Genomic DNA, 56,835 nt, shown 5'->3' with positions numbered 1-56,835 from the left:
CTGGCTTGGCGTGTTTGAATACAGCCTCATTGAGGCCGATGAGCAAGGCGTAAAGGCGGTCTTCTCCGCCGAAGACGCGCATCGCCTCGGGATAGCCCCCCATCAGCGTGAAAGGATGGAAGGCAAAGTGCCCGGCGGTGAATTCGTCCAAAGTGTCAGCATTGGCGCGGATCTGGTTGCCGATGACTCGCAGCCAGCTTTCTTCGGTCGGACTGAGGTCGGTGCGGGTCAGCAGCCACGCCTCGAATTTCGCGCCAAGTTCGGCAGCCTTCTGTTCCGAGACTTTCGGGAATACCATGTTCCCGTTCTCATCCATGGTGAGCCATTCCCGCGTGGTCGGGTCTATGTGATCATCAATGTCCAGAGCCAGCAGACGGCGTGGTTCGTATTTCTTTTTCTTCGGGACTCCCATGACGAGGCCGCCTTCGGCCACCTCGTCATCGTCGCCGTGGTAATCGCACACGCCCATGAAATCAAACATGGTGAAGGCGGGCTTGCCTGGGATCTTGCGGGTGCCGCGCCCGCGCATCTGTTGGTAGAGGATGCTGGAGCGAGTAAATCGGGTGAACACCAGACTGACCACTTCCGGGCAGTCAAAGCCGGTGTCGAGCATGTTGACCGAGACAAGGATTTTCGGGAACGCCTCCTTCTTGAAGCGCCGGATTTTGCTCATGCCGTCCAGCGTGTCGTCGCTCCCCATGCCCGAGACGACATAATCGGCATAGCGCACGTCCGGCGATGGTTTGCGGTCGGCAAAGGCTTGGTCGAACATGCCCGCCAAGGTCTCAGCGTGGCGCTTGTTGACGGCAAAGACAATGGTTTTGCCGATGAGCGGCTTGCGCAGCGTGCCCTTGCCGTCCCGGTAGCCATTGTCCAGAACCTGCCGGAACTCCCGGACAATGGCGCGGTTGCGCTCCGGAATGGTGAAACGCCGTTCCAGAGCTGACGGGTCTATGGTGATGCTTTGGCTGTCTCCGAACAGCTGCTCGAATTCTGCCTTGGTCTCAGCATCCATGGCCGACCAGTCCAGCTCATCGCGCTTGACCTCGAACCCGCCCTCGGCCGCCGTCTTGACCGTCAGCGCCCGGTAAATGTGATACGGGGCGAGATAGCCGTCCCGGATGGCATCCTTGAGCTTGTAACTGAAGGTGGGCCTGTCCACCTCGAAAAACCGCATCGTGTCGCGCACGAAGAGCTTATCTTCCTCGTCGTCAAAGTCCTCGCCCGCCGTGCAGGGCGTGGCGGTCAGGCCGACCTGCACACCGTCGAAGTGTTTGAGCACCCCGCTCCACTTGCCGTAAATGCTGCGGTGACACTCGTCGCTGATGATCAGGTCGAAATACCCAGACGAATACTCGCCGTAGATATTGATCATGCTCTGCAGCGTGGTGATGGTGATCTGTTTTTCATCCTGGAAGCGTCGCCCGGCCCGCAACACATAGCAGGGATAATCCGGCAGATGCTCGGCGAAGGCGTCTTCCGTCTGTTTGGCGAGTGGTATCCGGTCGACGAGGAACAGCACGCGGGTCGCGGCATTGGCCTGAAACAGCCGCTTGATGAAGGCCGCCGCGGTGCGGGTCTTGCCCGTGCCAGTTGCCATCTCGACCAAGAGCTTGCGGCGGCCGAGGCCGAGTTCCCGGCATATGGTGTCGATGCAAAGCTTCTGATAGTCCCGCCCGGCGATGCGGGCGTCGATCGGCACTGCCATCAGCTCTTGCCGTACTTGTCGAGTCGCGAAGCGGCGTTCGAGGTCACTCTGCTTGAAGAAGGTCTTGACCGGCCGCGGATAGGCCTCGCGTTCCCATTCCCAGAACAGGATTTCCTTGCCGTTGGCGAGGAAGATATAGGGCACGTTCAGCTGCCTGGCGTAGCTCTTGGCTTGCTCGGCCGCATCACCGGGGCTCATGGAGTAGCGCTTGGCTTCAATCACGGCCATGGAGCGCCCGTGGCGGTCGCACAGCACATAATCGGCTCGCGATCCGTCCGGCAGAACGTATTCATAGCGCACACTGTTTTGGTCCTGTACGACCCAACCCTGATCCTTGAGCTGGGCGTCAATCACGACCCGCGAGGAGGCCTCATTACCCCTTGTCATACACTCCTATATCCCTGTTCTATCAGATGAACGCCTGCCAACGCCTATCTTATAGCTGAATTCCGAGTGGTTTGGTCCGGATTTTTGCACAGCGCGCCTTCCCCCTCTGCTCCGCTTCCGCCGACTGGCTGGAAGGCACGGTCGTGCCGGTTGCGGACGGTGACATCCTGACGGTTCTGGCTGCCATCCCGACTCAGCACCGGATCCGGTTCGGCGGCATCGATGCGCCCGAGAAGCGGCAGGCCTTCGGGAATGTCTCCCGCCAGCAACTGGCCGACGCCGTGTTCCAGAGCCGCGTGCGAGTGGAATAACACAAGGCAGACCGCTACGGGCGGCTGATTGGCAAAGCGCTGCTGCGAGCACCGGATCTGAACCTTGCCCAGATCACGGCCGGCCTCGCCTGTTACTACAAGCAATACGACCGGGAACAATCACCCGACCTCCCGACGATCAGCGAACCTATGCGGCGGCCGAGGCGCGGGTCGCCGGGCGTGGCCTATGGCGGGACTCGGCACCAGAGCCGCCGTGGGGGTGGCGGCACCGGTAGCGGATTTGTCAGGTCATGCCCCGGTATTCCTTATGACCTCGGCGATTTCGACGGCGATCTCCTCCATCGTGTGAGTCGCCGTGCTGCGCGCCAGCTTGTCAGCCAGCGACGGGCTGTAGGCGATGACTTCCTTCTTGGTGATGTTATGCCAGATTGGCAACAACACCTGCTCACCGGTCACTGCCCGTGTCACCAGGCCATCGAGTTCGTAGTTGGCCCAGCCCTTCCTGAGGAAGGTCTGCGAGAGCACGATAACGCCAAACCGGCTGCTGGCCAGGCCTTTATCGATCTTCCGGCGAAGGCTATCACCGATTTTCAGTTCGAACTCGTCATACCAGACGCTCAGGCCATTGGCCTGCAGGGCCTGCGCCAGCGGCCGGACGACCTCGTCCTTGTCTTCGGAAGCGTGCGAAACGAATACGTCGAACTGACGTTCATCCTCATCGGCGATGGTGAATTCCGGTAGCTCAGACCGTCCCTGGACCAGTGAAGGCACACTCGAAAGTGCTGGCTCATTCAGAGCGGGCAAGGGTCCGGGCAATATCCGGATCGCTGAGCGGACAGAACCCCGGTAGCCTCCCAGATCAATGGCCACATGCCAATAGCCTGTTCTGGGAATCGCCAGCTTTACCGGCGATCGGGTCGCATGGCCTCCATAGAAACGATGCCGCTGCCCGCTTCGGTAGCTTTGAAAGTTCGAGCTATCCATCAGCCTGACATTCGCGGCACTACCCTGCAGGCTGACCTCGACGATTTGCCCAGCCTGCTTGTGCCCCAAGTCGTAATGCTGGAACTGCATGGTCTAACCCTTCCGCTTGCCATTACCCCGACCGGTATCCCCTTTGCCAGGGTTGGGAATGGACTCCTTCTGTGTGGTTGCAGGGTGTTTGTCTGCGTATCTCTTGGTTACGAACTGACCGCTTTTTGAGTCTCTATGACCAGGATGAGTCTGCTTGCTTACCATGATAAAAACTCCATATATAGATCGACATAGAAAACTTAGCACAACATATAGTGCTTGTCGAATCTATGGCTAGTGTCCTATAGGTTAAGGCGGTGACTCCCCGAGTGCCCCCGCACAAGGGTCGGGGGGGCTTTGCCGGAAGCTGCCGCGATGTCTCCACGCCAAGCCAATAGCAGTATGCGCGCCTTCCGGTTGTTGGTGTATTTTCTGCAGAAGTACGCGGGATCTTTGCAGATTTATCTGCACATACGAAAAAGCCACCGCTGCTGACGGTGGCTTTCAGACATTAGCTCTGCTTATGTCTTACTTGCTGCTATCTGTTTCCTTGCCGCCTGAGCCAGATCCGTTGGGGCTGCTCTTAGGCTCAGAAGAGCCAAATACGATCCTCATGGCGTCGAAGCTCCCACCAATTATGGTAGCTGGCAGTTCGACAACGGCTCCAATAGCTTTTACTACGGCAGGTTTGCCAGACGAGCTGTTATTGCTAGACATTTTTGTGTCTGTAGTTGCGCATGGAACACATGCTTGAAATACAAGACAAGATCCAATCTCGAAAGTTCCCAACTAGGACACGTACTCCCAGAAACAGCTCGCCGCAGTCCGACTCAAGCCCATAGCCTTTCTCGGCCATCCCAAGCTGCCGTTCACCCAACCGGTGTCCAACCCTGCTGTCGGTCCTAACCGCGAGTGTCCAGGGCGAGCTCAATACCTTCGCCGCACACGCGGCAATCGCGCTGAAGTTGGCCTTCGTCATCACTTCCAGCCTAAGCCTGTTAACCGACGAGATCTTGGAGTTCTGCCTTGCGCATGACATCGTGCTCTCGACTCGCTTGATGGCCCCGAGGCTTTGCATAACGGGCTAGGCTGGAACAGTTAGCAGCTTGCCGTGGCGGGCATCCGCAAAGCGCAAGCTGTCCTCGATAGGGACCGCGTATCTGCCCTTATGACCACCACCGAAGCAAGCCCCTCCTTCAAATCCCCTCCACCAACTTACTCAACCGCTCTTGCCCAGCATGCGTGTAGATCTGGGTCGTTGCGATGCTCTCATGGCCCAACAGCGCCTGGATGTCGACGAGCTGCGCGTTGTTCTCCAAGAGCCGCGTCGCATAGGTGTGCCGCAGCTTGTGCGGGGTGATCTTCTTGGCGAGGCCGGCCTTGACTACCATCTTCTTCAGATAGGCCCGCGCCGCGTGGGCGGTCATCGGCAGCTCAGGTTTCTTCCCCGTCCGCTTCGCAAACACGAACTCGGCTGAGGCTTTTGTCGCGATCGTCAGCGCCAGGACCCGGCCGAAGGGTTCCGGCAGCGGCACCAGGCGTTCCTTGTTGCCCTTGCCTATCACGCGCACGGCCTTGGCCACGCCATCGACCACGCGGACATCGCCGACCCGGAGGTTCAGAGCCTCGCTGATGCGAAAGCCCGACTTCTGGATCAGCTCGAACAGGAGCTCGTAGCGCTGGCGGACCTGCAGCAGCGAATCGCGGCTGCGGCCGAAGATGTTGTCCGGCACGTCGTCGTAGTTGCGGATCGCGCGCTGCAGATCGTTCTGCTCTTCCTTCTCCAGCCAAACCGGCATCCGCCGCGGCCGCTTGGGCTTCTCTATTAAATAGATCGGATCGGTCTCGACCAAGTCCTGCCGCTTCGCCCACTTATAAAAGGAGGAGAGCGCGGAAATTTTCCGGGCGATCGTGTGGGCCCCTACTCCTTCGCGCGAGAGCCAGGCGACGTAGCGCTCAACGTCGGTCGGCTTTGCATGGCGCCAGTCGACCTGGGCGTCGGTCATCCAGATGCGCCAGCGGTTGAGATCCGAGTTGTAGGCGTAGCAGGTCTTCTCGCTGTGACCCTTCGTGTAGCGGAGGTAGGCGAGGAATTCTTTTCGGGCGCCGGCGAACTCGGTCCGCGGCTCGGTCGAAATTTCGGTGGGGTTGGCTGCGTTCATCTCGTCTCCACCGGGCTCATTGAAACCTGTTGAAGTTTTCCGGGGCTTCCGGGCTGGCACCTAGTTTACTTAAATTACTATTTCCGTCTATGAGACTTGAAGCGTTAAAACGTGAACTATGTGCGCTGCCGCAGAAAAAGGCCTATTGAGGGGTAAAGGAACACACCAGAACACTCGGAAATAACACTAAAAAGCCTGAAGCGAATGTTTACGTAAATATACTGTGAGAACCAACCGATTTCACCCGCCCCTACCCTCGATCCAGCCACAAGCGGTATCGGATCGGTACCAAATGCAGGCGCAGCGAATGTGACGCCCAGGTCGCTCCACTACACTCCAGGCAACGACCCTTCACACGGAGAGCACCATGGTTCGGCGTCGAAAAGGAAATCTGTTCGAGGAACTGATCCAGCTTCCTTGGTGGATGAGCGTCATCGTCGCAGCAATCGTTTATGCCGCGCTGAAGTACGGGCTGGCTGCCGTCGGCGGGAACACTCCGCTAGCCATAGGTCTCGCACCGAACGCGCCGTGGATCGCCCTCCTCTTCCTACTCATGGCACCGGTCTCCTTTCTCCGCAGCTTCGAGCGGCGGAAGCTGCTCGATCGCCAATCCGGGATCGAGTCGATTCGAGCGATGTCTTGGAAGGAGTTCGAGTTGCTATGCGGCGAGGCCTTCCGACGGAAGGGTTACCAGATAGAGGAGACCGGTCTCGGCGGTGCCGACGGGGGTGTCGATCTGGTTCTACGCAATCGGAACGAAAGAGTGCTCGTCCAGTGCAAGCGCTGGAAGACGTTCAAGGTCGGTGTGCGGGAGGTTCGCGAACTCTTCGGCATCTTGGCAGCCGATCCCGCCGATCGCGCGATCTTCATTACCTCCGGCGCGTACACCGCCGAGGCCCGGGCCTTCGCCAGGGGCAAGCCGCTGCAGCTGATCGATGGTCACGCGCTGCTGGATCTGGTCCGCGAGGTTCAGGCGCATCCGGTCACCACCAAGTCGGCGCGGATCCAGGACGAGGTTCGCCCCTTTGCTGTCGAGCCGGTCTCGCCGGCTTGCCCGCGGTGTGGTTCCCCGATGATTCTCCGCACCGCCAGGCGTGGCGATCATGCCGGTGAATCCTTCTGGGGCTGCTCCACCTACCCGAAGTGCCGGGGTGTGATCCAGTCCAAATAGCGAGCAATCCATCCCAGATTGGAACTCGCCCCCTTGGGGCCAAGGTGTCCGGAATGGCGCGACACCTAGACTTCGGTCGATACGATTCGGCTTCCTGGAATCACCATGTCGACTGTCATCGCCGCGCCGATGCGCCGGCCAATAACCTGGGTCACGGTCTTCATCGTCTTGGGACTGGCACTGCTGCTGCCTTTTGCTATGAGTCGTGATCGGGTCGATCAAGTCATGCTCAAGGTCCAGCTCGCACAGAATGCCGATGACTACCATCGGGCTCTTTTGATGGCCCAGTCGATTGCTCGAAAAGAGCATCGGACGATCGGTGTGAACGTCACCCCGATTGGGTGGACCATTTTCGATGACCAAGTCGCTCCCCCCGGCCAGCAGGATCGGAGCGACGAAACGATACAGTCGTCTAGCTGGAGTGCCGGTGTGAAGCTCGGAACCAGTATCCCAGATGGTCGCTTCTACTTCGATCCGAACGGGACTTGCCAGATCTCGTCCACGGTCGTGTGCGGACCCGAGACGTCTACCGACCCCGAGGCTGCTGTCCCGGTGATCACGATCACGTCGGATACACGCCGAATTTGCACGATTTATTTTGATGCGCAGGGCCTCCCGGCGAGTGCCTGCGACGATTTCTGAGGCCGCAATCGTGAGAAACGGGTTCACTTTGATCGAACTGATGGTGACCGTTTCGATTGCTGCCATCTTACTGACAGCCGCTGTGCCGTCCTACACCACGATGATTGCCAGGAACCGGCTTGCTTCGGAAACCAACGAATTCATCGGGATGATGGCCCTTGCACGGAGCGAAGCAGCAAAGCGTGGAACACGAGTCACGGTGTGCGCCAGTTCCGACCAGAGCACGTGTGGGAGCGATTGGGCTGCCGGGGCCATAGCGTTCGCAGACCAGAACGGTGACTGTGCGATTACCTCCGGCGTCGATGAAAAGCTCCGTGTCATGGAGGGGCTGCGAGGCAATGCTACCCTCAGCGGGGTTGCGGATGATGGCTCCGCCGTGACTTGTCTCGGTTACCTAGGAGTTGGAACTACCACAATCGGGAAGGACGCCGATTTCACGATGTGCTCTCCGCTGATTCACGAGGCGCGGGTGATGGAACTCAAGATAACCGGCCGTCTGAGCAAGACCAACGCGACCTGCGGCGAGTAAGTCCCTATCCGGACCAAAGCGCCAAGGTGTGATCCAGCGCACGCCGGCCTGCCGCGATCCCGGCTAGACTGCCCCGAACGACTTCTCCTGGCCGGGAAAATGCCCCATGCGCAGATTACTGTTTATTTGCACAGTAATCGCCGCCAGCTTGCTGGTGGCGGCCTCTGCGCGTTCCCGCATGACCTCCGTCGCCGACGATCCCGACAACTACTGCCATGATCCAGCCATCGCCGAAGACTGGCGGCGGATGCTCTCCGAAACACCTAACGATCCCATCGTGATCAAACTCTACGGCTTGCGCGAAGGCCTCTGCAGCTTGGTCTCTGACGGTCGCGTGAGCCTGGAACAGGCGCCCGAGATTTGGGAGCGCGAATGCGCTGAATCCGTCGTACAGCGTTTCGGCGAGGACGCCCGGCGCCAGGGAGGGCGCCACCTCTGACGCCGTTATCCCCAACTTCTGTGGATAAACGTGTGGAACGGCCGTTGGCGCGAAGGCTTAGTCCTTGTTCTCTGTGGCCTTCACGCACCTGACCAAATTCGCGCCAATCGGGTGACGGATCCATATAGAAACAGCAACTTACCTAGCACCGTGCTCGACGCGGTGGATCGCTTGCTGGCCATCCTTCCGGAGGAAACCAAGACGGAGCTGGCCGAGCAGCCACGTGAGGATATGTTCTTCTGCCTTTCCCTGATGAGCGAGTATCTCCAGCCGATCTGCGGGGTGTGGGCCGGGAACGATGCCCTGCTCGAAGACTGCCGGGCGTGGGCGGATACGGCTGTCCTAGACTCTGAGTGGGAACCGGCCGCACTGTACGAGAGCCCCCATCCAGATGAAGCCTCATGCACGATACTCGAAACCCTATGGGATGCGCTCCACGAGTGGCCGGCGCCCGAGGCGATCGAATCGCTGGGTCAGTACGGCGCTGTTGATCATCGCCGTGATGGCCGTGCGCGTCTACGAGCGTTCTCTTGATCCCGGATTGATCCGCTCGGGCGAGTCAGACCCAGTCGAACGGCTGTTACTCGTCCCCGGTAGCTCAGAGCCCGAGTCGATGCAGTTCCGATGCGACGGCCGGACCTATTGCTCGGAGATGACCTCCTGCGCTGAGGCAACCTTCTTTATTCAGAACTGCCCTGGCGTCAAAATGGACGGCGACCGGGACGGAGTCCCGTGTGAGAGCCAGTGGTGTAACTGAGCGCTACTCGGGTGTAGGCCTTACCTCTGTCCTGCGTGCGGCTAGATGCCCTGTCTCTTCGCCATTTCGTCAACAGCGTACGGGGGAACGTTATGACTGAGTGCAGTCGATTGATTGACAATCCAAAAGGCAGTGATGTGCATCAGTCAGCATCGCTTGACCTACTCCGCAACCTGATCCCGCCGCAATATTCGAAGACGGATGCCTACAACATGGGCTATGACTGCGGTGTGAACGGGCCAACCGATGAAAACTGTCACTTCGCGATCTTCTGCAGTCTGGAGCACGTCAGGGCTTGGGAAACCGGCAAGCAGGATGCTGAACAGGTGGGGCCTAAACGAACGCATCGCCCGAAATGATCCGCCGCCCGCTCTTTATAAGGCGCGTTCACTGCTGTAGTGGGTTGAGGAATCTGGACCAGCTTACCTTCTGATGTTTCGGAGCCTGTGCCAGTACAGTAGTATTCACTATGAATACATCTGAATACCGGTGACCCATGAAAGCGACAACAGTCCGCTTGGCTGATGAAACCTTGGATCGTGTCGATCAATTGGCCGATGCGATGCATCGGTCGCGCACCTGGGTGATCAAGGAGGCGGTCGACCGTTACCTCGATCACGAGGAGTGGTTCGTGCAACAGGTGACTTCAGCGATCAAGTCGGTCGACGCCGGACATATCGCCACGGCTGACGAAGTCGCGGAGCGCTTCAAGCGTTGGGGCGTGGATGCGGGTTGAATGGTCCCCCGAGGCGCTGAACGATCTCGACCGAGCCGTTGAGTACATTGCCCAGGACAAACCTGGCGCTGCGCACGACGTCGCACGGCGCATCTGGGAGGCCAGCCGGCAGTTGGCTGATCATCCGGGAATCGGACGCCCGGGCCGTGTGCCAGGCACACGCGAACTGGTGATTACCGGCCTGCCCTACTTGGCGCCATACGTGATCCGGGAGGACCGGATCGTCATCCTGCGTATCCTGCACGGTGCGATGAAGTGGCCGCCCTCATGATGGAACCCGATGAGCTGGACTACCCGCGAACCGTTCGTGAGGCAGTCGCCGTGTTGGTAGAACGCCTCGATGATCAGCAGAAGGCCGAGGTTGCCGCGCTGGCCAAGGACGATCTGATCGAACTCCATTTCGGCCTTGGGCAATATGTCCGGAATGCCTTCGGGCTGTGGGGTGCGAACCCGGAGCTCCTGGACGACTGCGCGAGGGAACGCGCCTTGCGGCGTGGCGATGCTGATTCCCCGGCTCTCATGATCAATCCCGATGACGCTGCTATGTTTCTATTGGAAACACTTTGGCACCGATTGCACTGCTGATTTACTGTTGAGTCTCAGGGTGTAAGCGCCGCGGCTGTGTTGGGCCAAAGACGGGGCAGCCTGTCAGCCCCTCGTCTTTTCTGCCGTGGTCCTCATGAGGTCTTCGGTCATGAAAATGAAGCATCAGATCCACTCTTCCGTTGTTGCCGTCCTGTTTGTGGTGGGCACTCCTTTTGTGCGGGCCGAGCATCACATTCAACAGGTGCTGCAGCATGCCGATGATGCCGTCGAGTCGGCGGGAGATTCCCAGGCAATCAAACGGCACGCGCAGGAAGCTCTCGATTTGGTCGATGAAGCAAAGCTGGCGAATGCCGATCATTCGGACGTCGTGAAGCTCATCAACAAGGGTGAGGCTGAGTTGAGCTCAGCGGTCACCAATGCGGCGGCATTCAATGCCAATACGGCAACGGAAGACGCGATCGATGCAAAGCAGGCGCTAGAGGCTGCCGACAAGGCGGCTGATCAGGAGAAGGCGGGGCCTTGGCCGATTGAGCAGGGGCCTCGACCATAGCGACTTTACGGTACCTGCAAGGAAGAGGGTGCTCCGAAAGATGTCGCAAGTTGCGACACTTTCCCAGAGTTGTTCTGTGACGGCGACGATCAGGCAATCGGAACCGTGATGAGCGTCTTCCGGTTTGAGCCACGATGGAAGGAAGAGTTGCTGTGCACCGGCACAGGCGGATCGTTCGTGTTGGAATGCCCGATGGGCAGCCTGTCGGTATACGTGCTGACCGAGGCGATATGGAAGCGCGATGCCCCGCATTGGGCGTCGAATCTATGGCCGGCGCTTCTGGCAGAGCTGCGGATCTGGTGCGTTGCGAACGACGCACAGCTGGTCATTGACGACGCCGCGACGGTTTCCAGTGTCCCAACTTGAGACACTCGCAGTAGCCGACCGCTCGCCATGATCGGGGCTTCGACAACCCCGAAAAGTGTCTCAACTTGGGACAGATTCCTCTGAGAGCAGCCCATCTACGAACGCCAGCAGCTTGGAACGCTGCTCATCGGTCAGCGTGTGTCCTTTGAGTTTCAGCACGACGGACCGCTCGTCCTGAGTCATCGTGCCGACCACTTTCCCCTTGTGCAGTACGTCATGGCTCTCGGCGCGGCCGCGTTCCGTTCCTGCAGTCCGTAATTTCAATTCCCGGAGAATGTGCGCAGCGAGCTTGGTCTGCGGCAGCTCACCGGATTCCAGAAGGCGCCAAGCGTCATCGAGCAACTCGAGCAGCAGTACGTTGTGCTCGGTTTGTTGAAGTAGCTGCTTGAGCTCGGAGGCCCCGGTACGGGATAGCAGCCGTGGATTCTCATCGAGCCGATTCCGGATGTGTTCCGGCAGCGCCTCGAACGCGTAGTACCGGTACATGTCCTGTCGACCGAGGCCTAGCGACTCAGCCAGCTTGGTCCGATTCGGGAACAGGTTTTCCACTTGCCGCAAAGCCTTGCCGATCTCGTAGTCCGTCAGTGCCTGCCGGTCGATATTCTCGGCCAGTGCCAGGATGGCCATGTCGCTGTCGTCGGCGCTCATCACGAGTGCTTCGATGGAGTGACGGCCGAGCATCATATGCGCTCGCCACCGGCGCTCGCCGGCAATGATCTGGTAGCGATCGCCCGAGCCCCGCACCGTGATTGGTTGCAGCAGGCCCGATTCGGAGATCGAGGAGGCGAGGGATGCCAGCTCGTCCTTGGGAAAGATCCGCCTGGGCTGGTAGGGATTCGGTTCGATCTTGTCGACTGGAAGTTTGACGTGCTGCTTGCCAGGGTCGAAAGCGGTCTCCTGTTCGGCTTCAGCATGCCGCTTGCTGTTCTCGGCCAGCTTCTGCGCCAGCATCGCTTTCATATCTTTAGCCATGGGGCTGCCCCGTCGGTTCGGTAACCAGGCGCATTTCCTGCGCGAGCGTCGTGGCCAGCTGCCGGAATTCGCGTGTGACCTTGGCGCTGCGATCGATTCCATGAAGACTCGTTTGAGCGATGGCAGCTTGATTGATTTTGGTACTGGTCGAGACCTTCACCGGCAACAGCTTTCCGATTTGCTCGCGGGCCATGTTTTCAATCAGCTTGCAGACGGTCTGCCGCTCGTCGTGTTTGATCAGGAGCGCGCCGAGCAGCTTGAGGTCAGGATTGATCTGCCGGATTTTGGCGACGTGCTTCATCAGATCGGTCACACCGTACATGCCGTACTGCGAGCCGGATTCGATCGGGATGATCAGATGCGTGGCCGCTGCCAGCGCGTTGCTGGTAAGCAGCTTCAGACTCGGCGGGCAATCGATCAGGATCACATTGAACACACCCACCAGCGGTTGCAGCTTTACCCGTAGTTCTTCGGAAGGGCGGGGCGTGCCGTCCCGCAACTCATCCTCAGTCTTGCCCAGCGCCAGGGACCCGTAGATCAGGGATACGCCTTCGAGAGTCGTCTCCTCGTGGATGGCGAGGGGTAGCTTCTCGGTATCGGAGGTGAGTAGCTCAGCGCAGGTAACCGGGATTTCGCTCGGATGCTTCTTGCCGATGTGCAGACTGGCGTTGGCCTGAGGGTCTAGGTCGACGACCAGGACAGACAAGTCCATCCGCGCGAATTCAGCAGCGAGGTTGATCACAGTCGTGGTCTTGCCGCATCCGCCCTTGTGGTTGGCGACGGCAATGATCTTGGTGTTTTCGTTCTCCATGCGTGTCCGAAAAGGTGCTATTTTGTGCAAGATAGCATGCTAAGCCAGCGATAAGAAGTGTCCCAACTTGAGACAGTTCGATTGCGGTCTTGCTGGTCGGCTTCGAATTGGCGGGGGGAAAGTGTCCCAACTTGAGACACTCGGCGAGGGCAGATCCATGATTCGCGGCAAAGCAGGCCGCTGGAGTTGTCGGCTATGTATGAAAGACCCAATTGGATCGGACTGAAGGTACCGGGAGACTCGGTGGTGTTCTGGTGGCCGGCACGGGTCAAGCGCTCGGTCTGGAACGCGGAGAGCTCCCGGGCCCGGCGCCTGGCAATTCGACGCTACCGGGAATTGCTGCAGGCGGAGTTGCCGGATGCCGAGATCGCGGGGCAGCTGGTGATGGTGAGCGATTCGGAGGAGGTGGGGTGACATCGAAGATCTACATATCGGGATGCTCGGGCCTTAGCACCGGCGGGGGTCCCCCCTTACTCGCCATATCGCTCGACAATGCCCCGCAGCCGGTTTATAAGCGCTCCATTCGGCATGGCTGCCCCGGTCCATATTTTCGCCTTGGCCATGGCCCTTTTGATGGGCGCGTGGTAGCTGTGAGTGCAGGTTACGCCTCGCCGAGCGGCGAGCTGGTCGAGCGTCCACACAGCATCCCCAACCCAGGGGGGAGACCGATCATGAACCATCGCAGCAACGAGATCCTGGCCCCGCGCGTTACCGGATCGGGCCTTGCGCAAACATCGAGACGACCAGGGCACGCACTCGCCGACCTACTGCCTGTGCTGTTACTCGCTGCGCAGGGGCTGCTCACATCGATCGACGCGCGGGCGGCCGGAGACACCACTCGCGTCAGTGTAAATTCGTGGGGTAAACAAGCAAATAACGAGCAGTACAACGCAACCATCTCTGCAGATGGGCGCTACGTGGCCTTTCAGTCGTACGCTGACAATCTCGTGCCGGGTGACACCAATGGCGTCGTTGACGTCTTCGTCCGTGACCTTCGGACCGGTCACACCAGCCGCGTGAGCGTGGACTCGGCCGGCTCGCAGGGGAATGGTGACTCCTACACGCCCGCGATCTCCGCCGATGGGCGCTACGTCGCCTTCGAGTCGTCGGCGGACAATCTCGTCTCCGGTGATACCAGTGGGCGTGCAAATATTTTCGTCCATGATCGGCAGACCCGCCAAACCACATGTGTCAGCGTCAGCTCGGCCGGTTCTCCTTCCTCTGCCTGGCTCCCAACCATCTCCGCCAATGGACGCTACGTGGCTTTCGAGTCGGCGGCCGACAATCTGGTGTCCAGCGATACCAACGGGACGATAGATGTTTTCGTCCATGATCGGCAGACCCACCAAACCATGCGCGTCAACGTAGCCTCCAACGGCGAGCAAGTAATGGAAGTTGCTGCGTCTCTTGAGCCCTCGATTTCTGCCAATGGGCGCTACGTAGCCTTTTCATCTGCGGCGAACAATCACGTTCCGGGTGACACCAATAGCGTCACTGATGTCTTCGTCCATGATGTTCGGACCGGTCACACCAGCCGCGTCAGCGTGGACTCGGCCGGCTCGCAGGGGAATTGGTACTCCTACGCGCCCGCGATCTCCGCCGATGGACGCTACGTGGCCTTTTTATCTGAGGCCAACAATCTTGTGCCCGGTGATAACTTTGACTCGGATGTCTTCGTCCATGACCGACTGACCCACGAGACTACGCGCGCCAACGTCGCTTCCGATGGCGAGCCAGCAAATGGTCGCAGTGATTACTTTTCCATTTCCGCCGATGGGCGCTACGTAGCCTTTCAGTCGTGGGCCAACAATCTCGCCCCGGGTGGCAGCGGCTGGTCCGATATCTTCGTCCGCGACCGGTGGGCCGGCCAGACCACCCTTGTCAGCATGGCTTCCGACGGCGAGCCACCAAATGATACGTCCTACGATAAGGTCACTATTTCCGCGGATGGGCGCTATGTGGCCTTTTCGTCGTATGCTGACAATCTCGTTCCGGGTGACACCAATGGCGTCGTTGATGTCTTCGTCCGCGACCGCCTGCTGGATCGCTCCGCGACCGCCGATCTTGCGGTCACGCAGACCGCCAGCCCCGCCCCCTTCCCGCCATCGAGCCCGATCACGTACACGATCAACGTCGTCAACAACGGACCGGATGCGGCCGGTGAGGTGACCTTGGTCGATGGCCCGTTGCGCGGCACCGCGGTGCCGAGTCAAGGCCATTGCAGCACGTCTGCGCCGGTGATCTGTTATCTCGGTAACCTGGCCGCCCACGCCAGCGCGACCGTCACCTTGACCCTGCCCCGGCGATCCATAGGTACCTCCCGTGTCTACAATGCGGCCCGCGTCAATGCTGCGCCGGTCGATCCGGACCCGGCCAACAACAAATCCGGGCTGCATGTCAGCGTCGCACGGTAGGGAAACTCGAAGCATTGCCGACCGGGCAAAATTTTGGAATTTTTCTCGGCGCCAAGCCCAAATGAATCAATGAAATTTGCGCTCAGATCTCCTTCAGCGACTTAAAGAAGCAGCGTTCGGACCGTATCGGGCGGGATGTTCGAGGGAGGTCGTCGTCACCATTGATTCTTTCGTAATCCCTCTCAGTGGGCGAGGTTTGCTTTCATGGATGGATAGCAGGGCGATGCCTAAACTCCCACGGCGGGATCGGGTTCGGCTGAGCCCATAGCCCGATCCTCGCCTTCCTGGCGGCTTCCTCGGCCGCGTAGTACGATTGCTCTCGCGCGTACTTCCGGTACACCCAGGCCATCCCGCGCTTGACCTGTTCCAGGTTGGCGTCCAGCGGGCCAACCCAGATCTTGCCGACTTCCCGGCGATAGCGGTCGATGTCGACCACTTCCACCCGCACCGTTTTGCCGAACGCCAGATCGGACAGCGACTGCTTCGAGCGCATCCCGTAATCCTGTTTCTTCTCCGGCGCATCGATCTGATGCAGCCGGATCTTGTGCTGCCGCTTGCCGGCATCAAGCACTGTGAGCGTGTCGCCGTCCGCCACGCCGACCACTTTCCCTTCGATCCAATCGGTCGCTACGCCCGTCTGTGCCCACAGCAGGCCGGAGAGCAGGGCTGCTCCGGTCCATCTCACCCTTACTGATCTGATTCCCATCGCCGCGTCCCGTGCAAAAGCGCGGATTCTGCGGCGTCCAGCCCCCTGAGTCCATTTGTCGGGCGGCGGTTCGTGTATCAAGTTGTAGTCTGTAGTATAATACACCATACAACATGAACCCACGGGGTGCAGCGATGGCCATCACCAAAGAACAGATCTGGCGCGTAGCGGATGAAATGCTCGAAGCCGGCGAGTCACCGACGTTGGCGGCGGTCCGCAAGAAGATCGGTGGCGGCAGCTTTACCACCATCAGCGAGGCCATCAAGGAGTGGCGTCAGCGGGCTCAGGAGCGGGCCAAGGTCGATGAAGTCGTCGTCCCAGATGAAATCCGGGACCTGATGACGGGGGCAGGTAAAGCGCTGTGGCAAACCGCGCTCGATCTAGCGCGGGCGGAGATCGACGGTGTGCGGCGTGCGCTGGAGGCGCGCGAGAAGGAGATCGCCCAGGAGCGCACCGAGGCCCTCGCGCTGGCCGATCAAGTTAGCGCTGAGCTGGAGCAGGCCCAAGCCGAGATCGCGTCCCTGAAGGAGCAACTGGCCCAGGCGCAGGCGGGTGCGCGGGAGGCGAGGGCGATTGCTGCTGAGCGCGAGCAGCGCATCCAGATGCTGGAGCAGGATCTGAAGGCTCAGCGTGAAACATCCGAAAAAATGTTCCACGTGGAGCGAGAAGCGCGCGCGCAGGCCGAGAAGCAAATCGAACGGCTGACCGCTGATGTCGATGCGCATCAGCGCGAAATCGACCGGCTGAAGCACGAGTATCCGAAACAGTTCCAGAAATTCCAGGCTCAGACAGAAGCCGTCAGGGAGAAGATGCGCGCCGCGGAAGAAGGGCGCTCGGCCGCTGTGCTGGAGAATACCCGCTTGCAGGAGCGCACCGCCGGCCTGGCGCAGCAGGTCGAGTTCCTGCAAAACCGGCTGGCCGATCTCACGGGCCGGAAAGGCGGCTGACAACAGGGTAGGTCAGAGCCATGCCGCCTCATTCCATCGCGATCGATCGCTGGCAGCGCCAGCGCTGGGAGAAGGACACCCGCTACTACGAGGCCATCCTGCAGCAGGATCTTTGGGGAACCTGGGTGGTGACCCGCGTTTGGGGTCGCCGTGGCACGCGGTTGGGTCAGGTGCGGGACGCCGTCTTCATGTCCTACGAGGAGGCTGCCAAGGCATTCGAGGCCGTCAGCGGGCGGCGGGAGAAGCGGGGATATGCAAGGGCCCCTGAGTGCAGCCTGATGGGTGTTCTATCCAACTGAGAATATTCAGGAACTTGAAATTCGACTCAATGAGGTTCAGCCTGCTATTGCGCAAACGATGCCGGTCGATTCTTACCATCCAGTATCCGGCAGGGTGAGCGATCGAAGCTTTCTTGCGCTTCGCTAGCAACGGTAGGGTCCGGATCGGAGGTGTTGCCACCATGACACGCATAGTTGCCGCCTGTTCGCTTATTCTCGCTTCACTAATGTCTTGGTCTGCCCGTTCCGAAGACAGCACAGCGGTACCGCCGAGTCCTCCGCAGGACGAGCCGGCGTCGAAGTCTTCGTCTAATCCGTCTCTATCGAAGGAGAGTGAAGCGCCATCGCATGGGTCGACGTTCAATTTTGAGCATTTGAGACCTGGCAAACCACGGCTAGAGATCCATGCCGTGGATCCTTGTAAGCTGAACAAGAACTTGCCGCCATGCCAACAGCAGGGGGGAGATGGTTAGGTATGGTCATTTCTGAGGACGAGAAGCGTGTCTGGGATGTCATCGCGACCGGGTTTTCAATCGTTGCGCTGCTTGCCGGAGGCTTCTTTGCGGCCTACCAAAAGGTCGATGCCGACAAGCGAGAGTTGATCGAACGCACGCTGACTTATCACGCTAAGCTCAGCGAACCCCCCATTCTTGAACATCGGCTGAGACTGGAGGCAGAATACGAGGCGATCAGCCCAAAAGTGATACCGCTGCTGGAGAATAAAGCCGGCCATACACAGCAGCAAGTCGCTCAGGATTACGCGAACCTCATCACCAACAAAGTGAAGTCAAGTCCCAAGTTACGGGAATCACTTTTGGTGATAGAGGAGTACTTGGACAGCGTTGTTGTTTGTGTGCACAGCGGACTATGCGACGAAACGACGGCTAAGGCGCTCATCGTCGAGTTTGGGCAGTCATTCTTCCGACAGTACTATCCCTACATTTGCTGGCGGCGTATGCAATGGAACGACAAGACCATTGCTGCCAGGATCGAGGACTTCTTCAACCCAAACTCCAAGGGTACTACCTGTTTCAGCGAGGACGAGCGCCGGTAGCCCTTTCTTTGCCTGCTATGGCTTATCTATGCGCGCTGTGGCGGGTGAATGCCCAACGTGATGTGGATGGAATGTGACATCCCTCGCAGAATCAGAACGTTACCCCGTCTATGCTTCCCGGGTTCCCATCACTGCCCGAGGAGCCTCACCGATGACTGACCACCAATCCGACGCGATCCTGTTTCTTCGTCTCGCCGGCACGCGGTTCGGTGTCCGGAGCCGGCATATCCCGGAGACGCTGATTTCGACCGTCGCCGATTTCGGGGGGCGGGTTTCCTTCGAGGGTGATCGGGTCTTCGTCGGAGACCCCAAGACGGCCCTTCATCGGCTTCAAGACCTTGCCGGCCGCGAGTCGCAGGCCTGACCCTCGCATTCAGCCTCACCCCAACTCGCTCAATCCTCTGAACGAGATCGATAACCCCTCCGCTCACGCGGTGGCGGATGTGCTTGCCTATGGCCGGCAACTCCTTTGGTATGCAGCGCCGGAGGAGTCGCGGGTCTTTGCCTTGCGCGACCGCCTGTGGATTCACGCGCAAGCCGCCGATTCCAGCCTCGATGAGGCAGCCTGCTGGCTCAGCTGCGTGCTGGCGCTCCGGGCGGTCTGTGCTGGCAGCTACGGTGTCGGTGCCCTGATCCTGGACGGGGAGGGGTGCGTGATTGAGGCTGGATGGAACCAGCTGCTCGATCCGTACTTCCGCAGCGATGCGCATGCCGAGATGATCGTCCTGTCGTCTTTCGAGGCGCGCTGGGCGAACCGTTCCAAGCAAGACCTGACGCTGTATAGCTCCCTCGAACCCTGCCCGATGTGCTACGCCCGGCTGCTCACTTCCGGGATCGGTCGGGTCGTCTATCTGGCCGACGATGAATTGGCCGGCATGGTGAGTCGCGCCGATCAGATGCCGCCGCTGTGGCGGGAGCTGGCGGCAACGCGCGAGTTCTGTCGCGCTGAGGCCGATGAGGAACTCCGGCAGCTCGCGATGGACATCTTCCTGGTCAATGGCCGAGAACTGGATGAACGGCTGAAGGCTCTTGGATAGTCGGCCGTCGCATCCCTGCGCACTGTGTTTTATCCCGGTGTGCACCTCCCTGTGCACATGTTTCCGGAGACAGGGCGGGGACTCTCCCGGCGTTGACGGCACACTGACAGGCCACCGCCTAGATCGGCCTGCCATCCCTGGCCGATCTGTCCCAATCTGTCCCAACCCGTGCTCGCTCACCTGCGCTGACGCTCCGGTCAGCTCGGACCCTTCGCTTGGCCCGGCGACCGCCGACCCAAAGGACACGGTGTGGCCGTCCCTGGCCACAACCTGTTCCGCTCCGCCAGCTCCGGCCGGTCCTCGGTGGACGCACCTGCCTGCGCTCCGCCGCCCACTGCGGCACACGGCACGCCGGCGCCTCCGTGACCGGCTCCGCTCCGGCGCGCGCCACCATGGCCCGTCCTCCGCTCGCTTCGCGGTGGGCTATCCCTGCCGTTTAGCGCCCGGCATCCTTGCCCGGCGCCGTCCGCCTCGAGGCCCCGTTCACCGTCGACCGTTCCGGGCCGGGCATCTCACGCCTCGCTCGCGCCCGTGTCTGGCGCCGCACCCGGTCTCATCCCTGACGCCCGGGTTCCGGACGCCGGCACCGGCGCTCGCTGCCATCGCATCCCTGCTTAAGACCGGCCGGCATCCTGCCCGCCGGTAACCCGCACCCCGGCTTCCCATCCCGGCGTCCAGGCGCCGCATCCCGACCGGCCCCAGCCGCCGCCTGGGCGCCCGGGTGCGGGAGGAGGCCTCCATGCCGATGCCGGTCAGCGTCCCTGCTCACCGATCGAGGTCGGCCGCCGCGTCCCTGCGGGGTGGGTTTTGGGTCGGTGTGAGCTTCCTGCCCACGTGATTCCGGCGCGCCGGCTGACGCCCGCGCTGGCCGGGTGCGTCCCTGCCTGAGACTGGCCGGCATCCCTGCCCGCCAGCCGGGATTCCGAGCCTCTCTCTTTCCGCATGTCCGTGCGTACCGTGCAGGGATAGCTGAGAGCTGCTGCGTGGTCGGTGTGCCGTTCCAGTGGCCGTTTGGGAAATTCACGCAGATTTCACGTTTCTTCACAGTAATCGCACACAGCCTTCACATTCATGTGCTGAGGCCGGTTGGGAAAGGCTGCTCTGGGGGCTATCGCCCAGTCTCTCTCTACCGTGCTGAGGCTTCTGGCGGCGCCCGCCACGGCGCGCTGCGCCGGCGCGGGTCGGGCTGTTGCGCCGCGCGAGCGCCATCCCTGGCGCGCGGCGGCCTGCGCTTCCTGCGTGCGGCCCTGCCGGCGGCCATCCCTCGCCGGCTGTCCCTGCGAAGAACGCCCGGCATCCTTGCCCGGCTGTGTCGCTGCGCCCGCGGAGCGCGCGCTACGCGACCGGCGTCCTGCTAGGAGCGGCCAGCATCCCTGCTCGCCGCGGGAGGCGTTGCGGCTCGGATTTTCGCCACTGTGGCAAAACGGCCTACGGCGAGAAGGGTTGGTGCAAGGCCAACTGCGTTCGCCTTGGGGGATGCAGGTCACCGGCCGACGCCGGCGACGAACTCGCCTCCGCGGTCGCTCCGCTCGGCTGCGGCTCGGACGAAGGCGGGTCGGGTACGCCCAAAAAAGCCAAAAATGAAAGAAAACGGGGGCTGTCTAGCCCGGTCTGCGCCCGGCAGCAAGGGTGCGCTACGCCCGTCCCGCCGCTCGATCACAGCGGTCCGTTCAATCGTCTTGCCTTGCCCCAGTCCCGTGGTGCGCGTGCGTCCTCAGGCGGCTGGCCGGCCCTTGCCGCCGAGCTCGCCCCGGGCACTTCGGGTCCCGTTTTCTTTCTTTTTTGCCTTTTTCTTTCTTTTGGGGTCCCGCCGGGGGGGGCGGGGCGGTTGCGTGGCTTCGCGTGGCGCGTCTTCGCCGCGCGGTCTGGCTGTGGGGTGGTGTCATGTCCGGTTTCGTTTCTGTCCTGTCTTCCCGTGGCGCCGGGGTGGTGGCGCGGGCCTGCCGTCTGGGCTGGGTCTGGGCGCATCGCGCCTTGCCGGCCGGGCCGGGGTGGTCCCCGGCGCCGGCCTGTTTGTTCGTGCCGTTCGCCTCGTTCGCGGCGGCCTCGGCCTGGGCGCGTGCGGTCGCCGCGCTGCCCGGGTGGCGGGTGTGGCTGCGCTCCGGCGCCGCCGGGTCGCCGGTGTTCGCCGCTTGCGGTCTGCCGGTGCCGGCCTTCGCGGTCAAGGTGGCGGTGCCCGCCGGTGTGTCGGCCGCTGCCGCGCGGCGCGCGCTGGCCGGCTTGGGGGCTTAGGTGGCCGCGCTGTTGCGCTGGCTGTTCGTCTGCGGTCGGGGCGGCGCACTCCGGCCTTGGGTGGTGGCCTGGTTTCGGGTCCGCCGGTGGTGGTGGCGCCTCTTGTTCCGCTGCCGCTGGTGGGCGCTGCCGCTCCGCATGCGGCGCCGGATCCTGCGCGGGCTCACCTCGCCGGGCTTCCTGGTCCTGGTGTTGCTCGCGGTCCTGGCGCTGCTACGGCGCTGGGGGGTGTGGCGTGGCTAGGGCGCTTTTTTTTTGTGGAGGTTGTCATGGCGGAAATCCGCTGGCCGTCAAAGTGGTGCCGTTTCATGGTCGAGTGGCCGCGGCCGGGCTCCATGCCTGGGCGGCGCTATTTCTCGCGCGAAGCGTCGGCGCTCCGCTGTGCCGCGGCCCAGCCGGGCGCGGTGGTGTGGGTGCCGAACGGCCGGGGCTGGTCCCCGCGCCGGGGCGGCGGTCGTGACTAGCGGGCCGTTTTCTCCCGGTGTGGTCGCAGTCGCGGGCTCGCGCGCCGTGTCGTCGCAGCTCGCGGTGCTGGTCGGGCCTGTGTGCCGGGCGCTGGTGCGGGGCGGGTGTTCCATGGCCGTGGGCTGTTGCGCCGGGGTCGATGCCGCCGTCCTGGCGGCGGTCGGGCGTGGCTTCCCTGCCGCGCGGGTGACGTGCTTCGCCGCCTTCGGTCCAGGCGGTGCCGGCGCCGGTCCCGCTTCCGCGGTCGCCGCGGTGCAGGCTTTCGCGGCGGCGGGTGGCGCCGTGTCCTGGTGGGCCGGCGGCGGTCCTGCGGTGCCATTGTTCGCGCGTCTCGCGGCGCGTACGGGCTCAGTGGTGGCGCAGGCCTCGGCCGGGGCGGTGGTGTTCTTCGCGGCGCCGGTCTCGCGCGGGTCGGCGCTGGCGGTCCGCCTCGCGCTGGCGCGCGGCTTGCCGGTGCTGGCGTTCCCGCTGGGCTTTCCGGGTGCGGCGCTGCCGCTCCCCCGCGCCGGGGTCTGGGTGCCGGCTGGCCTGTCCGGGCCGTGGTCCGGTGCGTGGCGGTGGGTTTCATCACAAGCGACTGTTTTTGATGACTAAAGCACTCTTTTTCCCCTTGCCCAAGTGATACATTTATGTATAATTATCGTGTGTTCTTTCCCCGCTAGGCTCGGCACGTAAAAGGGAGAAAGCGGGATTCCGGCAGGCATGGCTTGATCCATGCCTGCCTCCAAGGGCCTTGTTTGCCCGGCGCTATACATAAAAGTATAGAGAGGCATGCCATGAGCAAAAGCAATGCGCTGTTTCAGCAGCGCTTCGCGACCGATCCGCGGTTCCGGCGGGAAGCCGAACTGGCGGAACTGCGGCAACTCGATCCCGAGTGGCCGGAGTGCGAAGAGGATGACGGGCCGGAGCGCCCAGGCCGGGAAGATGCCGAATCAACCCTGTGCGATCAACTGTTCTGAAGGAGAACGGCAATGAGACGAGTATTTCAGTTCGACGGTATGGATGGTGGCGTGTTGAGCGTCGGCGAGTGCGAGCAGGAAGCGAAGGTCGCCATCTGCCTGCATCAGGGCGACAAGGAAGTGCAGCTTTTCTTGAGCGAAGAGCAGTTCGGCGAGCTGGCGGGGCTGCGTTTCACGCTGCGCTATCCGCGGCCGGCGACCGGTGAGTCAGCCGCTCTGAAAGCGGCATAGGTCGAGAGGGCACGGGGTAGCCGCCCCGTGTCCCCCTCTAGGTTTCCCAGTAGCACACCAGGAGATGAAATCATGGCGACTTTAGCCGCATCATTCAAGCGGGTTTCCGGTCTGGTCCGTTCGGATCGGCCGTTGACCGATCATCAAATCATGGGCGCCGCGCCGTCCGTGTTCGCCACCTCGGCGCACGAATCGCGTTCGCGCCGATATACCTACATTCCCACCATCGATGTGGTGAACGGCTTGCGCCGGGAAGGATTCGAGCCGTTCATGGCGTGCCAGGCCCAGAGCCGCACCGAGGGCAAGGAAGCCTTCACGAAACACCTGCTGCGCTTTCGGCACGAACGGCAGATCAATGGTGACGAGGCCAACGAAATCATCCTGGTGAACTCGCACGATGGCACGTCGAGCTATCAGATGTTGGCCGGTTGCTTCCGGTTCGTCTGTCACAACGGACTGATCTGCGGCGACACGCACGAAGACTTCCGGGTGCGGCATGCGGGCGACGTCGTGGGCAATGTCATCGATGGCGCGTTCCGGGTGCTGGATGACTTCGAACGGGTGGACGCTTCGAAAGACACCATGAAGCGGATCGGGCTAAAGCCCGAGCACCAGCAGGCCTTCGCCCGCGCGGCGCTGCAGCTTCGCTACGACCCGGATGAAGCGGCGCCCATCGAACCGCGGCAGCTCAACGAGGCGCGCCGTCCCGAGGACCGCGGCGCCGATCTCTGGCGCACCTTTAACCGGGTGCAGGAAAACCTGCTTCGCGGCGGTCTGTCCGGCCGCAGCGCCAACGGCCGGCGCACGACGACCCGCGAAGTCAGGGGCGTATCCGAGAACGTCCGGCTGAACCGTGCGCTCTGGACCCTCGCCGAGGAAATGGCGCGCCTGACCGCATAAAACCCGAGCGGGCGCCGGTAGCCGCCGGCGCCCGTTCCTTTCCCACCCGTAGCACATAGGAGAACAGTCATGTTCACACGCGCCGAACGCAAGAAAGCCAAACTCCGCCTGGCCCTGTGCGGGCCCTCCGGTAGCGGCAAGACCTTTTCCGCTCTGTTGATCGCCCAGGGGCTCGCCCCGGGCGGGCGGATCGCCCTGATCGACACCGAGAACGGCAGCGGCGAACTGTACGCCGATATTGCCGAGTACGACGCGGCGACCCTGCGGGCGCCGTTCACGCCGGACCGCTACGTCGCGCTGATCCGTGGCGCCGAGCAGGCCGGTTACGACGTGCTGATCATCGACAGCCTGTCCCATGCCTGGGTCGGCGAGGGCGGCATCCTCGACATGCACGACAAGGCGACGCTCGCCTCGAAAACGCAGAACAGCTTCACCGCCTGGCGGGAAGTCACGCCGCAGCATAACGCCCTGGTCGACACGATCCTCGGCGCCAACCTGCACATCATCACGACGATGCGGACCAAGACCGCCTATGACCTGGTCGACGACGGCAACGGCAAGAAGAAGCCGATCAAGGTCGGGCTCGCGCCGGTCCAGCGCGATGGCATGGAGTACGAATTCACGGTGGTCATGGACCTCAGCGTCGACGGGCATATCGCGACAGCCACCAAGGACCGGACCCGGCTGCTGGACGGCAAACACTTCGTGCCGGCCATCGCCACCGGCGAAGAGCTGCGGGAATGGCTGGACACCGGCCGGGATGTCACCGAGGAAAGCCGGATCCTGCTGGAAAGCCTCAAGGCCAAGGTCGATGCCATCGACAACGTGCCGCACCTCAACAACTGGTGGCGGGCGTATGAAGGTGACATCGCCCGGCTGACGCCGTCCGATCGCGAGGAGCTCAAGCGCTACTGCGCCGACCGGAAGGGCGCCATTCTGAAAGCGCCGCTCCAAGGCGCTGGCACTCCCCATCGCAGCAACGGCCGTTCCGCCGCCGCTTAACGTTCCACCAGGGCGGGGCGGAAGGCCGTCCCGCCCGTTTGCGGAGACCAAGATCATGGGCACATTGGCATTGTACGAACTGAGCGAGACCTACCGGCGGGCGCTGGAGGCCTTCACCGATCCCGACGTCGATCTGCCGGCGGAGGCCGTGGCCGATACGCTGGAAGGCCTGGAGGGTGCATTGCAGGACAAGGCGGTCAACGTCGCCAAGTTCATGCGGAACCTGGAGGCCTTCGCCGAGGCGGTCAAGGCCGCGGAAGAGAACATGGCCCGGCGCCGCAAGGCGATCGAGAACCGAGCACGCTGGATCAAGGACTACTTGAAGACGAACATGGAGGCCTGCGGCATCCAGAAGATCGAATCCCCGTGGTTCGTGCTGGCGATCCAGAAGAACCCGGCGGCGGTGGAAATCCTCAACGAGGCGGCGGTTCCGGACGAGTTCAACGAAGCGGTCATCACGGTGAAGCTCGACAAGGCGGGCATCAAGCAGGCAATCGAGGCTGGACGCGAGGTGCCGGGCGCCGCGCTTTCGCGGGGGACACGGTTGGTGGTGAGATAGGCCCGAACGGGAGAGCGGTGCGGGGGCTGCTCTCCTTTCTCTTCTGGAGACTGTGGCGAGGAAGGCTCAATCCCCGAAGCGCGCCCGATGAGGCCGCCGCGCTCGCTCGCCTGACGGCCAGCTCGCGTGGGGCTTTATCGGTTACCTATGAGTGATCGGTGATCGCTTTCGAGGAAGTTAGGTGCCTCCCCACGCTTCGGCGATCTAAATTGAAATAGAGCACCCTGAAAGCAGCTTTAGGATCGCGAAACAATTCGCCATGGGCTCGTATCAGCTTCCGGACGATGACGATCTGACGCCGGTATGCCGATCAGCGATCAAGGTAGCGATGGTTTTATAGTCTGTCGGTTTGGCCAAGTGGGCATCGAATCCCGCCGCGGCGCTTTTTTGGCGATCTCCGGGCTGTCCCCACGCGGTGAGTGCCACCACGAATATATCGTGGCCCCAGTCTTGTTCACGAAGGTGACGGCAGGCATCGTAACCATTCATCCCGGGCATACCCAGGTCGAGCAGGAGGACCTCCGGGCGGAAGCTGGCCGCCACCTCTATGCCTTGCTTTCCATCATAGGCTACGCGAGTCTCATAGCCCGCGATCTGCATGAGCGCCGCCAGGCTGTTGGCTGCATCAGCGTTGTCATCCACGATCAGCACCTTGTATGCCGCTGCCTGATTCATGAGAGCCGTCTCAGTCGATTTAAGGGAGGCGCTTCCCTGGCGCGCAGATATCGGTGTGATCGTGAAAGGTATCCGCGTCGTCGCGTCTCCGGGACTGTGGGGTAGCGGTTCGGAGGCGTGGTTCGCGATGCGGGGAGTGAAAAATAAAACCCCGGCGGGGAAGAACGATCCCCGCCCGGGGTCCGCCGGCATTTGCATCCGGGCTTCCCGTCTCCTCAGGAGAGCATGGAGCGACTCGGAGTATAGCAAGCATGTCGGCTCTGCGGCTGCTGCAGCGGTGAGCCGCTAGCCCGGCATCAGGCAGCCTTGCAGATTGAAGGAGGAGGGGGTTCCGCCGCCGCCCAGTAGCCGCCATCGCGGAGAGCGTCGAGTTCATTCTCGGTTACCTTGAGGAACTGCATGAAGTTGAACGGGAAGGCGTCCACTGGAACGCCTGTTGCGGTCTGGACCTGAATCACATCGCCCTTGGCGGTGCCCAACCGCTGGACATAGAGAGTCTTTGGAATGTCATCCAGGAGAGTAGCACGCGCATCGACGCTCTCCACCGAGTTCAGCGACCGTGTATCGGCTGGTCGAAGCCCCGCTGCAGGGTCGATAGCGCGTTTAGTAATGGCGTGCATGCGGTGGCGCCGGTTCGTGTGGTGACGACTGATTCCATCGTGCAACTGAGTGAAACAGGGGCTGATGAACGATGTCAGGGTTTGGGTGTATATCGGTCAAAAACTTAAAGGTATACAGCGTTTCCTGATTGACGGGTTACACGCGGGCCATTAGCTTTTTTCATGTATCGAAAGCCGATGGATCGAAGCGTCGATCCAATGTCAACGATGGCGCCACCCCCCCTAGTTCACCATCGGCGAACGGCTTTCGGTACCCTGCACTTTGGCATGGCTGCAGAGAGCACCATGGGCACTGGAACCAAGCCTGACTGGCTGAACGACGATCTCCCCGAAGATTTCCGGGCCGGAGACGGTGAGTTTGAGGAAGAAGAGAACGGAGTGGGCGAGCCATGGACTGCGCACCAGTTTTGTCTCGATACTGACGATGAGACCTTCAGCACGCGTGACCATTGAAGTGCACGAGCCGGACTTGTCGAGATAATCGCCCGATGCCACTCAGTGCGGTGGTGCATGACCTGCGACTTGCCAGTATTAGCGGTGTGGCGGCCGAAACAACCAGCCAGATTGTCTGCGCCTACTGGGTCCGATGTTCGCTGCCCCGTTGTGACGGGAGCGGGTGCCGGATGCGGCCGGCACCCGCTGCAACCTCTCCAGGAGCCGGGCGCTTGCCCAGCCGGTCGCGTCAGCCAGTTGTGTACCCTTAACCCAGAGCTTCCGTATGACCACTGTACGGTGGTGCGGATGGACACTGGCTCGCCTGAAGATCCTAGGAACGCGCTAGGCGTCGTCGAGCTTAGGGATACTCCGTGCGTTTGTCCAGATCAGGCGGTCTGATCCGCCAACTGCCACGATGACCGCCGTCAACGGGGTTTTAGACGATCCGATAGAAATCTTCTGTTTCCGCGCCACATTCCGGGCACTGCCAATTATCCGGGAGTTCATCGAACGCAGTTCCTGCGGGGATCGCCTGCTCCGGAATGCCGCGTGACTCATCGTAAAGGTAGCCGCAGTGGCGGCACATCAAAACGCTATTGTTGCTCATCCATAAACCGCTGAAATTGCCACACTATTTTTTCTTTATCAGCATCTTTATGTGCTGTAAGTCGAGATTAATACTTTTTCTGAAGACCTAGAATACGATTTAAGGTTTTTACTTATTCGGTTTTAGTGTAAACCCCTAAATACGCGATCTTTCCAGTCAAGTAAAATACTTTGTAAACCATTATTATAATGCCATAGCAAGACGCGACTGCTAGTATCCTCGGAGGCATCGTGGTTTACGCCATAAAAATGGGGATAAATAGGGGGATTATTGTTAATGTCGGAGCCCGCCGTTCAGAAGTCAACGCCGGCTCGGGCACGCCCCGTTGCCAGCCATCGCATCTCCGACCGACGACTTTACCGGTCCCCTAGCCAGCATGCCGCCCACACGCGTTCATACGCGCTCCCCGGCGTATTCCGGGCGGGACTGTACGGACTCAGCGCCGGGTTGCTCGGCTTACAGAGTGTAACGCAACCCCTCTGGATGAGCAGTGCCACCGCCGCGGTGCTGACGGTGACCTTCACCCTGCTGCTCGCTGCACCCGCTGTCCGACTGGGGCTGGTCGATGTCCCCGGCGGACGGAAAGCCCACGCGCAGCCGACCCCACTGACCGGGGGCTTGGCCATCCTCGGCAGCACGATCCTCTTGGCCTGTCTCACTCGTTGTCCGAACGGCGTGCTGCCGTTTCTGGCGTTTGCCGCACTGGTGGGCACGCTTGACGACGCCCACGGGCTATCCGCCCGGGCGCGGCTGGGACTGATGGCCGCCATGTTCTGCGTGATGGCCTGGACGACGGGTCTGCGGGTCACTGACCTCGGCCATCTGCTCGGCTTCGGCAGCTTGAACCTGAGCTACGCCAGCCTGGGCTTCACGATTCTCTGCGGTACCGGACTGATCAATGCCATCAACATGGCCGATGGCGTGGACGGCCTAGCGGGCGGCTTGGTCGCCACGAGCCTGGGTGCCCTTGGCTTTGCGTGCTGGTTGACTCGCGGCGTGGTGCCGCCCGAACTCACCCTGTTCATCGCGGCCCTGATCGGCTTTCTCGCCGTCAATGCCCGACACCCGGTCAACCCGCGCGCCATAGCTTTCCTCGGGGATGGTGGCAGCATGCTGCTCGGCACCGGACTCGCGTGGTACGCCATCCAGTTCAGTCAGGGTGCGGAGCGTGTCGTCACGCCCGCCGCCCTCCTCTGGATCATCGGACTCCCCGTCCTGGATACCCTGCGCGTCATGGTGCAACGGCCCTTACGCCATGGCGTCAGCCCGTTCACTGACGGTCGCGATCACCTGCATCACCTCCTGCTGCACTACGGCAGGACGCCCAGTTGCACGACGCTGAGCCTCGTGAGTCTCAATCTCCTGTTCTGCGCGGTCGGTGTGCTGGGGCAGGCGTTTCTTGTTCCTGAACCGGTGCTCGCTTACCCCTTTTTGATCGTTACCCTGGGGTTCGTCTTCCTATTTCCAAGACCATGAACCGAGGCTGTCTCGGTCGAGCGCCGTCAGACACGGTACCGCATCGGCCACGCAGGCAGTCACCGATCGACCCGCCACCGATACCACAATGCCAAGACACTTCGTTTGTCGTGACTGCGCTGCATGTCAACGGGAAGGGCTGGTCAAGAGCCTGCGATTCCTGGCGATGGTCTGCTTCTTCCCTTTTGCGCTGCTGGTCTGGCTGAGCCACCTCACCGCACCCAGATGCCCGGGTTGTCGGCATCTGATGCAAGACCATCGGTGACGGGCGAGTGACGGAACGGCAGGAAGCCGGCCTCGTGTCGTCAATGCGGCCGTTGGCGACTCATCCCCGGCGAACTTGCGCTCAAGACCGCATCCCGATCAACGTCGATCGACGTTGTTTCGTCTTGTGCTGCAACGCGGGTGCAATCGCTCCCAGCGCCGCCTCGAACAACCGTTCGATGATCATCCCGAGCTGATTGGCAAAACGTTTAAACATGATGAGCTCCGGAGTCTTGAGAGGTTCGGGTCCGCTTGTTGGGACGTGTGCGGTGGCACACTGCAGGCCCACCTCGCCCCGGGCATCCCGTCTACTGCGCATCCCAGCAGAGGGAGCGCGTCGGTTACATGCCTCGGTGATGGGTCTGTCAGCCCGACGCAAACTATCCATGCCTCAGTGAAACAGGACCTCGGCATCGTAGCCCTGTTCCTGCGCGAGTCGCTTCAGTTGCTTCAGCGTGGCATTCAGCAGTTGGCGTACTTTTTCACGCGGCATCCCGACCGTGGCACCGATGGCTTCCAGCGTCTCGCCGTCGCCGCCGTGCAGACCGAAACGACGGGTCAGGATCTCTTGCTGTACTGGCGTCAGGCTGGCCAGCCAGACCGGGAGCTGGTGCTCGACCGCCGTCTCGTGCAACTGCTCGGTGACGTCGACCTGGGCTTCGTCCTCAACCGTATCCACCATCATCTGGTCCGAGCCCAGCTTCACCGGCGTGTCCAGCGAGGTCAGTTTCTCGTTCAGGTGCAGCAGTTGCTCCACGGCTTTGACCGATGCGCCGACGTGGGCGGCAACGTCCTTCGGCTCCGGATCCCGCGGCAGCTTGATTGCGAGCTCGCGGTAGGCGCGCAGGTAGGTGTTCAGTTCTTTCACCACATGGATCGGCAGGCGGATCGTCCGCGACTGGTTCATCAGCCCCTTCTCGATTTCCTGCCGGATCCACCACGCGGCATAGGTCGAGAACCGGAAGCCGCGCTCGGGCTCGAACTTGGTGACCGCATGCATCAAGCCCAGGTTGCCTTCTTCGATCAGGTCCAAGAAGTCCAGGCCGCGGTTCATGTAGCGGCGGGCCAGCTTGATCACCAGGCGCAAGTTGCACTCGACCATGATGCGGAAGGCTTCGGCATCGCCCTCGCGGGCCAAGGCGCCGTAGTGCTTCTCTTCGTCCGCCGTCAGCAAGCGCGTGTTGGCCAGATCATGAAAGTAGACCTGGGTGAGATCCCGCTCTAGCGTGTCGACCGCCTCACTGATCGGTTCCGGTACGAAGGTCTTCAGGTACAGATCCGGTTCGAGCGTGTCGGCAGTGTTGAAAGTCAGCGTATCCATGTGCGGTTCCCCCCAAGTCGGTCACAGTTTTCTGCTCGGCTCGTGCTATGGATCGGCACGCGTGCAGAAAACACGAGGGGTATTTTTGCGACTTCGGTCACAGAATCACGCCGATACATCGGCTGATGCGTCGGTGGCCCGGAAGGGTGGATCGTTGCCGCCACTGCCGGAGGAGGAAGCCGTGGCGGTGACTCGCGGTTTGAAGTGATCCCGCCGAGCGAGATTGATTTCCGGCGGTAACTCAAGGATAGGGCGGATTGCGGACGTCGGATGTTCGCTATCCGCCCGGGAACAGCGGTGCCATCTACCGCGGGACGGAACTACGGGTCGGCCGCTCCGAGATCCAAAACGCCGCGATCTACTTGTCCGGGATTTTGCATCCCCCGAAGATCAAGTGCATCGCGGTGGTCACCTTCTCGAGAGGCAGGCCATGTTCCTCATTGTGGGAGATGATCGATTTGCCGAGATCGGGCGCGCGCCAGCCCTCGGCGACACTCGATTGGCCCCAGGGCATAAAATGGCCTTTGGGAAAACCCATCAAACCGCTTTCACAAGGATCACGATGACCGACTACACGAAGCTGTCCGAACAGGAATTGGCCGACCTCATCCAAGGCGCGACGAAGGCGCTCGAAGAGAGGCGGCAACAGGCGCGACGCGAAGTGCTGGCCAAAGTTAAAGCACTCGCCGCGTCCATTGGCGTCGCGGTGGAGATCAAGGACGCCGCCCCGGAAGCCGGTGGCCGCAAAGGCTCGAAGGTCGCCATCAAGTACCGCGATCCGGACAATCCGAACAACGCCTGGAGCGGTCGGGGGGTGAAGCCCAGGTGGTTGCAAGCGTACCTGGCGCAGGGCCGGTCGATCATGGAGTTCGCGGTCTGAGGACCGGTGAAGTGTCACAAGTTGTGACACTTCACTCTGGTACCCCACCGGCATGACGATCACACCGGGCCTGATTGCCGTGCCCCGGGCCGAGTTCCGACTCGACTGGGAGGGTATTCACGGCGCCCGTCACTGGGCGCGGGTGCGCCGCATCCGAGCATCACGGTGCGGACCGCCTGGATCTGACGCGGATCGGTATCGATCCGGACCCGGAGTTGCTCTTTACCGAGCCGGCCAAGCAGGCCGCGTCGCAGCACCGTAGGTATCCGCGGGTGGGGCGGTTGGCCCTCTGGAGCGACATTCGGTTGTGAGTCCACCCGCCATCCTTGGTGGTCCGCGCAGGTGTCACAAGTTGTGACAGTTCCTGACGACACATCTGGACAAGGGTTGAACGGTTATGGCGTTCCGGAAGGGCATCACCAAGGGGGAATCGTTTCCCGATCGGGTCAGCTTGGCGCGCGCTGCCGATGTTCATTGCCTGATCTCAGGCGATCGGCAACTGACCGCATGGGGTGCGCCCATCCCTCCGGTGCTGACGCCGCGGCTGTTTTTGGCAAAGAGACAAGAAGAAGTTACAGGCCAACCATGACGATAGAGACTGCCGGTATGCATCTTTGCGGCGAATCATCGGCGTGATCATCCGCCTGACCCAGAAGCTTGGGGACAAAATCGGCGTCAGGCCGATTCAAGCGCTCCCGCGTGATCCCAACCCTTTCGCCGATTGGACCGGGCACCTGTTCACCGCGCACCGGATCCAGTACATCCTGCTGGCCAATACGGCTTCGCTCTACTCGGTGGTGTTCTTCGGACGCGGGCTGACGCACGAGGGCGTGTTCCTCGCCCGAGCCTTGGGCGAACTCCGCGCGACCCTGGTCGGTGACGGTTTCCGGTTCATTCATCAGCGCCTGATCGTGCCGAGTACGGACCGGATCGGCTTTTCGAAGACGAACGATCAGCGCGTGCTCGGGTCCATCAATGAGTTGGTATTCCAGGCACAGTGCCACCTCCAAGACCCCGCGGTCGCGCCCGACGCCGTCACGGTGCGGTTGAACGGCATGCTGCTGTCGCTGATTGGCCATGTGCCGCCACGGGAGGCATTACAGGCACTGACCTGCCCATCCGGGTAAGGCCAGCCGGATTGAGGCGTGATCCAATTCGGTGCGAGCTACCTCAGGTTCAGGGTCGCCGCAGTACGCGGAAGCGCTTAACGGAGTTGACATCCACGCCTATAACGCCCGCAACGTAGCTTCAGCTGAAGCGTCCATAATGACTCCCCATCTCCCACTGGAGGGTCCCACTATCGATCTGAGGTCTCCATGTCCGCCTCCCCTCCATCAGCACCCGGGACCCGTTCGCAAGATCCAATGGCAGCATCGATCGCGGTTCCCTCGGGTCAGCACACGCTCACCATGGTGCTGGCCTTCCTGCTCACGACGTCGCTGGTGCTGGCGGTCGGTGCCTTTTCGTTCCTGAAGATTCGCGATCACTTGCGAGGAGCCATCGAGAACCAGCTCACGACCATCGCCGAGCAGAAACGGCAACAGCTCGAACAGGTGTTGAGCACCATGCAGGCTGATATCCGGCTATTCGCTGAAGGCGGGGCACCGATCGCCGAAAAGATCGATCGCTGGCTGGATGTTCCGGAGCATGCCCCTGAACTCGGGGCTTGGGTCAGGGAACGCTTCGGTGAAATCGCCGAGGCGCACCGTTATGCATCCATCGCAGTATTCGATGCGCAAGGCCGCCCCCGTCTGGCAATCGGTAATGTTGACGCGGCGGAGCTCGGTGAGAAAGCCAAAGCCGTCATCGCGAACCAGCAACCAGCCTTCGTGGATCTCCATCGCGTCAGCGACGGCACGATCCAGTTCGGTATCCTCGCTCCGGTCAGACCGCAGGGTCGAGCGCCCCATGCGGCGATCTTGTTTTCGAATGATGCCAACGATGTCATCTACCCGCTGGTACAGCGCTGGCCGATCCCGACAGAAACAGCGGAGTCCTACCTCGTCCGGCGCAACCAACACGAAGCGACCCTCGTCAGCCCCTTCCGTACTCAGCCCAACGCCGAGCTCTCGTTTTCCCGCCCGATCGATGACCCGGAGCTGCCGGGAGCGGCGGCGGCCCGCGGCCATCACGCTCTTTTCCGCGGACGGGATTACCGTGGTCAAGCGGTGTTGGCTTACACCACGCCAATCCCGGGCTCGCCGTGGTTCCTGGTCGTCAAGATTGACGTCAAGGAAGCCGATGCCGGGATTCATCGGGTGGCGTGGGGTACGGCGGCTGCCATCACGCTCGTGCTTGGCCTCATCTTCCAGCTCAGTCTTTGGCTGTGGAGTCGAGACCGCTGGCGGCGTGAGCAGGCGGCGCTGCTCGCGCGCCAGGAGGCGGAAGCGCGTTACCGCGTTTTGTACGAAAGGGCGCCTCTGGGGATTGCGCTGATCGGGTCTCTGACCGGCCGCATACATGAGGTCAATCCGCGCTATGCGACGATCATCGGGCGGACGCGTGAAACGTTGAAAACGATGGACTGGATGCAGATCGGCCATCCGGCCGACCGCGAGGCGGATCTCGCTACGCTGGCGCGTTTGAATGCCGATGACAGCACCGAATTCGAAGTGCAGCAACGCTGCCTGCGTCCCGATGGCTCAGTGGTCTGGATCAACATGGTGATTGCCCCGCTGGGAATCCAGATCACCGGGGGGCCCAGCCATGTTTGTATGGTTCAGGACATCACGGAGAGCAAACTGGCCGCGGCGACGATTCACCAGCGGACCCTGGAGCTTGATCAGTTCTTCACACTGAGCACGGATCTGCTCTGTATCGCCGATACGGAGGGGCGGTTCCTGCGGGTGAATCCCGCTTGGGAATCGGCACTCGGCCATACCGCCAAGGAACTCGAAAGTCGGGCATTCATTGACCTGGTTCACCCCGATGACCAGCCAGCGACCCTCAGGCAACTCGCGGACAATGTAGAGGGAGCGAAGGCCATCGATTTCCGCAATCGCTATCGGACAACACAGGGCGGCTACCGCTGGTTGGAGTGGCGGTCTTCACCGCCAGTCGGGACCTCCATCTTCGCGGTGGCCCGGGATATCACCCAGCGCATCGAAGCCGAGGAAGCCTTACGGCTTAGCCAGGCGTTGTTTGCCAGCGCCTTCCTGGACGCCTCCATTGGCATGGCATTGGTTGCCCCCAGTGGCCATTGGCTCAATGTGAATCCTGCGCTATGCCGACTGGTCGGCTACCAGGAAAACGAACTGTTGGCCGGTTCTTTCCAGGACATCACCCATCCGGACGATCTGCAGAACGACCTGGAATATGTCCGACGGATGCTGTCAGGCGAACTATCGACCTACCGCATGGAGAAGCGCTACGTCCACAAGTCGGGACACCCGATCTGGGTCTTGCTCAGTGTCTCGCTACTCCGCGACAACTGCGGGGCGCCCCTGCATTTCATCTCGCAAATGGTGGGCATCGACGACCGCAAGCGCATGGAGGAAGCCCAGTCCTTCCTGCTGCAGTGTGGTCTCCCCTCCGAGGGCGAGGAATTTTTCCGTGCGCTGGCACGGTATCTGGCCGCCAGCATCGGTGTGGAGTACATCTGTATCGACCGGCTGGAGGGCGATGGCCTGTTTGCCCAGACCGTCGCCGTTTACCACGACGGCCAATTCGACGACAACATACGGTATGCGCTGAAGGACACCCCCTGCGGCGCGGTGCTGGACGAGTCGGTCTGCTGCTACGAACGCCATGTGCGGCAATTGTTTCCGCAGGATGCCGCGCTCGCCGAATTGCAGGCGGAAAGCTACATCGGCACGGTACTGTGGGATTCCCAGGGCCACCCAATCGGCTTGATCGCTGCCATCGGCCGGCACCCTTTGCCCCACTCTGAGCGTGCCCGTACGCTGCTGGCGATGGTCGCACCGCGCGCCGGATGGGAATTGGAACGTCTCGAGGCGGAACGCCGTTTGCGCGAAAGTGAGGAGCGTCTTCGGGACATTCTCGATCATGCTCCAGCTCTGATCTTCATCAAGGATCTGGAAGGGCGCTACCTGCAGGTCAACCGGCGCTATGCGGCGTTCCTCGGGCGGGTGCCGCAGTCTCTCGCCGGTGCTGCCGTACACGCGGTCTTCCCACCGGAAGTGGCCGATGCCCTGGTCAGGCATGATCAGCAGGTGCGAGCTACGCAGGCGAGTATTCAAGAGGAAGAGATCCTGTGGGATCAGCAGGGTGTCCCGCATACCTTCCTGTCAGTGCTGTTCCCGCTCCGGAACACCCACGGCAAGATCTACGCCACCTGCGGCATCGCGACGGATATTTCCGATCGCAAGAAGGCTGAAATGGATTTACAGAGCCATCGGCAGCAACTGGAACGCCGAGTCGCGGAGCGGACCGCCGAACTTCAGGCACTCAACGAACAGCTCAGCGAAACCGTGTTCGCCCTGGAGAGCGCCGGCACCGCGATCTATCGCGTCGCAGAAGACACCGGTCAGATCCTGTATGCCAATTATCACGCGACCCAGATGTTGGGCTACTCAGCTGAGGGCATGCTGACCCTGCGGCTCTCTGACTTCGATGCGCAGTTCGATCGCCCCGATGCCTTCGCCGCAGCCGCGGCAGAAGTCCATACGAAAGGCTCGCTCCGTTTTGAAACGAGCCACCGCCATAAAGATGGCCATCCCATTCCCGTCGAGATGACGGTGCATGCACAACCCAGTCCTTCCGGCTCAGCCACGCGTTTGATTGCCTTCGCGGTCGACATCAGCGAACGCGAAAATGCGCGGCGCAATTTGGAACAGTATAAGGAGCGATTGCGGCTAGCGCTGGAAGCTGCGCATATCGGGACTTTCGAATGGGATTTGGCAAGCAACGTGGCAACCTGGGACGAATGGCACAAACGGCACTGGGGCTATCAACCCGATGACGATGTCGGAGCCTACAGTGATTTCACGCGAAGCGTGCATCCCGATGATCTGCCCCGAGTGGAGAAGGCCATCGTCGAAAGCCGTGAGAAACATGTGCGCTATGACGAGGAGTACCGCGTCATCTGGCCCGATGGCAGCATCCATTGGGTCAACGGTGTCGGCGAATTCGAATACCACCAAAATGGACAAGCGCTTCGCATGCTCGGTGTACTGCTTGATGTGACCGAGCGGAAGGTTGGTGAAATGGCCAAAGAGAAAGCACTGAGTGCTGCGGAGAACCTTGCCCGCTTGCGGCAGGAATTCGTGGCCAATATGAGTCATGAATTGCGCACGCCGTTGAACGGTATTCTCGGTTTTGCACAGATCGGGATGCGGCATTGCCGCGACGACGAGAAAGCACTCAATGCCTTCCATAAGATCGTGCAGTCCGGCAACCACTTGCTGGGCGTCGTCAATGACATCCTGGATTTCTCCAAGATAGAACAAGGCAAGCTGGTCATCGAAGCCCTGCCCGTTGACCTCCATCAGGCCATCGAGGAAGCCACGGATTACGTGCGCCCGTCGGCAAAGACCAGGAACTTGTCGCTACAGATGCACATTCCCCCCTCCTGCGATCGATGGGTACAGACGGACCCGCTGCGGCTGCGCCAGATTCTTGGGAACCTCCTGTCCAACGCGGTCAAGTTCACTGAAACCGGCACCGTGACCCTGTCCGCTGGCATCGATGACAGGGTTTTGAGGCTCGAAGTTGCCGATACCGGGATTGGGATGACACCGGCGCAGCAGGCCCGACTGTTCCAACCATTCGAACAGGCGGATGGCTCTTTTACGCGCAAGTACGGCGGCACCGGTCTCGGGCTGGCCATCACCGAGCGCCTGGTCCATCTGATGGGGGGCAGCATTCACGTCGAGAGCGCGCCGGGGGAAGGCAGCCGCTTCACCGTGCAGCTTCCCTACCGGGCGGCGCAAGATCCTTCGGTGTCCCCGCCAGAGGTGCTGGCGCAGACTGCGGATGCAGGCCAAGCCCTCGCCGGTCTTCGCGTGCTGCTTGTCGAAGATGATGAGATCAACCGGATCGTCGCGGAGGATCTGTTATCCACTCAGGGCGCCACAGTGACATCCGTCACTAACGGCGCCGAAGCCGTCCAGCAGATTCTGAGGGACGGGCCGGTCGCTTATGACGTGATCCTGATGGACTTGCAGATGCCGGTCATGGACGGCTTTACGGCAACCGCGCAGATACAGGGGATGGCGCCCGGACTTCCGGTGATTGCGCTAAGCGCTCACGCCTTTGAAGACGAACGCACCCGTGTTGAAGCCGCAGGCATGGTGGCTCACGTCTCCAAGCCCTATCGGCCGGCGACCGTCATCAGGACGATACTGACACATGTTCGTCGGTCCGCGAGCCCAACGGAGAACGATCATGGGGGAAGCTATTAATGGGCCTGCCGACTTGTAGGAGCCCAGCCCTCTGGGCGAACCGACCACGGCTCTGATCGAAGCACCTTCGCCGCGAGCGCTCGGCTCCTACAAAAAAACCGAAGCCCACCCTGTACGGGCCCAGCCCCTGGGCGAACCTGCCACTAAGGTTTCCCCGCGGCGGCTCGGTCTAGCCAATCGGCCACCTTCGCCACCAGGGCGCGCGGGTCGACCGGTTTGCCGATGAAGTCATCCATGCCGGCAGCTTCGCACACCGCGCGTTCCTCGGCCAAGGCGTTGGCCGTCATGGCGAGGATCGGCACGTTGGCCCGCCCGGGTAAAGCGCGGATTTGGCGAGCGGCATCGAGACCACTCAGGCGGGGCATCTGGATATCCATCAGAATCAGGTCGTAGGCGTGTGCGGCGGCCCGTTCGACGGCCTCGACCCCATCGACCGCCGCATCGACCGTGGCGCCTGTTTGCGACAGTAGCTCCAGCGCAACGACCCGATTGATCTCGTCATCTTCCACCAACAGGATGTGCCGCCCGGCAAGCTGCCCCGGCACCACCACGGCCTTGGGCGGCATGCCATCATCCTCTGCGGCGTCGCGCGTGGGCTGGACATCTCGGGTCAGACGAGCCGTGAACCAAAAGGTGCTGCCGCGTCCCGGTTCACTGACGACACCGACGCTGCCGCCCATCAACGCGGCGAGGCGCCGGGTGATGGCGAGCCCCAGCCCGGCGCCACCGTACGGGCGGGTCAGCGAGTTGTCCGCCTGTTCGAAGGCGCCGAATAGCCGTTCGAGCTGATCAGCAGGGATGCCCACGCCGGTATCCTGCACTGCGAAGCGCATCAGCGTGCCTGCCGCGTCGTCCTGCTCGCTCGACACGCGCAGCGTGATCTGCCCGGACTCCGTAAACTTCACCGCGTTGGATGCCAGATTCAACAAGGCCTGACAGACTCGAGTCCGGTCGCCGCTGACCAGCCCGCCGGCCCAATCCATCTCGACGCAAAGCCGCAGCCTTTTCGCCCTCGCCGCTTCGCCAATCATGCTGACCACGTCCCGGACAACGTGCTTCGGATCGAAAAAGCTCACGTTGAGGTCGAATTTTCCGGCTTCGATCTTGGCCAGGTCGAGGATGGCGTCGATCACACGCAAGAGGTGCCAACTGGCGGCATCGATGCGGTCCAACTGGTCTGCCTGTTGCGCGTTGACCCCGCTGTGCCGTACCAGGTAGGCCATGCCGGTAATCGCATTCAAGGGCGTCCGCAACTCATGGCTCATGTTGGCCAGGAAGGCGGTCTTGGCCCGGCTGGCTGTTTCGGCCGCCTCCTTCGCCTGCACCAGCTCCACCGTTCGCTGCCGGACCACTTCCTCCAGCTGATCGCGATGCAGGCTCAATTCGCTATTGGCTTCCTGTAGTCGCAAACGGGCCAAGCCCGTCTCGCCGATCAGTTTGGCCAGCCGGGCCAGGAAATCCATCATCCGGCGCACCTGCTCCGGCGAGAAGACGGGCGTGTTGGCCACCGCCTGCAGATAGGGCTGCGGATCGAAGCCAAATTCCGCCGCCTGCCGTTCGAATAAATCGCGGTCAGGCGGTTCGAAGAAGAATTGTCCCGTGAAGAAATTCGCCATGTGTTCGCCGCCGATACTGATGGGCACGGCTACATCCACGAGGCCATTCCGGCACCGGTACACGTTGTACGACTCCCCGCGGCTCAACTGCCCGGCGAGCACGGTATCGCTTTCCAGACAGCGTTGGGCCGTGGCTGGATTCGCGCGGTGGAACTGAGTGCAGACGGGTTGCCAGCCGGAGGCGACCAGGATGCTGCCCTCGAGGTCCAGTATTGCGGTAACGGCACCGGTCAGGCGGGTAAAGCCGTCGCACAGTTCCTGCAACTCCCCTATGTCGACGAGATCACGAAAATTCATGACCGCTCCACCTGGCTATATCGTTCGGCGAGTCAAAGTATATGCTGTGGGTGAGTAGGGACGTCAGGGCCGCGGCGCCGCGATGCTTCGAGCGCCGAAAGACCGTCGTCCGCGGGAAAGCCTCACCGCTCCGCAAGCCGTGCCTGCTCCGTTCTCGCCCTGCAACACACCCCCCGAAAATCCCGCTATGTCACGACTCCCGCGCCAAACGTCCCCGAAGCGGCAACCGATCGATGAACTCTACCTGTCCAGTCAGATGCTGGAACTGGCAGAGCGTTCCGCGAAGGGGGGGTCCTGGCACTGGGACATCAAGCAAGATCAGCTCACCTGGTCGCCCGGGCTGTTCCGGCTGTGGGGGAAGGATCCGGCCACGGATCGGCCGAGCTTTGCGCTGTGGGCGAACTCGCTTCACCCTGACGACCGGCAGGGGGCCCTGGATCAGGTTACCGCCGCGTTGCAGCGGCCAGGTCCCATTTTCCTGCGGTATCGTGTCATCCGCGAGGATGGCGTCACGCACTGGTTCGAGTCCTATGGGCAGCTCTATTGCGACGCTACCGGGAAGCCCGATCACATGTGCGGCTTCTGTCTCGATGTCGATGACCGCGTCAGGCTGGCCCAGGAAAAGATCGACCTGGAACATCACCTCGCCGCAGTCCAGCGCCTGGAATACCAATTACGCCAGAAGCAACAGCAGCTCGAACATACGCTGAACGCCTCCGGCTTGGGGCTATGGGACCTTGATATACCGTCCGGCCGGGTCATCTGCGATGAGCGTTGCTGCAAAATTTTGGGCTACGAGCCAGACACGTTTCCTGCAGGGCAGGCAGGGTGGGAGGGGTTGATCCATCCGGAGGATCGCGAGCGTTTTCTGGCGGTCAGGGCAGCGCACTTTGTCGGTGAGACAGAGACCTACCGCAATGAATACCGCGTACGTCATCGGAATGGGCATTATGTCTGGATCCGATCCAGTGGTCGCGTCGTCGAGTGGGACGCCGACGGTCACCCGCTTCGCTGCATCGGCACGATCCAAGACATCAGCAGCGAGCGGCGTCTTTCGATGGAGGGGCTCGGTCTGCTCGAACGAATCGAAGCCCTGGTGCGAGAGGTTACGGACAGAAACGCTCACCACTCCTCCCACGAACACCGCCAGAACGCGTCTCCGGCCGATACCTTGAGTCGCCGGCAGCGACAGATCCTGGTATTGATTGCCACGGGCATGACGTCGGGCCAGATCGCCGAACGACTGGGCATTGCCACCGGCACGGTCATCAGCCATCGCCGGGAACTGATGCGCAAACTCCAACTGCATAGCACCGCAGAAGTCACCTCCTTTGCGATGCGCCACCAGCTGATCCCGGGCTGACTTCCAACCGTACACCCCAGCCACGCTGGCCATGCCATCAAGACACCTCAATGCATGGTGGCTTTCTGCCACATAAGAGGGATACTCAAAGCCCGCGCCAACGTTTCTAATAAAACCGAAATGCCGGTTCATCAAACATTCCGGCGGTCGCTTCACTCATCTCAAGAACGCCCCCGGTTCCTGCCTCGGGCAGACTCTCCCTCGCGGCCGAGGGGTTCCCGCTAGAGCCAGAGAATCCGCGCCAGAAGGTCTTCGCCCGACTAGGCCATGAGCCACTCAACACCAACTTCGAATGCTGCGCTCGGCGGGGAATGCTTCTCCGTGGGTACCGAGATGGGGCGGTTGATGAGCGCCTTCGACTGGTCGACCACCCCCCTCGGACCGGCGGAAACCTGGTCGCCGGCACTGCGGATGAAGGTCCGGTTCATGCTGGCGAACTGCTTCCCGCTGTTGCTGTGGTGGGGACCGGAGTACACCTCGCTTTACAACGATGCGTACCGCCCCATATTGGGCACCAAGCATCCAGAGGCCTTGGGGCAGCCCCTCCATGCGTGTTGGCGAGAGATCTGGCCCATCCTGCAGCCGCTGGTCGATACGCCGTTTCACGGCGGACCGGCGACCTGGAACGAAGATCTCCTGCTGGAAATCAACCGCCGGGGTTTTGTCGAAGAAGCCCACTTCACGATCGCCTACAGTCCCGTTCCGGACGAGACGGTGCCCGGCGGCATCGGGGGGGTGCTGGCAACGGTCCACGAAATCACCGGTCAGGTCGTCGGCGAGCGCCGCCTCGCGGTGCTGCGCGATCTGGGTGCACGATCGGGCGCGGCGAAGACCGCCGAGCAGGCCTGCGCGATCAGCGCCGAGGCGCTCGCGGCGCACGCCCGGGATATTCCGTTCGCCCTGTTCTATCTGATCGTCCCGGATCGTAAGACGGCCCGTCTCGTCGGAACGACCGGGATGGTGACGGCGCAGCCAGCCTGCCCTGCCCTGGTGTTCCTGGCGAGCGACGGGCCGGACGAGGGGCCCTGGCCGCTGCGTGAAACCCTCCGTAGCAACGCCCCGCAGACCGTGCCGGATCTGATGACCCGCCTGGGCCAACACCTCCCACCGGGGCCCTGGACCGATCCGCCACAGACCGCGGTCGTGGTGCCCCTGCGTCCCGGCAAGACGCACGAACCGGTCGGGTTTCTGGTGGTAGGCATCAGCGCGCGGCTGGCCCTGGACGATGCGTATCGCGACTTCCTGAGCCTCGTTGCCGCACAGATCGCCGCGAGCGTGAGCGCCGCCCGGGAATTCGAGCACGAGCAGCAGCGCGCCGCTGCCCTGGCGGAGCTCGACCGGGCCAAAACCGTCTTTTTCTCCGACGTCAGCCACGAATTCCGTACGCCGCTGACACTGATGCTGGGCCCGATCGAGGAATTGCTCGCGCCCGACAACACGATGGTACCGCCCGCCGCGCGGGGACTGTTCGAGGTGGCGCACCGCAACAGCTTGCGGCTGTTGCGCCTGGTCAATTCGCTGCTGGACTTTGCGCAGATCGAGGCAGGCCGCCGGCAGGCGGTTTTCGAGCCCACGGATCTGGCGGCCCTCACGACCGATCTCGCCAGCGCGTTCCGCGCGGCCACCGAACGCGCCGGCTTGCGGCTTGTCGTGGACTGCCCCCCGCTCGCGGAGCCGATCTGGGTGGATCGGGACCTGTGGGAGACGATTGTCCTGAATCTGGTCTCCAACGCCTTCAAGTTCACCTTCGAGGGGCAGATCACCGTCACGCTCCGAACCGGTGACGTGTCCGCTGAACTGTGCGTTGCCGATACCGGCATGGGGATTCCCGCCGCGGAAATGCCGCGGCTGTTCGAGCGCTTCCACCGGGTGCTGAACCTCGCTGGTCGCACCTATGAGGGCAGTGGTATCGGCTTGGCGCTCGTGCAGGAACTGGCCAAGCTGCACGGTGGCTCGGTCGCCGCCAAGAGCCAGCCGGGGGTAGGCTCTACATTCCTGGTTGCCATTCCACGCGGTAACGCTCATCTCCCGCCCGAACAGATCGGGACCCCACGCCGACCGGCCTCGACGACCGCCCGCGCGGCGCCCTTCGTCGAAGAGGCTCTGCGCTGGCTGCCGGAGTCCCTCATCGAGGCGACCGCACCCTTGCTGCCGCAGGACTTGCTGCCGCTGCCTCGTCCCGCGAATGACGCGATGGTGGTCAGCCGGCCCCGGCTGCTCGTGGCGGACGATAACGCCGATATGCGCCAATCCCTGGAACATCTCCTGGGCCTCCTGTACGATGTGGAAGCGGTGCCTGACGGACAGGCGGCGCTGGAGGCAGTCCACCGCCGCCGGCCGGATTTGATATTAAGCGACATCATGATGCCGCGCCTGGATGGCCTCGGCCTAGTCCGTAAACTCCGGGCGGATGCGGCCATCCAGACCATACCGCTGATCCTGCTCTCGGCGCGGGCGGGCGAAGAATCCCGCATCGAGGGTCTGCAGGCCGGTGCCGACGATTACCTGATCAAGCCGTTCAGCGCTCGCGAGCTGCTCGCCCGTATTGCCGGTCATCTCCAGCTGGCGCGGCTGCGGCAGGAGTCCGCGGCGGCGATCCGCGAGCGGGAGGAACGGTTGCGCGCGCTGATCAAAGCCAGCTCGGATGTCGTTTACCGGATGAGCCCCGACTGGCGCGAGATGCGTTATCTCAACGGCCGTGATTTCATTCCGGACACGATCCAGCCGACCCGGACCTGGCTGGAGAAGTACATCCACCCCGATCATCAGGGCGATGTCCTGGCCGTCATCAACGAGGCTATCCGCACCCAAAGCACGTTCGAACTGGAGCACCAGGTCTTACGCGTTGACGGCAGCCTGGGCTGGACCTTCTCGCGGGCGATCCCGTTGTTCGATGGGCGGGGCGATGTCACCGAGTGGGTAGGAATGGCGACCGACATCACCGCCCGCAAGGAAATCGAGCAGCAGATGCGGCGTGATCTCGACGCGATGAACTGCCTGCATCAACTCGGTACGCTGGCGGCGCATGACGGCGATCTGGCGCCCGTTCTGACGAAAGTCGTCGACACGGCCATCGCCATCAGTGCGGCGGATTTCGGCCACATCCAGTTGGTCGATCCGGCCAGCGGCGGGCTGCGCATCGCGGCGCAGCGCGGCTTTTCGCGCGGGTGGCTCGAATTCTGGAATGCCGCCGACAGAGGCCATGGTGCCTGTGACGCAGCGCTGGAAAGCGGCGAGCGCGTGATTGTCGAAGACATCGAACGCAGTCCCATCTTCATCGACACGCCGGCCTTGGGCATTCAGCTCGAAGCCGGCGTGCATGCCGTGCAATCGACCCCGCTGATCAGCCGGTCGGGAGCGATCCTGGGCGTGTTCTCGACTCACTACCGGACGCCCCACTGCCCTGACGAGCGTAGCCTGCATCTGCTCGATCTGCTCGCCCATGAGGCGGCCGCAATCATCGAGCACGCTCAAAACGAAACGGCGCAGCGAGACAGTGCCGCGGCACAACAACGTCAACGGGAATTTCTCGAATGCGTGATCAACCATGCGGGGGCGTGCATTGCCGTGCTCAAGGGGCGCGACTTGCGCTACGTGCTGGTCAATCCGGCGTTCGAGGCCTTCACCCAGGGCGTGCCGATGGTCGGGCGAACCTATCGTGAGCTGTTTCCCGAAGCGGCGGCGGCGGGTGCCGAAGCGCGGCTGGAGCAGGTGCTGGAGACCGGTGAGCCATGGCATGTGGAGGCCTATCGCGCACCCGTTCCCGGCTTTCCCGATGCGCTCTGGCAAGGTCATGTCGTCCGTCTTCCCAGCATTCCGGGCGAGGAGGCGTCGCTATTGGCCGTGGTCTGGGAAATCACCGCCCTCAAGCAGGCCGAGGCGGCGTTGGAGGAAACGCGGTTACTACTGGAGGAAGGCCAGAAAATTGCCCATCTGGGCAGTTTCGAGTACCTCGTAGCCACGCAAACCACGCGGTGGTCGGAAGAGAAATACCGGATCTACGGACTGGACCCGGCCGATCCGTCACCGTCTTACGACTGGCTGCTGCAGCAATGTATTCATCCCGACGATAAAGAGTTGCTGCAAGCGACCTTTACGGTGGCCCTGCAAAGCCGCTCGATCTACGAACTGGAACACCGGATCGTGCGGCCCGACGGCAGTACCCGATGGGTCTACGACCGCGCGCACCCCCACTTCGACGAGCAGGGCGAACTCGTTCGCTATGTCGGTACGACGCTGGACATCACCGACCGCAAGGAAAGCGAACTGAATCTGTGCCGGATGCGCGATGCGCTCGCCGCCAGCGAGGACCGTTTCCGGTTGGCCATGGATGCCGCCTCGGAAGGTATCTGGGACTGGCACCTCGACACCGGGGCGGTTTACTACAGCCCGGGCTATGCCACGATGCTGGGTTACGCGCCGCAGGACTTTACCTGGAATGTCAGCACCTGGCTCCGGCTGCTGCATCCCGATGATGCCGAGGCCACGATCCAGCAAGCCCACCGGCGCCTGCTCGAAACCGGATGCTATGCGCTCGAGTTCCGGCTGCGCTGCCGCGATGGCAGTTACCGCTGGATCCTGAGCCGCGGCAAGGTGGTGGAATGCGATGCCGATGGGACACCCCGGCGGGCCATCGGAACCCACGTCGACATCACCGAACTCAAGGAAGCCCGTCAGGTGGCCGAGGCGGCCAACGTCGCGAAGAGCGCCTTCCTCGCCAACATGAGCCATGAGATCCGCACACCGCTGAATGCGATCACCGGCATGGCGTATCTGATCCGGCGCGGTGGTGTCAGTCCGGAGCAGGCCGAACGGCTGGACAAGCTGGAAACTGCTGGCCAACACCTGTTGGAGATCGTCAGCGACATCCTGGACCTGTCGAAGATCGAGGCAGGGAAACTCAGCCTCGCCGCCGCACCCGTCAACATCGAGACGGTGGTGGCCAATGTCATCACCATCTTGAGCGCCAAGGCGCGGGAAAAACAACTGGTGCTGGAATCGTCCGTCGCGCCACTGCCCCCCCACCTGCTGGGTGATCAGACGCGCCTGCAGCAAGCCTTGCTCAACTATGGCAATAACGCCGTCAAGTTCACTCCCCAGGGGCGCATCACCCTGCGGGTCAGCGCGCTGCAGGAGGATGCGACGACGGCAATCGTCTTGTTCGAAGTCACCGACACCGGGATTGGCATCGCGCCGGAACACCTGGAGCGGCTGTTTCACGAGTTCGAGCAGGCCGACAACACGATCACCCGCAAATATGGCGGTACCGGCCTGGGCCTCGCCATCACCCAGCATCTGGCTGAACTGATGGGGGGCGAAGTCGGGGTCGAATCCCATCCGGGCGCCGGCAGTTCCTTCTGGTTTACCGCGCGATTGAAGAAAGGCGGGGCCGTAGATGAGCGACACGCAGACCACTCAACCGACGACCCGGAAACCGTGCTCAAGCGCGACTATTCGGGCACCCGAATCCTGCTGGTGGAGGACGACCCCATCAATCGGGAAGTCGCCCTCAGTCTGCTGGAAGATTTTCCCTTCGTCGTAGTTGCAGCCGAAGACGGCCTACAGGCGCTGGACCAGGCCAGCCACAACCCCTATGACCTGATCCTGATGGACCTGCAGATGCCGCGGATGGACGGACTGGAGGCAACCCGGCAGATCCGGCGCTTGCCCCATCACGCCACCACACCGATTCTGGCGCTGACCGCCAACGCCTTCAAGGAAGACGAGGCACACTGCGTCGCGGCCGGCATGAACGGGTTCATTACCAAGCCGGTGCCTCCCAAGGAACTCTATGCGATGCTGTTACTTTGCCTGAAGCCGCCGTCCGAGCATCGGAGAAAGGCCAGCTCGCCGGCTGGCCGGCGTCATGCAACGCGAGATGACCCGCTGGATCACGCCATCCAGGTCCATCGACGGTGGGTGGCGCGTTTCGAAAGCAGCGTCGAAGGTATCAACATTGGCGGTTTCGATGTCACCAAAGCGAGCGATTCCAGCGCCTGTGAATTCGGTCAGTGGCTCGAAAGCCCCGCTGCCCGTGATCGCCTGGATGCCTCGCACCGCATGCAGCTCAACGACCTGCACCAAGCATTCCATGCCATCGCCGGCACCCTTGCCGCCCAGCTCAACCACGGCGACAGCGGGGAGGCAGTACAGCGGGGCCTAGCCGAACTCGACACGCTATCGCGACAGATCGTCGACCGACTGACGGCAATTCAGAGCCAGGACCAAGTCACGCGAAAAGAGTAATCGGAGTCATCGCTTTGACGCGGGATGACACATGATGCGAGGCGCCGGATAGGGTTCCTGGAGCTGGCCTGTTGGCAGTCAGTGTCGTGATCCGGACCTGAACGAGTTCAGCCCTTCAGGTAATGGGAATGGCCTACGGAGTTTCGCTGGGCTCCGAGCTTCCTACCCACACGCCCCAATCGCCCCGCACGCCGTGCAGAAGTTGCAGCCGTCCTTGCGGATGACGGCGTAGTTGCCGCACTCGGGGCAGCGCTTGCCGGGGCGGACTTCCATCGCGCCGGCGGTGGCCGGGCGCAGCGGCACGACGTTGTCGGCCTCGAAATGCAACAGCCCCATTTCCTCGATCGGGTAGCCGTCCTCGTCCAGCAGGCCGAGCCGTGCGTAGCGGTGCAGGATCAGCCGGGCCAGATAGGCGATCGTCGAGGGGGTGTTCTGCTGCCGGTGCTCGCCCGGCACCCAGGCCAGGAAGTCGCCGCGCGGTTCGGGGAAATCGGCGAGCTGGCGCAGCTTGGCGCCGATCCAGGCCGGATCGATCACGCGCATGTCGAAGGACAGCGACTTGCACAGCCCGTCGAACAGCCGCGGGTACTCGCCCGATAGCCACAGCGAATACGGCCGGCGCTGGCCATTCGGCAGCTGTAGTTCCTTCAGGAACAGCACGCAGTCATCCCCGGTAGCCGGGTTGATCACGTCCACGGTCCACGACAGCGTGCCGTCGGTGCCGGTCTTGGGTTCCTTGGGCGACATCAGGGCATCGAGTACCGGCGTCGGGCCGGGATGGTCGAAAGCGCCGAGCTGCGCGCAGCGGTAATGCACCAGCCGGGCGAAGCCGGCGATCAGGCTCGGCACGCGCACCGGGTCACCGTCCGGTGGGAACGGCAGATCGAAGGCATCGTCGCCCTGGGCCCGCATCAGGCTGGCGAGCTTGGCCTTGAGCCAGCCGCGGTCATTCGAGCGCAGATCCATCGACAGCGACTTGGCCAGTGCCCCGAGGCCGCGTGGCTGTTCGGCGCCGTTGACCCAGACCTCGAACGGGTGGTTCTCGCCGTTCTCGATGTGGCCGACGAATAGCGCGAAGCTGCCGCGCGGGTGATCGACCATGTAGGTCCAGGCCGGATTGCCGCCGGCCGGGCGCGGGCGCTTCCGCCAGCGCAGCGAGGCCAGGGCCGGTTCCGGCAGCGATTCCAGCCGCAGGCGCCGGTCGGGATCGGTGTCGGCGAAGTCGTCCGAGTCAGCCGCTTCAGGTTCCGGGCCATCCGCGACCAGCACCTGACCGACGACCGCGTTGGGCCGGTAGGTCGCGAGGCCCTTCAGGCCGGCCTTCCAGGCTTCGAAATAGAGATCCTGGAAGTCGGCATAGGGGTAGTCGGCCGGGACGTTGACGGTCTTCGAGATCGACGAGTCGATGTAGGGCTGCACCGTCGCCAGCATGCGCATGTGGTCCAGCGCGGCGATCTCCAGTGCGGTCACCCAGTGCGACGGCAGATGGGCGATATCGCCGCCCCGGGCGCGGTACAGCCGGTAGGCGTGGTCCTCGACCGCGTATTCCTCGACACTGCCGTCGGCCGCGCGCTTGCGGCGGGTGTAACTCCACGAGAACGGCGGTTCGATGCCGTTCGAGGCGTTGTCGGCAAAGGCCAGGCTGATGGTGCCGGTCGGCGCGATCGCCAGCAGATGGCTGTTGCGAATGCCGTCCCGGCGGATCGCCTCGCGCAGCTCCGCAGGCAGCCGCGATGTGAAGCCGGAGGCCAGGTACGGTTCGGCCTCGAACAGCGGGAAGGCGCCTTTCTCGCGCGCCAGCTCGACCGAGGCGCGATAGGACTCGTCGCGCATCACTGCGGCCACGCGCGCCGCCAGCTCCCGCGCGGCGTCGGTGTCGTAGCGCAGACCCAGCATCAACAGCGCATCACCCAGGCCGGTGAAACCCAGCCCGATGCGGCGCTTGGCCATGGCCTCGCTGCGCTGCTGCGGCAGGGGCCAGAAGGTCAGGTCCAGCACGTTGTCGAGCATGCGCACCGCAGTGCGGACCAGGGCACCGAAGCCGGCGAGATCGAACTCGGCCTGGGCTTCGAAGGGCTCGGAGAGAAAGCGCGTCAGGTCGATCGATCCCAAACAGCAGCAGCCGTAATCGGGCAGCCATTCTTCGGCGCAGGGGTTGGTGGCCTCGAAGCGCTCGCAGTAGGCCAGGTTGTTGTCGTCGTTGGCGCGGTCGACGAACAGCACGCCGGGTTCGGCGTGGTCGTAGGTGCTGCGCATGATGCGGTCCCACAGCTCGCGGGCGCGCACTGAACGGTAGACCCACAGCCCGTCCTCGCGCTGGGCGGCACCGGCAGCCTTCTGCTCGTCCGAGGGTTCGGCCGGATGGACCAGCGCCCAGGACGCATCGGACGCGACGGCTTCCATGAACGCATCGGTCACGGCCACCGAGATATTGAAGTTGCTGAGTTCCCCGGCGGTGTCCTTGGCCTGCACGAAGTCGAGCACATCCGGGTGGTCGCAGCGCAGCACGCCCATCTGCGCGCCGCGGCGGGCCCCGGCCGATTCCACCGTTTCGCAGGAGCGGTCGAACACGCGCATGTAGCTGACCGGCCCGCTGGCGCTGCTGGCGGTGCCGCGCACCCGGGCACCTTTCGGCCGGATGCGCGAGAAGTCGTAGCCGACCCCGCCGCCGCGGCGCATGGTTTCGGCCGACTCGGTCAGCGCGGTGTAGATGCCCGGCTTGCCGTCCTCGCAGCACGAGACCGAATCGCCGACCGGCTGCACGAAGCAGTTGATCAGCGTGGCTTCGATGTCGGTGCCGGCGGCCGACAGGATGCGTCCGGCCGGGATGAAACCCTGGCGCAAGGCGGTCAGGAATTGCGGCTCGAAGGCGCCGCGGCGGGCCTCGGGTTCGACCGAGGCGATGGCGCGGGCGACGCGGGCGAACACGTCCTCGGCGCTGGTTTCGCCGTGCTTGGCGTACTTTTCGAGCAGAACGTCGCGGGAGATGGGTTGGAGGTTCATAGCCGGTAGGTCACACGGGTAATGGTCGAGGGAGGATAGGACCGCAGTGTGGGATCATAGAAAAATAATGTCAGCGATCCGACCGCCGAGTATCTCCGATCGGTCGTGATTCGGGTGTGACAAAGGCGACATTACGGCGCTCGCTGCTGGGAATCTTTGTTGAGGAGGCTGGCCATGTGGAGAAAAGTCGGGATTGTGGTGCTGATGGCGGGTTTGCTGTCAGCTTGTGCGGTGGGTCGGAAGCAGGACTATCTGTCGGCCAGTCCCAGCTTCTCTTCCGCGGTCGCTAGCCGCTTGGCGGTCGGGGTACAGGACCGCCGTCCCTACATTCTGGACCATGACAAGGACGAAGATTTCGTCGGCTTGCAGCGCGGCGGCTACGGCAATCCGTTCGATGTCTCGACCAAGTCGAAACAGCCGCTCGCGGACGACATGGCGAAGGTGCTGACGAAGGCCCTGACTCAGTCGGGCGCTCGGGTGACCACGGTCAAGCTGGCGCCGGCCTTATCGAGGGACCAGGTCATCGCCGCGTTGCGGGCCGCTCCCGCCGACAAGTTGCTGCTGCTGTCTCTGAAGGAATGGAAGTCCGATACCTACCAGGGCACGGAGATTATCTACGACGCCGAAATGGAAGCCTTCGATGCCGGTGGGAAGCGGCTGGCTCACCAGCGGATCGAGGGTACCGATCAGCTCGGCGCTGCGTTCTGGGATCCGCAGTCCCAGGCGCAGGAGGAAGTGCCGAAGTCCTTCCAGCGGAAACTCGAGATCCTGTTTGCCGGCGACGTCGCCAAGGCCCTGAGTAAGTGATCGACCACGGGTCGTCTGGCGTGCCCAGCCGTTCCGTCTGCCGTCCCAAGCAACATCTGGAGGCGGCGGGCAAGCTCTATCCAAGGGCTTGGAAGCTGATCGATGCGATGCGCGCCGATCGGGGACGCGGGTTGCCGGAGTGGCCCGAGTGGTGTTTCGTGCCGCTGGCCGCGAGCGCTGCGGTGGTCAACGAAGGCGCCAGCGAGACAGAGGTTCTTTCGCGCGTGGTCGATATGGGCCGTCTCGCTGCCTTGGCGGCATGGCGGGTCAGTCAGGGCGTCTACCGCTTCGACCCGGAGGTCTACGCGGCGGTTCGCTCGACGCCGCTCAGTGGCGAGTTGCCGTGTGACGTGCTGTTCCGGCTACCAGAGTGGTGCGTCTATGTCGAAACGCCCGGCATGACGTTCAGCGGTGGCCAGTTGCACGGGTTCTTCGCGCACCTGGAATGGGATCCCCGCGACGGCCGCGCGGAATTACGGCTGCTGCTCGATCTCGAAGGGGCCTTGCTGCCCGCGCCGCTGCATCTTGGTCCCTGGAGCCTCGATGAGGCGTTGCGGCGGGTGATCCAGGCAGGCATCGAAGAAGGCCGGGCCCACGGCTTCCTGACGCCGGGGGTGACGGGACTACCCAAGGGCGGGCCACCAGCACCGACGGAATATGCCCCGCTCCTCTCGTTGCTGCTCTATCTCTGCGCTCAGAATGCGGAGATCGGCGACGGTCGCCGCCAGCCCGAGCGCCCCCAGCCGAAGCGCACCAAGCACGGGGAGCGCTTGTTTCCGCCGAACCGGCCGACGGTCTGGGACGTCGGCTCGCGGCTGGGCGCGGCGTTGCGGCGTGCGGCCGGTGTGGAGGACATATCGAATGAGACGACGAGTGCGATGCGTGGGTCTGCCCGGCCGCACATCCGCCGGGCGCATTGGCACACCTACCGGGTCGGGCCGGGTAAGGCCGATGCGCTGCTGAAGTGGTTGCCGCCGATTGCGGTCAACGTGACCGATCCGGATGCGCTGCCGGTGACGGTGCGGAGTGTTGGGGGCGGTGGGTAGCTCGCGCGGTGAGCGGGAGAAGTGTCTCAAGTTGTGACAGGTTTCGATTGGGGCGGACTGGTCTCAGACCTTACCCTGGGAGCGTCCCGGGGCCTTCGATCTTCGCCTCAGCGAAGGTCGGTGTGCGCCCCAGATGAGACACCACTGAGGGCAGATGGCGCGTTTTAGATCTGAACCGTCATCCGGAACACATTCCCAGCCGACAAGTCCTTGGCCACAGCGGACATTCACTTTTGCTGAATACGGGCTATTCAACAATTGGAGCTTTGTTCCAGGCGGGCCCGGTAATCGTCTCCATTGACAGGCAATTAGCGCAGAGCGAAACAGAAAACTGTCACGCTGATCGAAGCAGCTTAGGGCTGCAGGCCTTGCGCACTACCGGGCGCGTCTCCTTCATACCGGCAACGTCGGATCTTTGAAAGAGATCGCCGAGGCCGAGCGCATGGATCCCAGGTAGATCAGGCGGATTACCTGATTGGCATGGGTGGGGTTGGGTTTGGTGAAAAGCTCGAATGCTTTTTGAATAGGTTCAACCCCGGCCACCTCGTTGGTATTGCAGGGGCTTGCCGGCGTAACAGGACCAAACGCCACCCTCAGCGTCGCAAGCCTTTCGGTCCGTCGTGACCGCTGATTCTGGAGGCCAGCTGAAACGTCCGGTCACGTTGCTCAGAAATCAACGGTCATCTTCATCCGGAATACACACCCAGCATCCGAATGTGACTTGAAAGTGTGAAACCCCACTCCTTCTCACATCTTCATGTGATCCCACACAGATTGACAGAGTTTTTTCGTAAGCGCAGCATCGGTGACATCCAATCGCGATTCCGCCAGTTACGAATTACCGAAGATACCCTATATGCTAGCGATCGACAGATGTGCAGAAAAGGTATGACTTCAACGCATCCACACACTAGGCAGACTTGACATGAAGCAGACCCAGACCTTTCGTCATCGACCATTGGCTTTGGCCATCGCACTGGCGCTGGCCCCCCCCGTCCACGCAGGCACGATCAACGTCGGGACCGCAGGTTGTGGCCTCGCGGACGCCATCAGAGCGGCTAACTCGGACGCACCCTCGGGCGGCTGCCCAGCGGGCAGTGGTGCCGACACGCTGCGCCTTATGAAGCCAACCTTCACGAAAACCGGCCCTGATGACCTCACCTATGGTCCTACTGGCTATCCGTTGGTAACGAGCCAGATCACCATTCAAGGGGACCCCGATGGCAACGGGGTTGGTGTCTTGGTACAGCGATCAAGCGCTGCTGGAACGCCCGCATTTCGCTTATTCACAGTCGGCCAAGGTGGTGACCTGACGCTTGACCATGTCATGGTCAAGAATGGATCGGTCGTTGCAAAGAACTACTGGTCCCCGCATATGGTATCTGCAATATACAATAAAAGAGGTTTTCTCACCGTCGCGCACAGCGTTATAAGTGGGAACAAAACTCAAGATAATTCTCCATTTCCACAGTTCCGCAATTGCACCATCGGGTCCGAGGGTGGTTTTATTCCCGCGGAAACAAAAATTGTTGATTCCATCATAGCGGATAATATTGGCTGTGGAATTGAAGTTACCGCTACATATCCGGAAAGAGGTAACAAGCTCAGTGTGCTTCGCAGCACAATCTCTGATAACAGTGGGGACGGGCTTCGGTGTGACCCTTGGCAGGATCTTTGCTCAATCGAAGATAGCCTGATAAGTGGTAACAGAAATGGAATAGGGGGTGGGCTAGGGTCAGTGACGGTAGTCAAAACGCGTGTCACAGGAAATAGTTGTAGAGGCATATGGGCAAGCTACGCTGACCTAAAGGATTCCGAGGTATCCGTAAATGGCTGTGAGGGGGTTAATGTTCTGGGGGTGGATGCCGTAAACTCAACGATTAGCGGAAACCTAGAAGGTATACGTGTGGATGGGGATAATTCGTCAGGCCCGACGAGCACGCTCATTAATAGTACAGTTATCGGAAATAATGGTATGGGGGCTGGACTAGGATTTTCCGCCGCGATTGTTAACTCCATAGTCTCAGGCAATAAGTATCTCGATTGCGACGCAGCGTATATTAACTCTATAACAGGCAGTTTAATTGGTGACGGAAGTTGCGACGCCGTGGCACGAGGCGCTTTGACCGGAGATCCCAAGCTAGCTCCACTCCTCGACAATGGCGGCCCGACATTGACTCACGGACTGCGCTTCGGTCTGAGTCCTGGCATCAATGGCGGTGATCTCAGCAACTGTCAGCAAACCGATCAACGCGGCGCCGCTCGCCCGCAGGACGGCACGTGCGACATCGGCGCCTTTGAACTCATCACCAAGGTTCAGCCATCTGTTGCCTCGGTAGACGCCTTCTTCACGGCTGCTGTTCAAGGGAAGACACTTCGAGGAACGGGCACTGGGACCATGCCGGGCTTCCGTGTCAGCGCCGTTCGACAGCAAGTGCGCGTTTCCGGCGACCTTGTGAGCCAGGGCAAAACTAACGAAGCCTGCACACAACTGGCTCAGACTTTGACACACATCGACACTGACGGCGCTTCGCCGGACGTAAATGATTATGTGACCGGCGCGAGTTCACCTGGAATGGTTTCTCGATTGAAAGCGGTTCGTACTAAGCTTGGGTGCAGTTGAAGGACCGTCGACATTCCGCGTCAACACTCCGCTTTAATCCGCGCGCCGATACTGCAGGCCAGAGCCTCGGCGCACAGCACCGCGCCCAGCCCTCCTCGGTAATTCGCTCGGAGTTCTTTATACTTGAATGTATCTTCTATGCAACTCAGCATCAGCCATGAGCATCGCCCGCAACATCGCCGATCGCCGCAGGACTCTCGGCTGGACCCAGCGTGAGCTGGAGAAGGCGGCGGGTTTTACGCAGGCGCAGATCAGACGTATCGAGGCTGACAAGGCCGCGAGAACATTACCTTCCTGAGTTTGCGCAAGCTGGCGAGGCCTTCGGCTGCAGCGTAGTCGACCTGTTGACCGACGCAGACCGGTGCCCGCCTCGGGGTCGCTGCCGACCGGAAAAGTGTCACAAGTTGAGACAGTTTTCTATTCGGCTATGGCGCCGTGCGAACCAGTGCGATGACCGACCAGAATGTCGTTAAGAGCCTAGTTTTAAGCGACCTCAGAAGAACCTGAAGTCGCTATAAGCTCATCGCGATTTCGGAGTGGTCGGCAGTTGATCCTTGCAGTCGAACGCTGCATTGGAACCGACGCTTAAACTGCACGATCACGCGATGAGCTTTCCCGTGACCTGCTTCCCTCTTCCAATGCCTGCTGCTGCTCCTTCCCTGATCGTCATAGCGCGTTGACAAGAACGCAGTGTGGGCACATGCTCTCGCCCAATATCGGGCGGCACAGCCCATTGAGTTTCTTACACTCAGCATGGCCATCATACTGTCAGCGTCTGATCCCAATCAGGTGGCCTCGGCCACCAGCTTCGAGGCGCTGGTCGGCGAACCCGCCGAACGGTTGTTGGTAATGTCGGGGATCGCGATCCCCGAATTCTGGACCAACCATGACGAGGAGCCGCGGGCTGACGAGATCATTGTGCGCCTCGGCGTGCATGTAGCCTCACTCGACGACTCCACCGTTCATGTCGGACTCTGCGGCATCAGCAACGACGAGACTAACTTCACCTTCTCGCTCAACACCGCGGTGCTCAAGGTGGAGCCGGGGACAGGCGAACTGCTGCTCAGCGTTGGCGCGGTGATCCTCGGCGAGAAGACACTGATCCATCGCTTCGGCTACCAGGTGGTGGCGAAGGTGCGGAAGGTGGCGGCCCGGATCGAAGGCGTTATCGCCGTGCCGGTCGACATCCTCGATGTGTCGCGGCTGTCGCCGGCCGATCTCGCCGTGCAGTTCAAGATCACCGCGAGCCGCATCGAGCGGCAAGCACCGCTGCCCGGCGGCTTCGCGTGGGACCGGCTGATCCCGGTGAAATTCGGAAAAGTGGACGATACGGCTTCTGCACGCGAGG

The 56,835-nt window shown here is 62.0% G+C and carries 54 protein-coding genes (1 of these 54 only partly in view); 39 read left to right on the top strand and 15 right to left on the bottom strand.

The annotated features are described in order from the left end of the window. Positions 1–2,062, bottom strand: partial view of a DEAD/DEAH box helicase family protein gene (locus ACW73L_RS19635; protein ID WP_498924269.1) — the 5' portion only. Its footprint begins 41 nt before the window's first position; 2,062 of the gene's 2,103 nt are visible here — the first part of the coding sequence; the start codon lies at positions 2,060–2,062; its stop codon lies off the left edge, out of view. Positions 2,063–2,166: 104 nt separating this feature from the next. On the opposite strand from ACW73L_RS19635, the gene ACW73L_RS19630 reads away from it, so the two are divergent. Beyond that, positions 2,167–2,406 carry a thermonuclease family protein gene (locus tag ACW73L_RS19630; protein WP_498924268.1) on the top strand — a complete coding sequence of 80 codons (240 nt, stop codon included), beginning with the start codon at positions 2,167–2,169 and terminating at the stop codon, positions 2,404–2,406. A gap of 249 nt (positions 2,407–2,655) precedes the next feature. On the opposite strand, the gene ACW73L_RS19625 is transcribed toward ACW73L_RS19630, so the two are convergent. Both ACW73L_RS19625 and ACW73L_RS19620 read right to left on the bottom strand, forming a co-directional pair. Next, positions 2,656–3,441, bottom strand: a complete 786-nt coding sequence (locus ACW73L_RS19625; RefSeq protein ID WP_498924267.1) for a DUF1883 domain-containing protein — start codon at positions 3,439–3,441, stop codon at positions 2,656–2,658. 1,136 nt (positions 3,442–4,577) lie between these two features. Further along, entirely contained in the window at positions 4,578–5,543 is a 966-nt protein-coding gene (locus ACW73L_RS19620) for a tyrosine-type recombinase/integrase (protein ID WP_498924266.1), read from the bottom strand. A gap of 367 nt (positions 5,544–5,910) precedes the next feature. Here ACW73L_RS19620 and ACW73L_RS19615 point away from each other — a divergent pair, with 367 nt between their 5' ends. The 12 genes from ACW73L_RS19615 to ACW73L_RS19560 all read left to right on the top strand — a co-directional run bounded on the left by ACW73L_RS19615 (position 5,911) and on the right by ACW73L_RS19560 (position 11,279). Continuing rightward, positions 5,911–6,714: a restriction endonuclease gene (locus ACW73L_RS19615; protein ID WP_498924265.1), complete on the top strand. Its 804-nt coding sequence runs from the start codon at positions 5,911–5,913 to the stop codon at positions 6,712–6,714. A 105-nt stretch (positions 6,715–6,819) separates the two neighbouring features. After that, positions 6,820–7,356, top strand: a complete 537-nt coding sequence (locus ACW73L_RS19610; RefSeq protein WP_498924264.1) for a GspH/FimT family pseudopilin — start codon at positions 6,820–6,822, stop codon at positions 7,354–7,356. After that, a complete protein-coding gene (locus ACW73L_RS19605) occupies positions 7,316–7,885 on the top strand; it encodes a GspH/FimT family pseudopilin (RefSeq protein WP_498924263.1) in 570 nt (189 codons plus the stop codon). The genes ACW73L_RS19610 and ACW73L_RS19605 overlap by 41 nt, the downstream gene beginning before the upstream one ends. 106 nt (positions 7,886–7,991) lie before the next feature. Then, the gene (locus tag ACW73L_RS19600) at positions 7,992–8,324 is read left to right on the top strand and encodes a hypothetical protein (protein WP_498924262.1); all 333 of its coding nucleotides are present in this window, start codon (positions 7,992–7,994) and stop codon (positions 8,322–8,324) included. A 150-nt stretch (positions 8,325–8,474) separates the two neighbouring features. Further along, positions 8,475–8,858, top strand: coding sequence for a hypothetical protein (locus tag ACW73L_RS19595; protein ID WP_498924296.1), 384 nt, complete (start codon positions 8,475–8,477; stop codon positions 8,856–8,858). Next, positions 8,752–9,081: an excalibur calcium-binding domain-containing protein gene (locus ACW73L_RS19590; protein WP_498924295.1), complete on the top strand. Its 330-nt coding sequence runs from the start codon at positions 8,752–8,754 to the stop codon at positions 9,079–9,081. The genes ACW73L_RS19595 and ACW73L_RS19590 overlap by 107 nt, the downstream gene beginning before the upstream one ends. Before the next feature lie 92 nt (positions 9,082–9,173). Beyond that, the gene (locus tag ACW73L_RS19585) at positions 9,174–9,440 is read left to right on the top strand and encodes a hypothetical protein (protein ID WP_498924261.1); all 267 of its coding nucleotides are present in this window, start codon (positions 9,174–9,176) and stop codon (positions 9,438–9,440) included. Between the two features lie 137 nt (positions 9,441–9,577). Then, complete coding sequence (locus ACW73L_RS19580; RefSeq protein WP_498924260.1) at positions 9,578–9,817, top strand: CopG family ribbon-helix-helix protein; 240 nt, start codon at positions 9,578–9,580, stop codon at positions 9,815–9,817. Further along, entirely contained in the window at positions 9,807–10,088 is a 282-nt protein-coding gene (locus tag ACW73L_RS19575; protein ID WP_498924259.1) for a type II toxin-antitoxin system RelE/ParE family toxin, read from the top strand. The genes ACW73L_RS19580 and ACW73L_RS19575 overlap by 11 nt, the downstream gene beginning before the upstream one ends. Beyond that, positions 10,088–10,402, top strand: a complete 315-nt coding sequence (locus ACW73L_RS19570; RefSeq protein WP_498924258.1) for a DUF6794 domain-containing protein — start codon at positions 10,088–10,090, stop codon at positions 10,400–10,402. Before ACW73L_RS19575 ends, ACW73L_RS19570 begins: the two co-directional genes overlap by 1 nt. Before the next feature lie 109 nt (positions 10,403–10,511). Next, the gene (gene smbP, locus ACW73L_RS19565) at positions 10,512–10,913 is read left to right on the top strand and encodes a small metal-binding protein SmbP (protein ID WP_498924257.1); all 402 of its coding nucleotides are present in this window, start codon (positions 10,512–10,514) and stop codon (positions 10,911–10,913) included. Between the two features lie 108 nt (positions 10,914–11,021). Further along, the gene (locus ACW73L_RS19560; RefSeq protein ID WP_498924256.1) at positions 11,022–11,279 is read left to right on the top strand and encodes a hypothetical protein; all 258 of its coding nucleotides are present in this window, start codon (positions 11,022–11,024) and stop codon (positions 11,277–11,279) included. Between the two features lie 60 nt (positions 11,280–11,339). Here ACW73L_RS19560 and ACW73L_RS19555 read toward each other — a convergent pair whose 3' ends face one another. After that, positions 11,340–12,251, bottom strand: a complete 912-nt coding sequence (locus ACW73L_RS19555; RefSeq protein WP_498924255.1) for a ParB/RepB/Spo0J family partition protein — start codon at positions 12,249–12,251, stop codon at positions 11,340–11,342. Continuing rightward, positions 12,244–13,062: a ParA family protein gene (locus ACW73L_RS19550; protein WP_498924254.1), complete on the bottom strand. Its 819-nt coding sequence runs from the start codon at positions 13,060–13,062 to the stop codon at positions 12,244–12,246. The genes ACW73L_RS19555 and ACW73L_RS19550 overlap by 8 nt, the downstream gene beginning before the upstream one ends. A 195-nt stretch (positions 13,063–13,257) precedes the next feature. Between ACW73L_RS19550 and ACW73L_RS19545 the strand changes: the two genes are divergently transcribed. Together ACW73L_RS19545 and ACW73L_RS19540 are read left to right on the top strand one after the other, a co-directional pair. Next, positions 13,258–13,476 (top strand): hypothetical protein, encoded by a 219-nt coding sequence (locus ACW73L_RS19545; protein WP_498924253.1) that lies wholly within the window; start codon positions 13,258–13,260, stop codon positions 13,474–13,476. Between the two features lie 257 nt (positions 13,477–13,733). Next, positions 13,734–15,476: a hypothetical protein gene (locus ACW73L_RS19540; protein WP_498924252.1), complete on the top strand. Its 1,743-nt coding sequence runs from the start codon at positions 13,734–13,736 to the stop codon at positions 15,474–15,476. A gap of 202 nt (positions 15,477–15,678) precedes the next feature. Here ACW73L_RS19540 and ACW73L_RS19535 read toward each other — a convergent pair whose 3' ends face one another. Beyond that, positions 15,679–16,161 carry a thermonuclease family protein gene (locus ACW73L_RS19535; RefSeq protein ID WP_498924251.1) on the bottom strand — a complete coding sequence of 161 codons (483 nt, stop codon included), beginning with the start codon at positions 16,159–16,161 and terminating at the stop codon, positions 15,679–15,681. A gap of 155 nt (positions 16,162–16,316) precedes the next feature. Here ACW73L_RS19535 and ACW73L_RS19530 point away from each other — a divergent pair, with 155 nt between their 5' ends. The 13 genes from ACW73L_RS19530 (at position 16,317) to ACW73L_RS19470 (ending at position 25,846) form a co-directional block, all read left to right on the top strand. Beyond that, a complete protein-coding gene (locus tag ACW73L_RS19530; protein ID WP_498924250.1) occupies positions 16,317–17,129 on the top strand; it encodes a DNA-binding protein in 813 nt (270 codons plus the stop codon). A gap of 20 nt (positions 17,130–17,149) precedes the next feature. Next, entirely contained in the window at positions 17,150–17,428 is a 279-nt protein-coding gene (locus ACW73L_RS19525) for a WGR domain-containing protein (RefSeq protein WP_498924249.1), read from the top strand. A 454-nt stretch (positions 17,429–17,882) separates the two neighbouring features. Next, positions 17,883–18,461 (top strand): DUF4760 domain-containing protein, encoded by a 579-nt coding sequence (locus ACW73L_RS19520; RefSeq protein WP_498924248.1) that lies wholly within the window; start codon positions 17,883–17,885, stop codon positions 18,459–18,461. Between the two features lie 151 nt (positions 18,462–18,612). Continuing rightward, positions 18,613–18,825, top strand: coding sequence for a hypothetical protein (locus tag ACW73L_RS19515; protein WP_498924247.1), 213 nt, complete (start codon positions 18,613–18,615; stop codon positions 18,823–18,825). 70 nt (positions 18,826–18,895) lie between these two features. Further along, positions 18,896–19,498, top strand: coding sequence for a nucleoside deaminase (locus tag ACW73L_RS19510; protein ID WP_498924246.1), 603 nt, complete (start codon positions 18,896–18,898; stop codon positions 19,496–19,498). 1,884 nt (positions 19,499–21,382) lie between these two features. Beyond that, positions 21,383–21,730, top strand: coding sequence for a hypothetical protein (locus ACW73L_RS19505; RefSeq protein WP_498924245.1), 348 nt, complete (start codon positions 21,383–21,385; stop codon positions 21,728–21,730). Then, a complete protein-coding gene (locus tag ACW73L_RS19500) occupies positions 21,731–21,973 on the top strand; it encodes a hypothetical protein (RefSeq protein WP_498924244.1) in 243 nt (80 codons plus the stop codon). A 213-nt stretch (positions 21,974–22,186) separates the two neighbouring features. Beyond that, complete coding sequence (locus ACW73L_RS19495; protein WP_498924243.1) at positions 22,187–22,789, top strand: hypothetical protein; 603 nt, start codon at positions 22,187–22,189, stop codon at positions 22,787–22,789. 182 nt (positions 22,790–22,971) lie between these two features. Next, positions 22,972–23,154: a hypothetical protein gene (locus ACW73L_RS19490; RefSeq protein ID WP_498924242.1), complete on the top strand. Its 183-nt coding sequence runs from the start codon at positions 22,972–22,974 to the stop codon at positions 23,152–23,154. Between the two features lie 12 nt (positions 23,155–23,166). Beyond that, positions 23,167–23,385 carry a hypothetical protein gene (locus ACW73L_RS19485; RefSeq protein ID WP_498924241.1) on the top strand — a complete coding sequence of 73 codons (219 nt, stop codon included), beginning with the start codon at positions 23,167–23,169 and terminating at the stop codon, positions 23,383–23,385. Between the two features lie 72 nt (positions 23,386–23,457). Then, entirely contained in the window at positions 23,458–24,285 is an 828-nt protein-coding gene (locus ACW73L_RS19480; protein WP_498924240.1) for a DUF932 domain-containing protein, read from the top strand. Positions 24,286–24,354: 69 nt separating this feature from the next. Then, positions 24,355–25,287, top strand: coding sequence for an ATP-binding protein (locus ACW73L_RS19475; protein WP_498924239.1), 933 nt, complete (start codon positions 24,355–24,357; stop codon positions 25,285–25,287). A 55-nt stretch (positions 25,288–25,342) separates the two neighbouring features. After that, a complete protein-coding gene (locus ACW73L_RS19470; RefSeq protein WP_498924238.1) occupies positions 25,343–25,846 on the top strand; it encodes a siphovirus Gp157 family protein in 504 nt (167 codons plus the stop codon). 270 nt (positions 25,847–26,116) lie between these two features. Here the strand turns inward: ACW73L_RS19470 and ACW73L_RS19465 are convergent, their stop codons facing one another. The 4 genes from ACW73L_RS19465 to ACW73L_RS19450 all read right to left on the bottom strand — a co-directional run bounded on the left by ACW73L_RS19465 (position 26,117) and on the right by ACW73L_RS19450 (position 28,183). Further along, entirely contained in the window at positions 26,117–26,521 is a 405-nt protein-coding gene (locus ACW73L_RS19465) for a response regulator (RefSeq protein WP_498924237.1), read from the bottom strand. Positions 26,522–26,817: 296 nt separating this feature from the next. Next, a complete protein-coding gene (locus ACW73L_RS19460; protein WP_498924236.1) occupies positions 26,818–27,141 on the bottom strand; it encodes a hypothetical protein in 324 nt (107 codons plus the stop codon). Between the two features lie 222 nt (positions 27,142–27,363). After that, a complete protein-coding gene (locus ACW73L_RS19455; protein WP_498924235.1) occupies positions 27,364–27,636 on the bottom strand; it encodes a hypothetical protein in 273 nt (90 codons plus the stop codon). Between the two features lie 376 nt (positions 27,637–28,012). Next, on the bottom strand, positions 28,013–28,183 hold the full coding sequence (locus tag ACW73L_RS19450) for a rubredoxin (protein ID WP_498924234.1): 171 nt from the start codon (positions 28,181–28,183) through the stop codon (positions 28,013–28,015). Positions 28,184–28,666: 483 nt separating this feature from the next. Here ACW73L_RS19450 and ACW73L_RS19445 point away from each other — a divergent pair, with 483 nt between their 5' ends. Next, positions 28,667–29,659, top strand: coding sequence for a glycosyltransferase family 4 protein (locus ACW73L_RS19445; RefSeq protein ID WP_498924233.1), 993 nt, complete (start codon positions 28,667–28,669; stop codon positions 29,657–29,659). A 346-nt stretch (positions 29,660–30,005) separates the two neighbouring features. On the opposite strand, the gene ACW73L_RS19440 is transcribed toward ACW73L_RS19445, so the two are convergent. Further along, on the bottom strand, positions 30,006–30,140 hold the full coding sequence (locus ACW73L_RS19440; RefSeq protein WP_498924232.1) for a hypothetical protein: 135 nt from the start codon (positions 30,138–30,140) through the stop codon (positions 30,006–30,008). A gap of 174 nt (positions 30,141–30,314) precedes the next feature. Then, a complete protein-coding gene (locus tag ACW73L_RS19435; protein WP_498924231.1) occupies positions 30,315–31,244 on the bottom strand; it encodes a sigma-70 family RNA polymerase sigma factor in 930 nt (309 codons plus the stop codon). Positions 31,245–31,674: 430 nt separating this feature from the next. Here ACW73L_RS19435 and ACW73L_RS19430 point away from each other — a divergent pair, with 430 nt between their 5' ends. From ACW73L_RS19430 to ACW73L_RS19420, 3 genes are all read left to right on the top strand, one after another. Continuing rightward, positions 31,675–32,124 (top strand): H-NS histone family protein, encoded by a 450-nt coding sequence (locus ACW73L_RS19430; RefSeq protein ID WP_498924230.1) that lies wholly within the window; start codon positions 31,675–31,677, stop codon positions 32,122–32,124. Between the two features lie 614 nt (positions 32,125–32,738). Beyond that, positions 32,739–33,251, top strand: a complete 513-nt coding sequence (locus ACW73L_RS19425; RefSeq protein WP_498924229.1) for a DUF6933 domain-containing protein — start codon at positions 32,739–32,741, stop codon at positions 33,249–33,251. Between the two features lie 237 nt (positions 33,252–33,488). Continuing rightward, positions 33,489–38,486: a PAS domain S-box protein gene (locus tag ACW73L_RS19420; RefSeq protein WP_498924228.1), complete on the top strand. Its 4,998-nt coding sequence runs from the start codon at positions 33,489–33,491 to the stop codon at positions 38,484–38,486. 143 nt (positions 38,487–38,629) lie between these two features. Here ACW73L_RS19420 and ACW73L_RS19415 read toward each other — a convergent pair whose 3' ends face one another. Further along, complete coding sequence (locus ACW73L_RS19415; protein WP_498924227.1) at positions 38,630–40,399, bottom strand: PocR ligand-binding domain-containing protein; 1,770 nt, start codon at positions 40,397–40,399, stop codon at positions 38,630–38,632. A 187-nt stretch (positions 40,400–40,586) separates the two neighbouring features. Between ACW73L_RS19415 and ACW73L_RS19410 the strand changes: the two genes are divergently transcribed. Both ACW73L_RS19410 and ACW73L_RS19405 read left to right on the top strand, forming a co-directional pair. Then, positions 40,587–41,762, top strand: a complete 1,176-nt coding sequence (locus ACW73L_RS19410; RefSeq protein WP_498924226.1) for a helix-turn-helix transcriptional regulator — start codon at positions 40,587–40,589, stop codon at positions 41,760–41,762. Positions 41,763–42,029: 267 nt separating this feature from the next. After that, positions 42,030–48,008 (top strand): response regulator, encoded by a 5,979-nt coding sequence (locus ACW73L_RS19405; RefSeq protein ID WP_498924225.1) that lies wholly within the window; start codon positions 42,030–42,032, stop codon positions 48,006–48,008. 162 nt (positions 48,009–48,170) lie between these two features. Here the strand turns inward: ACW73L_RS19405 and ACW73L_RS19400 are convergent, their stop codons facing one another. Next, on the bottom strand, positions 48,171–51,011 hold the full coding sequence (locus ACW73L_RS19400) for an adenosylcobalamin-dependent ribonucleoside-diphosphate reductase (protein WP_498924224.1): 2,841 nt from the start codon (positions 51,009–51,011) through the stop codon (positions 48,171–48,173). A gap of 174 nt (positions 51,012–51,185) precedes the next feature. Between ACW73L_RS19400 and ACW73L_RS19395 the strand changes: the two genes are divergently transcribed. Further along, on the top strand, positions 51,186–51,818 hold the full coding sequence (locus tag ACW73L_RS19395; RefSeq protein ID WP_498924223.1) for a YajG family lipoprotein: 633 nt from the start codon (positions 51,186–51,188) through the stop codon (positions 51,816–51,818). A 20-nt stretch (positions 51,819–51,838) separates the two neighbouring features. Further along, positions 51,839–52,864: an AcrVA2 family anti-CRISPR protein gene (locus ACW73L_RS19390; protein ID WP_498924222.1), complete on the top strand. Its 1,026-nt coding sequence runs from the start codon at positions 51,839–51,841 to the stop codon at positions 52,862–52,864. Positions 52,865–53,257: 393 nt separating this feature from the next. Here the strand turns inward: ACW73L_RS19390 and ACW73L_RS19385 are convergent, their stop codons facing one another. Next, entirely contained in the window at positions 53,258–53,455 is a 198-nt protein-coding gene (locus ACW73L_RS19385; protein ID WP_498924221.1) for a hypothetical protein, read from the bottom strand. A 334-nt stretch (positions 53,456–53,789) separates the two neighbouring features. Here ACW73L_RS19385 and ACW73L_RS19380 point away from each other — a divergent pair, with 334 nt between their 5' ends. The 3 genes from ACW73L_RS19380 to ACW73L_RS19370 all read left to right on the top strand — a co-directional run. Then, positions 53,790–55,487, top strand: coding sequence for a choice-of-anchor Q domain-containing protein (locus ACW73L_RS19380; RefSeq protein WP_498924220.1), 1,698 nt, complete (start codon positions 53,790–53,792; stop codon positions 55,485–55,487). A 157-nt stretch (positions 55,488–55,644) separates the two neighbouring features. Continuing rightward, on the top strand, positions 55,645–55,785 hold the full coding sequence (locus tag ACW73L_RS19375; protein WP_498924219.1) for a helix-turn-helix domain-containing protein: 141 nt from the start codon (positions 55,645–55,647) through the stop codon (positions 55,783–55,785). A gap of 455 nt (positions 55,786–56,240) precedes the next feature. Further along, the coding region (locus ACW73L_RS19370) for a hypothetical protein (RefSeq protein ID WP_498924218.1) at positions 56,241–56,835 on the top strand (595 nt) is incomplete at its 3' end.

The sequence above is a fragment of the Methylolobus aquaticus genome, assembly GCF_054172105.1.
The sequence above is the reverse complement of the archived record's forward strand: the minus strand, read 5'-3'. Positions and strand labels throughout refer to the sequence as shown.

What these genes read in the sequence shown, in the direction of transcription:
- ACW73L_RS19520 (WP_498924248.1), top strand. Translation starts at nt 17,883, where the DNA reads ATGGTCATTTCTGAGGACGAGAAGCGTGTCTGGGATGTCATCGCGACC.
- ACW73L_RS19465 (WP_498924237.1), bottom strand. Translation starts at nt 26,521, where the DNA reads ATGAATCAGGCAGCGGCATACAAGGTGCTGATCGTGGATGACAACGCT.
- ACW73L_RS19530 (WP_498924250.1), top strand. Translation starts at nt 16,317, where the DNA reads ATGGCCATCACCAAAGAACAGATCTGGCGCGTAGCGGATGAAATGCTC.
- ACW73L_RS19475 (WP_498924239.1), top strand. Translation starts at nt 24,355, where the DNA reads ATGTTCACACGCGCCGAACGCAAGAAAGCCAAACTCCGCCTGGCCCTG.
- ACW73L_RS19460 (WP_498924236.1), bottom strand. Translation starts at nt 27,141, where the DNA reads ATGCACGCCATTACTAAACGCGCTATCGACCCTGCAGCGGGGCTTCGA.
- ACW73L_RS19575 (WP_498924259.1), top strand. Translation starts at nt 9,807, where the DNA reads ATGCGGGTTGAATGGTCCCCCGAGGCGCTGAACGATCTCGACCGAGCC.
- ACW73L_RS19525 (WP_498924249.1), top strand. Translation starts at nt 17,150, where the DNA reads ATGCCGCCTCATTCCATCGCGATCGATCGCTGGCAGCGCCAGCGCTGG.
- ACW73L_RS19470 (WP_498924238.1), top strand. Translation starts at nt 25,343, where the DNA reads ATGGGCACATTGGCATTGTACGAACTGAGCGAGACCTACCGGCGGGCG.
- smbP (WP_498924257.1), top strand. Translation starts at nt 10,512, where the DNA reads ATGAAAATGAAGCATCAGATCCACTCTTCCGTTGTTGCCGTCCTGTTT.
- ACW73L_RS19610 (WP_498924264.1), top strand. Translation starts at nt 6,820, where the DNA reads ATGTCGACTGTCATCGCCGCGCCGATGCGCCGGCCAATAACCTGGGTC.
- ACW73L_RS19545 (WP_498924253.1), top strand. Translation starts at nt 13,258, where the DNA reads ATGTATGAAAGACCCAATTGGATCGGACTGAAGGTACCGGGAGACTCG.
- ACW73L_RS19615 (WP_498924265.1), top strand. Translation starts at nt 5,911, where the DNA reads ATGGTTCGGCGTCGAAAAGGAAATCTGTTCGAGGAACTGATCCAGCTT.
- ACW73L_RS19410 (WP_498924226.1), top strand. Translation starts at nt 40,587, where the DNA reads ATGTCACGACTCCCGCGCCAAACGTCCCCGAAGCGGCAACCGATCGAT.
- ACW73L_RS19620 (WP_498924266.1), bottom strand. Translation starts at nt 5,543, where the DNA reads ATGAACGCAGCCAACCCCACCGAAATTTCGACCGAGCCGCGGACCGAG.
- ACW73L_RS19375 (WP_498924219.1), top strand. Translation starts at nt 55,645, where the DNA reads ATGAGCATCGCCCGCAACATCGCCGATCGCCGCAGGACTCTCGGCTGG.
- ACW73L_RS19570 (WP_498924258.1), top strand. Translation starts at nt 10,088, where the DNA reads ATGGAACCCGATGAGCTGGACTACCCGCGAACCGTTCGTGAGGCAGTC.
- ACW73L_RS19605 (WP_498924263.1), top strand. Translation starts at nt 7,316, where the DNA reads ATGCGCAGGGCCTCCCGGCGAGTGCCTGCGACGATTTCTGAGGCCGCA.
- ACW73L_RS19540 (WP_498924252.1), top strand. Translation starts at nt 13,734, where the DNA reads ATGAACCATCGCAGCAACGAGATCCTGGCCCCGCGCGTTACCGGATCG.
- ACW73L_RS19490 (WP_498924242.1), top strand. Translation starts at nt 22,972, where the DNA reads ATGAGCAAAAGCAATGCGCTGTTTCAGCAGCGCTTCGCGACCGATCCG.
- ACW73L_RS19395 (WP_498924223.1), top strand. Translation starts at nt 51,186, where the DNA reads ATGTGGAGAAAAGTCGGGATTGTGGTGCTGATGGCGGGTTTGCTGTCA.
- ACW73L_RS19580 (WP_498924260.1), top strand. Translation starts at nt 9,578, where the DNA reads ATGAAAGCGACAACAGTCCGCTTGGCTGATGAAACCTTGGATCGTGTC.
- ACW73L_RS19430 (WP_498924230.1), top strand. Translation starts at nt 31,675, where the DNA reads ATGTTCCTCATTGTGGGAGATGATCGATTTGCCGAGATCGGGCGCGCG.
- ACW73L_RS19435 (WP_498924231.1), bottom strand. Translation starts at nt 31,244, where the DNA reads ATGGATACGCTGACTTTCAACACTGCCGACACGCTCGAACCGGATCTG.
- ACW73L_RS19400 (WP_498924224.1), bottom strand. Translation starts at nt 51,011, where the DNA reads ATGAACCTCCAACCCATCTCCCGCGACGTTCTGCTCGAAAAGTACGCC.
- ACW73L_RS19515 (WP_498924247.1), top strand. Translation starts at nt 18,613, where the DNA reads ATGACTGACCACCAATCCGACGCGATCCTGTTTCTTCGTCTCGCCGGC.
- ACW73L_RS19380 (WP_498924220.1), top strand. Translation starts at nt 53,790, where the DNA reads ATGAAGCAGACCCAGACCTTTCGTCATCGACCATTGGCTTTGGCCATC.
- ACW73L_RS19550 (WP_498924254.1), bottom strand. Translation starts at nt 13,062, where the DNA reads ATGGAGAACGAAAACACCAAGATCATTGCCGTCGCCAACCACAAGGGC.
- ACW73L_RS19440 (WP_498924232.1), bottom strand. Translation starts at nt 30,140, where the DNA reads ATGTTTAAACGTTTTGCCAATCAGCTCGGGATGATCATCGAACGGTTG.
- ACW73L_RS19480 (WP_498924240.1), top strand. Translation starts at nt 23,458, where the DNA reads ATGGCGACTTTAGCCGCATCATTCAAGCGGGTTTCCGGTCTGGTCCGT.
- ACW73L_RS19450 (WP_498924234.1), bottom strand. Translation starts at nt 28,183, where the DNA reads ATGAGCAACAATAGCGTTTTGATGTGCCGCCACTGCGGCTACCTTTAC.
- ACW73L_RS19505 (WP_498924245.1), top strand. Translation starts at nt 21,383, where the DNA reads ATGTCCGGTTTCGTTTCTGTCCTGTCTTCCCGTGGCGCCGGGGTGGTG.
- ACW73L_RS19420 (WP_498924228.1), top strand. Translation starts at nt 33,489, where the DNA reads ATGGCAGCATCGATCGCGGTTCCCTCGGGTCAGCACACGCTCACCATG.
- ACW73L_RS19560 (WP_498924256.1), top strand. Translation starts at nt 11,022, where the DNA reads ATGAGCGTCTTCCGGTTTGAGCCACGATGGAAGGAAGAGTTGCTGTGC.
- ACW73L_RS19585 (WP_498924261.1), top strand. Translation starts at nt 9,174, where the DNA reads ATGACTGAGTGCAGTCGATTGATTGACAATCCAAAAGGCAGTGATGTG.
- ACW73L_RS19445 (WP_498924233.1), top strand. Translation starts at nt 28,667, where the DNA reads ATGAGCAGTGCCACCGCCGCGGTGCTGACGGTGACCTTCACCCTGCTG.
- ACW73L_RS19600 (WP_498924262.1), top strand. Translation starts at nt 7,992, where the DNA reads ATGCGCAGATTACTGTTTATTTGCACAGTAATCGCCGCCAGCTTGCTG.
- ACW73L_RS19555 (WP_498924255.1), bottom strand. Translation starts at nt 12,251, where the DNA reads ATGGCTAAAGATATGAAAGCGATGCTGGCGCAGAAGCTGGCCGAGAAC.
- ACW73L_RS19625 (WP_498924267.1), bottom strand. Translation starts at nt 3,441, where the DNA reads ATGCAGTTCCAGCATTACGACTTGGGGCACAAGCAGGCTGGGCAAATC.
- ACW73L_RS19485 (WP_498924241.1), top strand. Translation starts at nt 23,167, where the DNA reads ATGAGACGAGTATTTCAGTTCGACGGTATGGATGGTGGCGTGTTGAGC.
- ACW73L_RS19405 (WP_498924225.1), top strand. Translation starts at nt 42,030, where the DNA reads ATGAGCCACTCAACACCAACTTCGAATGCTGCGCTCGGCGGGGAATGC.
- ACW73L_RS19590 (WP_498924295.1), top strand. Translation starts at nt 8,752, where the DNA reads ATGCGCTCCACGAGTGGCCGGCGCCCGAGGCGATCGAATCGCTGGGTC.
- ACW73L_RS19415 (WP_498924227.1), bottom strand. Translation starts at nt 40,399, where the DNA reads ATGAATTTTCGTGATCTCGTCGACATAGGGGAGTTGCAGGAACTGTGC.